Origin of the sequence: Dysgonomonas sp. 521 (assembly GCF_010501055.1) — a bacterium.
GTDB lineage: Bacteria > Bacteroidota > Bacteroidia > Bacteroidales > Dysgonomonadaceae > Dysgonomonas.
This window is the reverse complement of sequence record NZ_QVMO01000039.1, coordinates 1-54,268: the sequence shown is the minus strand read 5'-3', so window position 1 is coordinate 54,268 and position 54,268 is coordinate 1. Positions and strand designations below refer to the sequence as shown.

The 54,268-nt window shown below is 40.9% G+C and carries 40 protein-coding genes; 15 read left to right on the top strand and 25 right to left on the bottom strand.

Annotated features, from left to right (window positions below):
* Positions 1 to 267 precede the first annotated feature (267 nt).
* From D0T84_RS12075 to D0T84_RS12065, 3 genes are all read right to left on the bottom strand, one after another.
* Positions 268 to 1,134 (bottom strand): sialate O-acetylesterase, encoded by an 867-nt coding sequence (locus tag D0T84_RS12075; protein WP_163308128.1) that lies wholly within the window; start codon positions 1,132 to 1,134, stop codon positions 268 to 270.
* Positions 1,135 to 1,701: 567 nt separating this feature from the next.
* The gene (locus tag D0T84_RS12070; protein WP_163308127.1) at positions 1,702 to 3,828 is read right to left on the bottom strand and encodes a S46 family peptidase; all 2,127 of its coding nucleotides are present in this window, start codon (positions 3,826 to 3,828) and stop codon (positions 1,702 to 1,704) included.
* 34 nt (positions 3,829 to 3,862) lie between these two features.
* A complete protein-coding gene (locus D0T84_RS12065) occupies positions 3,863 to 5,380 on the bottom strand; it encodes an oligosaccharide flippase family protein (protein ID WP_163308126.1) in 1,518 nt (505 codons plus the stop codon).
* Positions 5,381 to 5,709: 329 nt separating this feature from the next.
* On the opposite strand from D0T84_RS12065, the gene D0T84_RS12060 reads away from it, so the two are divergent.
* From D0T84_RS12060 to D0T84_RS12030, 7 genes are all read left to right on the top strand, one after another.
* Positions 5,710 to 7,518 carry a long-chain fatty acid--CoA ligase gene (locus D0T84_RS12060; protein ID WP_163308125.1) on the top strand — a complete coding sequence of 603 codons (1,809 nt, stop codon included), beginning with the start codon at positions 5,710 to 5,712 and terminating at the stop codon, positions 7,516 to 7,518.
* 45 nt (positions 7,519 to 7,563) lie between these two features.
* The gene (gene hemW / locus D0T84_RS12055; RefSeq protein WP_163308124.1) at positions 7,564 to 8,691 is read left to right on the top strand and encodes a radical SAM family heme chaperone HemW; all 1,128 of its coding nucleotides are present in this window, start codon (positions 7,564 to 7,566) and stop codon (positions 8,689 to 8,691) included.
* A gap of 572 nt (positions 8,692 to 9,263) precedes the next feature.
* Positions 9,264 to 10,088: a hypothetical protein gene (locus tag D0T84_RS12050; RefSeq protein WP_163308123.1), complete on the top strand. Its 825-nt coding sequence runs from the start codon at positions 9,264 to 9,266 to the stop codon at positions 10,086 to 10,088.
* A 22-nt stretch (positions 10,089 to 10,110) separates the two neighbouring features.
* Positions 10,111 to 10,521, top strand: coding sequence for a hypothetical protein (locus D0T84_RS12045; RefSeq protein WP_163308122.1), 411 nt, complete (start codon positions 10,111 to 10,113; stop codon positions 10,519 to 10,521).
* 15 nt (positions 10,522 to 10,536) lie between these two features.
* On the top strand, positions 10,537 to 11,325 hold the full coding sequence (locus tag D0T84_RS12040; RefSeq protein WP_163308121.1) for a hypothetical protein: 789 nt from the start codon (positions 10,537 to 10,539) through the stop codon (positions 11,323 to 11,325).
* 52 nt (positions 11,326 to 11,377) lie between these two features.
* Positions 11,378 to 14,659 carry an Ig-like domain-containing protein gene (locus D0T84_RS12035; RefSeq protein ID WP_221413135.1) on the top strand — a complete coding sequence of 1,094 codons (3,282 nt, stop codon included), beginning with the start codon at positions 11,378 to 11,380 and terminating at the stop codon, positions 14,657 to 14,659.
* A 191-nt stretch (positions 14,660 to 14,850) separates the two neighbouring features.
* Complete coding sequence (locus D0T84_RS12030) at positions 14,851 to 15,207, top strand: rhodanese-like domain-containing protein (RefSeq protein WP_163308119.1); 357 nt, start codon at positions 14,851 to 14,853, stop codon at positions 15,205 to 15,207.
* Here D0T84_RS12030 and D0T84_RS12025 read toward each other — a convergent pair.
* The 4 genes from D0T84_RS12025 to D0T84_RS12010 form a co-directional block, all read right to left on the bottom strand.
* A complete protein-coding gene (locus D0T84_RS12025) occupies positions 15,196 to 15,657 on the bottom strand; it encodes a GNAT family N-acetyltransferase (protein WP_163308118.1) in 462 nt (153 codons plus the stop codon). The two genes, D0T84_RS12030 and D0T84_RS12025, sit on opposite strands and share 12 nt — an antisense overlap.
* Before the next feature lies 1 nt (position 15,658).
* Entirely contained in the window at positions 15,659 to 16,621 is a 963-nt protein-coding gene (locus D0T84_RS12020) for a DUF4421 domain-containing protein (RefSeq protein WP_163308117.1), read from the bottom strand.
* 174 nt (positions 16,622 to 16,795) lie between these two features.
* Positions 16,796 to 17,230 (bottom strand): VOC family protein, encoded by a 435-nt coding sequence (locus tag D0T84_RS12015; RefSeq protein ID WP_163308116.1) that lies wholly within the window; start codon positions 17,228 to 17,230, stop codon positions 16,796 to 16,798.
* Positions 17,231 to 17,422: 192 nt separating this feature from the next.
* Entirely contained in the window at positions 17,423 to 19,123 is a 1,701-nt protein-coding gene (locus D0T84_RS12010; RefSeq protein ID WP_163308115.1) for a SulP family inorganic anion transporter, read from the bottom strand.
* Positions 19,124 to 19,373: 250 nt separating this feature from the next.
* On the opposite strand from D0T84_RS12010, the gene rbr reads away from it, so the two are divergent.
* From rbr to D0T84_RS11995, 3 genes are all read left to right on the top strand, one after another.
* On the top strand, positions 19,374 to 19,952 hold the full coding sequence (gene rbr / locus D0T84_RS12005; RefSeq protein ID WP_163308114.1) for a rubrerythrin: 579 nt from the start codon (positions 19,374 to 19,376) through the stop codon (positions 19,950 to 19,952).
* Between the two features lie 168 nt (positions 19,953 to 20,120).
* Positions 20,121 to 22,880: a SusC/RagA family TonB-linked outer membrane protein gene (locus tag D0T84_RS12000; RefSeq protein ID WP_163308113.1), complete on the top strand. Its 2,760-nt coding sequence runs from the start codon at positions 20,121 to 20,123 to the stop codon at positions 22,878 to 22,880.
* 135 nt (positions 22,881 to 23,015) lie between these two features.
* Positions 23,016 to 24,647, top strand: a complete 1,632-nt coding sequence (locus D0T84_RS11995) for a RagB/SusD family nutrient uptake outer membrane protein (RefSeq protein WP_163308112.1) — start codon at positions 23,016 to 23,018, stop codon at positions 24,645 to 24,647.
* Positions 24,648 to 24,959: 312 nt separating this feature from the next.
* On the opposite strand, the gene D0T84_RS11990 is transcribed toward D0T84_RS11995, so the two are convergent.
* Positions 24,960 to 26,609, bottom strand: a complete 1,650-nt coding sequence (locus D0T84_RS11990) for an alkaline phosphatase (RefSeq protein ID WP_163308111.1) — start codon at positions 26,607 to 26,609, stop codon at positions 24,960 to 24,962.
* Positions 26,610 to 26,884: 275 nt separating this feature from the next.
* On the opposite strand from D0T84_RS11990, the gene surE reads away from it, so the two are divergent.
* The gene (gene surE, locus D0T84_RS11985) at positions 26,885 to 27,658 is read left to right on the top strand and encodes a 5'/3'-nucleotidase SurE (protein ID WP_163308110.1); all 774 of its coding nucleotides are present in this window, start codon (positions 26,885 to 26,887) and stop codon (positions 27,656 to 27,658) included.
* A gap of 26 nt (positions 27,659 to 27,684) precedes the next feature.
* Positions 27,685 to 28,827 (top strand): lipid-A-disaccharide synthase, encoded by a 1,143-nt coding sequence (gene lpxB / locus D0T84_RS11980; protein WP_163308109.1) that lies wholly within the window; start codon positions 27,685 to 27,687, stop codon positions 28,825 to 28,827.
* A 76-nt stretch (positions 28,828 to 28,903) separates the two neighbouring features.
* Here lpxB and D0T84_RS11975 read toward each other — a convergent pair whose 3' ends face one another.
* The gene (locus D0T84_RS11975; RefSeq protein WP_163308108.1) at positions 28,904 to 29,524 is read right to left on the bottom strand and encodes a hypothetical protein; all 621 of its coding nucleotides are present in this window, start codon (positions 29,522 to 29,524) and stop codon (positions 28,904 to 28,906) included.
* Positions 29,514 to 29,777 (bottom strand): DUF2089 family protein, encoded by a 264-nt coding sequence (locus D0T84_RS11970; protein ID WP_163308107.1) that lies wholly within the window; start codon positions 29,775 to 29,777, stop codon positions 29,514 to 29,516. The genes D0T84_RS11975 and D0T84_RS11970 overlap by 11 nt, the downstream gene beginning before the upstream one ends.
* 794 nt (positions 29,778 to 30,571) lie before the next feature.
* Between D0T84_RS11970 and D0T84_RS11965 the strand changes: the two genes are divergently transcribed.
* The gene (locus D0T84_RS11965) at positions 30,572 to 31,642 is read left to right on the top strand and encodes a glycosyltransferase family 4 protein (protein ID WP_163308106.1); all 1,071 of its coding nucleotides are present in this window, start codon (positions 30,572 to 30,574) and stop codon (positions 31,640 to 31,642) included.
* A gap of 141 nt (positions 31,643 to 31,783) precedes the next feature.
* On the opposite strand, the gene D0T84_RS11960 is transcribed toward D0T84_RS11965, so the two are convergent.
* The 12 genes from D0T84_RS11960 to D0T84_RS11905 form a co-directional block, all read right to left on the bottom strand.
* Positions 31,784 to 34,066: an NADP-dependent malic enzyme gene (locus tag D0T84_RS11960; RefSeq protein ID WP_163308105.1), complete on the bottom strand. Its 2,283-nt coding sequence runs from the start codon at positions 34,064 to 34,066 to the stop codon at positions 31,784 to 31,786.
* Positions 34,067 to 34,346: 280 nt separating this feature from the next.
* Positions 34,347 to 35,348: a S41 family peptidase gene (locus D0T84_RS11955; RefSeq protein WP_163308104.1), complete on the bottom strand. Its 1,002-nt coding sequence runs from the start codon at positions 35,346 to 35,348 to the stop codon at positions 34,347 to 34,349.
* 22 nt (positions 35,349 to 35,370) lie between these two features.
* On the bottom strand, positions 35,371 to 36,150 hold the full coding sequence (locus tag D0T84_RS11950) for a glycoside hydrolase family 25 protein (RefSeq protein ID WP_370525502.1): 780 nt from the start codon (positions 36,148 to 36,150) through the stop codon (positions 35,371 to 35,373).
* Positions 36,151 to 36,168: 18 nt separating this feature from the next.
* On the bottom strand, positions 36,169 to 36,717 hold the full coding sequence (gene rfbC, locus D0T84_RS11945; RefSeq protein ID WP_163308102.1) for a dTDP-4-dehydrorhamnose 3,5-epimerase: 549 nt from the start codon (positions 36,715 to 36,717) through the stop codon (positions 36,169 to 36,171).
* An 11-nt stretch (positions 36,718 to 36,728) separates the two neighbouring features.
* Entirely contained in the window at positions 36,729 to 37,277 is a 549-nt protein-coding gene (locus D0T84_RS11940; RefSeq protein ID WP_163308101.1) for a DUF3806 domain-containing protein, read from the bottom strand.
* 2 nt (positions 37,278 to 37,279) lie between these two features.
* Complete coding sequence (gene rfbA, locus D0T84_RS11935) at positions 37,280 to 38,149, bottom strand: glucose-1-phosphate thymidylyltransferase RfbA (protein WP_163308100.1); 870 nt, start codon at positions 38,147 to 38,149, stop codon at positions 37,280 to 37,282.
* A 766-nt stretch (positions 38,150 to 38,915) separates the two neighbouring features.
* Positions 38,916 to 39,842 (bottom strand): CapA family protein, encoded by a 927-nt coding sequence (locus D0T84_RS11930; protein ID WP_163308099.1) that lies wholly within the window; start codon positions 39,840 to 39,842, stop codon positions 38,916 to 38,918.
* Entirely contained in the window at positions 39,836 to 42,265 is a 2,430-nt protein-coding gene (locus D0T84_RS11925) for a DUF3160 domain-containing protein (RefSeq protein ID WP_163308098.1), read from the bottom strand. The genes D0T84_RS11930 and D0T84_RS11925 overlap by 7 nt, the downstream gene beginning before the upstream one ends.
* Positions 42,266 to 42,277: 12 nt before the next feature.
* Complete coding sequence (locus D0T84_RS11920) at positions 42,278 to 42,826, bottom strand: nuclear receptor-binding factor 2 (protein WP_255495337.1); 549 nt, start codon at positions 42,824 to 42,826, stop codon at positions 42,278 to 42,280.
* A 65-nt stretch (positions 42,827 to 42,891) separates the two neighbouring features.
* Entirely contained in the window at positions 42,892 to 43,338 is a 447-nt protein-coding gene (locus D0T84_RS11915) for an RpiB/LacA/LacB family sugar-phosphate isomerase (protein ID WP_370525501.1), read from the bottom strand.
* Positions 43,339 to 43,719: 381 nt separating this feature from the next.
* Positions 43,720 to 45,750, bottom strand: coding sequence for a transketolase (locus D0T84_RS11910; protein ID WP_163308096.1), 2,031 nt, complete (start codon positions 45,748 to 45,750; stop codon positions 43,720 to 43,722).
* A 258-nt stretch (positions 45,751 to 46,008) separates the two neighbouring features.
* Positions 46,009 to 47,211: an L-serine ammonia-lyase gene (locus D0T84_RS11905; protein ID WP_163308145.1), complete on the bottom strand. Its 1,203-nt coding sequence runs from the start codon at positions 47,209 to 47,211 to the stop codon at positions 46,009 to 46,011.
* Between the two features lie 600 nt (positions 47,212 to 47,811).
* On the opposite strand from D0T84_RS11905, the gene D0T84_RS11900 reads away from it, so the two are divergent.
* Together D0T84_RS11900 and D0T84_RS11895 are read left to right on the top strand one after the other, a co-directional pair.
* Positions 47,812 to 49,137 carry an MFS transporter gene (locus D0T84_RS11900; RefSeq protein ID WP_163308095.1) on the top strand — a complete coding sequence of 442 codons (1,326 nt, stop codon included), beginning with the start codon at positions 47,812 to 47,814 and terminating at the stop codon, positions 49,135 to 49,137.
* Positions 49,138 to 49,605: 468 nt separating this feature from the next.
* On the top strand, positions 49,606 to 51,732 hold the full coding sequence (locus D0T84_RS11895; RefSeq protein WP_163308094.1) for a Tex family protein: 2,127 nt from the start codon (positions 49,606 to 49,608) through the stop codon (positions 51,730 to 51,732).
* A gap of 243 nt (positions 51,733 to 51,975) precedes the next feature.
* On the opposite strand, the gene D0T84_RS11890 is transcribed toward D0T84_RS11895, so the two are convergent.
* The 3 genes from D0T84_RS11890 to D0T84_RS11880 all read right to left on the bottom strand — a co-directional run bounded on the left by D0T84_RS11890 (position 51,976) and on the right by D0T84_RS11880 (position 53,813).
* Complete coding sequence (locus D0T84_RS11890) at positions 51,976 to 52,344, bottom strand: LysM peptidoglycan-binding domain-containing protein (protein WP_163308093.1); 369 nt, start codon at positions 52,342 to 52,344, stop codon at positions 51,976 to 51,978.
* A complete protein-coding gene (locus tag D0T84_RS11885; RefSeq protein WP_163308092.1) occupies positions 52,345 to 52,815 on the bottom strand; it encodes a BON domain-containing protein in 471 nt (156 codons plus the stop codon).
* Positions 52,816 to 53,150: 335 nt separating this feature from the next.
* Positions 53,151 to 53,813 (bottom strand): hypothetical protein, encoded by a 663-nt coding sequence (locus tag D0T84_RS11880; protein ID WP_185155732.1) that lies wholly within the window; start codon positions 53,811 to 53,813, stop codon positions 53,151 to 53,153.
* Positions 53,814 to 54,268: the final 455 nt, after the last annotated feature.

Genomic DNA, 54,268 nt, shown 5'->3' with positions numbered 1-54,268 from the left:
GAAACGGGATGTTGTCCGAGCCGCAGGCGAGTTTCGTCCCGTTTAGCCGGCCAGCCGTTGGTGGGTCGCCGAGGGACAAAGCACTAGCCTTTTGCCTTCTTTTGGGCAATGCCAAAAGAAGGGGCAAGCCCGGGAGGGCGCGGCAGTAGGGAACTGCGACTAATGTATTTAGCCTGAGATAGCCTTTATGTAAAAAATAATTGAACTATTACATTAATCATATTTTCAACTACTGATTGACATTAATATGTAAAATATGACCGTTCTTTATTTTAACTCCTCATAATAATCGAACATCGTATTTCCGATATACTCCAACGCTGCTGCATCATAATGTAAATAGTCGCCGAGATGCGTCAGGTGTTCGTATGTACTAACTATTTTTAAATTGGGGTCTTTATTACTGCAGCTATGAAGAATCTGATTCAATCGGACACAGTTAGTATTCCTGTACAAAATTTCGGCAGCAATAAACGGAACATGTTCATTACCGACCAACGTTCTTACATAAGAAACCAGGTCTGTGAAATTCTGTTCATAGTCATCAAGCCTGACTGCTTCATCTGCGTCTGCTTCCCCCTGGAGATAGAGTACCGCGATAATATTTACATCGACGTTCTTTTTGGCAGCAAATTGCTTTAATGACGCCAGTTTACTCTCTAATAATTTTACCATACTGCGTTCCCCCGATGGTATAAGTTCTGTATGTGATTGCCAGCGCCCTATGTTGGGCGATCCTTTTTCGGATATAGGTGTACCTCCCAGTGTATGTTTTAAGCAATAGAGGTAATTACCGTACTTTTCGGTATATTTTTTCGCAAAGAATATGTCGAAACCAAACCTTGTATCTTTATTGTTATCAGAACCTACATTGGCTCCAAGCTGGTAAGATTGAAAATATTTTGCGAATTTGTTCCACATGCCATATTGTTCGAATGTATATTCGTTTGCGCTCAACCATTCAGGTGCCGTGGAAATAGGGGCAAATCCCTCCGCATTACTTTGGCCTAATACCAGTATAACCGGGATACGACCCGATACAGGCGTCATATTTGGTGCCGGTTCGTCATTATCAGAACATGATATAAATAATAGGAATGTGAATAAGAAGTAGAATATTCTGGGTGTATTCATTTTCTAATGTTTTATAAATTAATAGTTTAAAATAATATTTGTGATTTATTCTTTTTTCTGAAAGAATATACAAAAGTATAAAAAAATACGTTCGGTTGTATTTCTGTTTAATGTTGAAGTTGTCCCGACTTTTATAAAAGACTCCGTGAAACTCCAAGTACTCCGTGGTTAAAAAACTTAAAATGAGTCCGTTGTCCGTATATTTATGCGAATCAAGGGTTGCCCTGGGTTGAAGTATACTATTATAAATCAATCTTCTGTTTTGCAGTCAGGGTTCTAAGTCCACGAAGTGGGCTAATCATGGATAACTACGGGTAAAACCCGTGGAAAAATCGGATAGGGAGAGGCCGTCTCCGTAGGAGGCGAATGGCATTTNTTTGCCTCCTACAGAGACATATTTTCCAGCCAGTCCCTGCCACGGGTTTTGCCCGTGGTTATCCACCTTCAGTCCCTTCGGGACAATAAGTTACTGTGTTTTTTAACCCTTGATTCGCATTATTTATAAAAATGTAAGAAGGGTTATCCCAACAGAATAACCCTTCTATATTCTTCTTTATGTGTAAGATATTACTTCACAACTTTCAATTCATCGATGAGGCGCGGGCACTTCATTACCTTGTCTATGATATACAATACATAGCGGATATCTACGCTAATCATGCGTTGCAAATCCGGTTCGAACAAGATATCGCCGCTTAACGATTCCCAGTTACCATCAAAGGCAAGCCCTATCAATTCTGCATTTCCATTAAATACCGGACTACCTGAGTTACCTCCGGTAATATCATTGTTCGACAGGAAATTGACGTGCATCTTACCGTCTTTATCGGCATACTGACCGAAGTCTTTGTTGGCCAAGTCGTCCAGTATATATTGCTGTACATCAAATTCAGGATCGTTAGCAACATATTTATTCAAAACACCCTGTGATGTGGAATAATAATCGTAAGTAACCGCATCGGCAGGCTTATATCCGCCAACAGAACCATAGCTCAGACGTTGGGTAAAGTTAGCGTCCGGATAAAATGTTTTGTTCGGCTCCATCTCCATCAACCCGGCCATAAACAGGCGGCTGCCTTTCTCTATCTGTGGATAGTAAGGGGCAAACGCAGCGCGTAAAGAGTTCAATGCAGGCTCTAATGATTTAGCGAAGGCGATAGCCGGATCATTGTTTATCTCTTCCGGGTTTCCTCTGGCTATAAGGGCTGCGGCATCATCCATATTAGTGAATTTAGTGTTATTGTAGAACCATTCGGCAAATTTATCGTAGTCTCCGCCAAATTGATCTGTGATGGTTGTATAAACCGATGGTAAATATTCGGCAGGGACTCTTTCCGCATATACCTTGAGCAATGCAGGCATCACTTTTCTGTCCAGTGCCGGTTCGTAATCTTTATATGGAGTTTCCAGGCGTCCTTTCAGTTCCTCCGCCTTATCCTTGTCTGGATCCATTTTGTCAATGAAGATCGCTGTATTGGCAAAGCGTATTACTTCTATACCGTTGTAGAATGTTTCGAAGAAATATGTCTGCACTTTAGCTACGTCCATTGTAGATGTGTACCCTTCTTTAAGCAGCGATAATGCATCGCCGTATTTTGTCTGCATGGCAGGTTTTGAAGCTGTCCATTGGGCGAATTTGGTTTCCAGTTGTTCCTTTTCCTTTATTACTCCCAGTTTTGCGATGGCTTCGTTCATACCCATTGCATTTTTCCAGTAGTTGGAACTTCCTGCATATTTAGATGCGTATTTGATACGTATGGCATCACTTGCGTTCATGGCTTTTCTCCAGATGTCTTGTTTCGCTCCACGCACTTCGATACGGGGCTTGTGTTCCGATTCTACCATCTGCGCGATTCCCCACGATGTCATATAGCGTTCGGTACTTCCCGGATAACCAATGGTCATGGCATAATCGTTTTCTTTATATCCTTTCAGGGAGACAGGTACCGAGTATTTAGGCTTGTAAGGCACATTGTCTTCGCTATAGTTTGCCGCATGGTTGTCTTTGTTGGCATACACACGGAATACCGAGAAGTCTCCTGTATGGCGCGGCCACATCCAGTTATCTGTTTCCCCGCCGAATTTTCCTACCGAAGATGGCGGAGTGAATACCAGCCTTACGTCCTTGAAGACTTCATATATTACAGCATAATATTTATTATGTGCATAGAAAGGGACAACCTGAGCCCTTAAAAATTCATTGCCTTTGTACTGTTCAAGGTAAACCTGTGAAAGAGAGTCAATTTTGTCGGCACGTACTTCCTCCGTATCATCAGCTAAAACAGTTGATGTAACAAAGGCTGTGATGTCTTCCGTCTTTTGCAGGAACGAAACCATTAACCCCGATGCCGGTAGCTCTTCCTGAAATGCTTGGCTTACAAAACCGTCTTTCAGGTAGTCGTGTTCTACTGAACTCAATTTCTGGATTGCTCCATATCCGCAGTGGTGGTTGGTAAAAATCAATCCCTGACCCGATACGGCAACACCCGTACAACCTCCGCCGAAGATAACCACGGCGTCTTTCAGCGATGGGTTTGTTTCGCTGTATATGCTGTCTGTCGGGAACTTAAAACCAAGTTCCTTCATACGGGCAGCGCTCTGCCTGTTGAGTTCTTTCAAAAGCCACATTCCTTCATCGGCTTTTATGCCGGCAACTGTAAGGAAAACAGCTAATAGTACTAATAGTCTTCTCATCCTTTTTATTTTTATTTATTGATATATATGTAAATTATTTTTTCGTATCTCTTTTCTTGAAATATTTATTTATTACGGGTATTTCGCTCAGCGGCAAATCCTTTTTAATAATAATAGTCGTGAACGCGATGAGGAATACCGTACGGTATGCCAGGCGTAGTATTTCATTATCGATCTGAGGATACATGGCCGCGAAATAAAACGCGACAGCCAATGCAAAATAAAGAAAGATATTTTTTAAATCATATTTTATAGGATAATATTTTTGCCCTATAAAGTAGGATATAGTCATTATTACAAGGTTACAGATAAATGTAGCCCATGCACTGGCTATGTATCCGTATACAGGTACAAATATGATATTGATAGCCACTTGCAGAAAACAACCGAACACGGAAAAATATGCGCCGTATTTGGTCTTATCCGTTAGCTTGTACCACACGGAGAGGTTGAAATACATGCCGAAGAATATTTCTCCCATCATGGCGATAGGTACGATAACGGTACCGGCCGTATAATTTTTACTTACAATATATTTTAATATATCAAGGTAGAACACGACGGCGAGAAATACCAACAGAGCGAAGATTACAAAGAACTTCATCGCATCGGCGTATGGCTTTGTGCCGGTATCTTCCTTGTTTTTACTGAAAAAGAAGGGTTCGTAAGCATAGCGGAATGCCTGCGTAAACATGGTAATGATGACCGTTATTTTCAGGCAGGCGTTGTATATGCCCAACTGGCTGAAGGCTTCATCCGGATTGTCGAACAGGAATGGATATGTCAATTGCGCTACAGTCTGGTTGATAACTCCCGCCAAGCCCAGTATCAAAAGCGGAAATGAATATCTCAACATCTGCCTTATCAGTTTATTGTCAAACTGGAATTTCAGGCCTTTCATCGCTGTAGGTATCAGCAATAGCAATACTACGAGTGTGGCTAACAGGTTGGCAAGGAATATATACCCTATGCCGATATTGGGATGAAAGAACTTATTGATTGCAAGGTCAGGGTAGTTTTTGTAAATCCACGGGCATACGACCAGAAAAAGGATATTAAAGAATATATTGACACCTATAAATATAAGTTTCAGTGTAGCAAAGCGTACAGGTTTTTTTTGATACCTTAGGTAAGCGAAAGGAATGGTCATAAAAGCATCCAAAGCTACTACGATAGCCATCATCCAGATGTGTTCCTTATGCTCGGTGTACTCCATCCATGACGAGATGGGATTGATAAAGGAGAAACAAAGCAGAATGAAGAGGAGGGATGTTGTACCCAATGAAATAAGCGATGTAGCATATACTTTATCCGGATTTTCCCCTTCCTTATTCATAAAACGAAAAAATCCCGTTTCCATGCCATAAGTCAGTAGTACCATAAACAATGCCGTATATCCGTATATATAGCTTACCTTCCCATATTCGATGGTGTCAGTGAATATGTATGTATGCAACGGAACAAGTAACCAGTTGAAAAAGCGGCCGATAATACTGCTCAATCCGTAGATCGCCGTGTCTTTCGCCAGACTTTTCATTCCATTCCCTGCCATAGATTAATGAATTATGAATTATGAGTTATGAATTCTAAATTATGAATTAAGAATAATGGATTAATGGTCGACAATTTGTAACTCATAATTCATAACTCATAATTAGTATTAACCATTACGGTTACAAAAGTAGTAAAAATAAGTTATGAGTTTAAGAAGCTGTTTTGAATTATATTGCTAGCCTGGATCTCATTCGTCCTACGGGGCTAAAAATCGTCTGATTGTGCCTGCAATAGCTGTTTAGGAAACTATAAAAATTAAAATTAAATAATATTTTTTTCATATTATAAGTTACCTTTGTAGGAATATAAACCAAAAGGGAATCCCAAATGAATTACTATCATCTGTCAATATTGGTACATCGCCAGGCTATCCGTTATGGAAAACGGACTGCATTGAAGTTTAGAAATCCATACGAAAAGAAATGGAAAAACATTTCGTGGAACAAATTTTCGGATAATGTAATGAAAACGGCATGGGCAATGGCTGAGATAGGAGTAGAAGAGGGAGATAAGATAGCCGTGTATTCCCAGAATATGCCGCAATACCTTTTTACTGATTTTGGCGTGTATGCCAACAGGTGCGTATCCATACCTATTTATGCTACCTCGTCGCCCTCGCAGGTCGAATACATTGTAAACGACGCCGATGTAAAACTCATGTTTGCCGGAGAGCAGTTCCAGTATAATAACGCATTCAAGGTACAGCAGAAATCTTCGGTACTGAAAAGAATCGTAGTATTCGACAACAATGTAAAGTTTCATCCCGATGATAAGACTTCTGTTTATTTCGATGACTTTGTAGCATCGGGGGAGAATTCCAATACAGAGGTTACCGTGCGTGTACGCATGAAATCGAGGAGGGATGATGATATTGCCTGCATAATTTATACATCGGGGACAACAGGCGAGCCCAAGGGTGTAGTATTACCCCATTCGTGCTTCCTTCAGGTTTTCCGTATACATGATATGCGGCTGACTATGACGTCGAACAAGGATCTGTCGATGAATTTTCTGCCGTTGGCACATATCTTCGAGCGTGCATGGACATACTATGCCATACATAAAGGTATGACTATCGCCATAAACCAGGATGCGAAGGAGATACAGAAATCAATAGCGCAGATACGCCCTACTATCATGTGTAGCGTTCCCCGTTTCTGGGAGAAAGTATACGCGGGGGTACATGAGAAGATTTCAACATCGAAAGGCTTTATGAAATGGTTGTACACAGACGCGATAAAAACAGGGAGAAAGTATAATCTGGATTTTAAAAATAAGAAGCTGCGTGCACCGTTGGGTACAAGGATAAAATTCGCGATGTATAATAATACCGTATTCCGTGTGTTGAAGATGGTGGTGGGTATCGAAAAAGGGAATATATTCCCATGCGCCGGCGCTCCGCTGTCCGATTCCATCAATGAGTTCCTGCAATCGGTAAATATTCCTATCATTATCGGTTATGGACTGACTGAGACCACGGCGACTGTCAGTTTCTATCCCGAACGGGAGTTTGTTATAGGTTCGATAGGCACAGTGATGCCCGAAGTGGATGTAAGAATAGATGAATCGAATAACGAAATTCTGGTAAAAGGGAAAACCGTGATGCGCGAGTATTATAACAAGCCGGAGGAAACGGCAAAGGCGTTTACCGAAGATGGTTTTTTCCGCACGGGGGATGCCGGAAAGCTCGAAAACGGAGTCTTGTATCTCACCGAACGTATAAAAGACCTGTTTAAGACAGCCAATGGCAAGTATATTGCGCCACAGGCGATAGAAACACGCGTGTCGGAAGATAAGTTTATAGATATGATCGCTATCATTGCCGATGAGCGTAAATTTGTGAGTGCCCTTATAGTCCCGGATTATAAAGCATTGACTGAATATGCGGACGAACATAATATCCAATATGAGAAAATTGATGAACTGTTTTCCAACGTAGATATCCTGCGTATGCTCGACGGACGCATCGAATTGTTGCAGGCTAATTTTGCTCCATACGAAAAGATAAAGAAATACAGGCTTCTGGCCGAACCGTTCACAATGGAAGGCGGAGAGCTTACCAATACACTGAAGATAAAACGGAAATTCGTTGCGGAAAAATATAAGGATATAATAGATAAAATGTATAAAGAGTGATCATTAGTTAACAGTCAACAGTCAATAATTCATAATTCATAAACTATGGCCGGTATATACATCCATGTCCCCTTTTGTAAGACGAGGTGTATTTATTGTGATTTTTATACCCGTACCGATATATCGCCTAAGTATAATTATGTGACCGCATTGTGCAATGAGGTACTGCTTCGCAAAGGTTATTTCAGGGGAGAAGGGGTAAAAACGATTTATTTTGGCGGTGGTACGCCTTCTCAATTAACCTTCGATGACTTCAGAAGGATATTCGGTACGCTCTTTGCCAACTTTGAGATACAGGCGGATGCCGAAATAACGATAGAGGCTAATCCCGATGATTTAACCCCCCAATATGTAGAGACTCTCAGTAAACTGCCGTTTAACCGCCTGAGTATGGGAATTCAGAGCTTCGATGACGATGAACTGAAATTTCTGAAACGCAGGCATTCGGCTGCTAAAGCTATAGACGCTGTCGGGCTTTGTAAGTCGTTTGGTTATGATAATATCAGCATAGACCTCATGTACGGCCTTCCCAACCAGACAATGGAGATATGGAAGGATAACCTGAAAGCTGCCATAGCGTTGGATATCCAGCATATTTCGTCATATCATCTGATCTATGAACAAGGTACGAGGTTGTACCGCCTGTTTAAATTGGGAGAAGTTAAGCCGGTAAATGAAGATTTGAGCGTAGACATGTTTTCTACGATGATCGATGAACTTTCCTCCGCGGGATTTGAACATTACGAAATATCTAATTTTGCACGTAATAGCTTGTATTCAAGGCACAATAGCTCATACTGGCTAGGTGAGAAGTATCTCGGTCTGGGGCCTGCGGCTCACTCGTATGACGGGCAAGACCGTGCCTGGAATATAGCGTCCATATCTAAATATATAGAAGGGATAAATACCGAAAAGCCAAATGTTGAGATTGAATATCTTGACGAAAATACACGATACAACGATTTTATACTGACGGGTATGCGCACCAAGTGGGGAGTGGATACCTCAGCCCTGAATACTCTTTTTGGCACACGGCTAAAAGAGTATTGCCTGAAAAATGCACGGAAATATCTGCAACAGGGTTTCCTTACACAGGATGGCGATATACTGAAACTGACCCGGAAAGGTATCTTTATATCGGATGGTATTATGAGCGACCTGATGTGGGTGTGATTCTCCTCTGAGTACATGACAAAAAACAGCAGCAAACCTATATTATCCCTGCTGGTATACAGACACACCCCAAGAATCGCGCAGAAATCACTTTTTTCTTATTTATTACAAATAGTAACCAACAAAAGAATGGAAGATGCGTTAACATCAATTTATAATGTCTATTTGTAACATAAAAATAAATATCATAACTTTGCACCCTGAGACAGGGTTGCATTTTAAGACAGAGTTTCTTTTCTTAATATTCATTTATAAGATATTTCTCTTCGACTGAGATGTAGCCCTAATGAATAAATATCTATAATATTTTTCGATTTTACAAATATTTATTCTGTTTTGGGAGGTTGTTTGCACTTTTGCTGAGATTGTGATGCATAGGGATCTATCCAGAAATGATTGAGCATATCGGGCACTTCAACAATGATTCGAATTCTGATTGTGAGGGTGAAACTTTTAGATTTTATGATTGTTATAACAATGTGTAAGCAATTGTTTTGTTCGTTCTGGCGGGAAAAGAACAATAATAAAGAAACACCTTCTGTTTGCGGTTTTTTTTTTAATTATATTTATTTATGACAACTCAGGTACAACCCAGATATACAAGGACAAGCGGAAAATTTGTGGTAATACGTACATTTACAATCATTGCTTTTTTTGCACTACACGGAACTTTTTTCGGGCAGGTATCCATCGGCACGACGGAGGCTCCCGACAAGGCTTTACTGCTGCAACTGAAAACGCAAGAGCCTGATGCAGACAACGTAACTTCTACCAAAGGTGGACTTGTACTGCCACGCGTAAGGCTAGTGGACAAAACAACGCTTGAGCCGTTTATTGCCAATGATATTGATTTCCAAAACAATGTAGACAATGTAAAAGGTCTCCATACCGGACTGATGGTATACAATGTATACAGTTCGGCCGAAGTGACACCTTCCCCGTCCGACCCCAATAAGATATTCCAACAAGGAACCCACGTATGGGATGGAACACGATGGAAAAGAATGGGATTAGGTTTACAGCAAGCGCTATTTTTCTACCCTCCGTCTTTCAACCTTCCATTGCCGGCGATAGACGCCGATACCGATCCGGTAAGAAGTTTCGACCTGTACGAAGCGTACGAAAACCAATTCAACAAAACAAATACGGTAACAGTCGAAAATTATACAGGTGACCAATGGATAACCAATACGGAGTATACTGCACCGAGAGTGCCTTCGCCAACCGGAGACAGGCTGTATACGCGCGATGAACTCGACTATGTAATCACATATTACGATGTAAATATAATCTACGACGTCAGTATCAATACGCAGGGGGTAATGTCGTACCGGGTAAAGGATAATGATCCGGGGCCTACGTCTTTTCTCAACCTCGTATTTGTCGTAAAACAATAATGAACTGAACTCACTACGCAAAATGAAACGATTTTTAACCATAATAGTCCTGACTATTACCATCTGCTTTGAGGCAATGGCTCAGGAAGAAAATGATAGCTGGCTTGCTCCTTCCGTAGATGAAGTATCATGCCTGAATGTATCCAACAATTTTACATTGAAGGTAGATGGAGGCGAAGGTTTCACAAGTGTCAAATCCATTGTCATCGATTGGGGTGACGGTTCTATAACAAGAGTGAATTCGCCGGTAGTCGGAGTTTTTACCTATAACCATACCTATACCGAAGCAAAAAATTATACGATCAGGGTTACGCCATACTCAAACACAGCGGAAACCCAGGCAGTGGCGGATCAGGTAAAAACAGCGACTATAAAGATACGGTCGTGTGTACTCCCTGTCAATCCTAACATACATATATATAACAAAAACTAAAGAGCAATACGAAAGATGATATATTCAAGAATACAATTAATATATGTGGCGGCTTTGATATTGCTGTGCTGTCCGGCAGCGAAACTGCAGGCACAGGTAACGATAGGCTCCGGTAATACGCCGGTAAAGGCAGCCTTACTGGAAATAAAGACACAATCGCCCGATGCTGATAACGTAACTTCCACCACAGGCGGATTAGGTCTGTCGCGCGTACAACTAGAAAATAAATATACCCTCGAACCCTTCATCAAACCAGGTGATGCCGAATGGGCGGCAGGAACTACGCAGAACGAAACCAAAAAAAATCACACAGGGCTGATGGTCTACAACCTTACGTCCAACCTAACCACCGAAACAGAACCTGCCAAACGTTTCCGCCAGGGTCTTTATCTGTGGAACGGCACACAATGGAATTTCGTCAGCGAGGGCTTTGGGCAACGTTACTTTTTCATTCCATCGTTCAACATACCCATTACAGGCATTACCCCAGATGGAAACACCGAGACTATAGACTTATATGCGCAATACAAGACGCAGTTTACTGCCGATAACGAAGATAGCAATGTAAATCCGACCTTTGTCAGCAGCAATGCCGCCCTCAAGCGCGTGCCGTCTCCGGGCTTCGACAAGCTGTACGAACGCACCGATCTGGACTATGTGATTACTTACTACGACCCTACGGTAATGAGCGATGTGGCGATAAATGCCAATGGTGTGATGACTTACAAGATTATCAGTCTCGACACTTCGCCTGCATCCTTTATCAATGTCGTATTTGTGATAAAAGAGGAAAGAATGAATTAAAAAAGATAGGGTTATCGTATCAATATACAAATAACCCGGAACAGAACAATATATGAAGTGTAACACCCCAATTATAAATTCCGGCAGATTCGGGTCAATAAACTCCTTTGGAGAAAATCGTCCCTGCACCAGTTCTTTTACGAATAAAATAATCAGGAGCTTATTCTTATGCTTACTGTTTTTCAATATTTTCACTGTCACACATGCTGCGTTGAAAGTGAATATGCACAATAGTAGCCTGAAATCAGGTTCTACTTATACTTTTCCTAATTTAACCGTATCGGGAGATGCGTTGGACAAAGGTTATGTGATTAAGATTAAATATTCGGGCGTAATTTCCGCCGGTGATGAAATAACGCTTCCCTCACTACCGGGTGGATGGAGCGAGCTTTCGGGAGGTACGTTGCAAGAATATACTATTCTGATTAATACAGGAGCGACTGCAGCTGATATACAGAGTTTTCTGCGGTTGGTAGAGTTCACTGTCGGTTCAGATAGGGCAGGGCAAGAAATAAGCATTTGGATAGGACATGATTCGAACAACTCGAGCAGAAGCCTCAATTATAACCCCGATAACGGGCATTGGTACGAATTAAGTAATGATGGCCTCTCGTGGGCGGATGCCTACAATGCGGCACTGAGAAAATCCTTTTCAGGATTACAAGGATATCTGGTAACAGTTACTTCGGCTGAAGAACAGGCTTTTATAACGTCCTTTACCAACAATGAAAAGTCGTATTGGATTGGGGCAACCAGATTGGATATCCGTGATGTCCAAGATCCTGTAACAGGTTTGCTGGCAAGCGCACCTACTGCGTCTCTCGATTATTGGTACTGGACTGCCGGGCCCGAATGGAATGATCATGGAAGAGATCCCGAGCAAAGTGTCTTTTATAATAAAAAAGCTGTCAACAGCAGCACTGAATACCCACCGTTGATACCAAACTACACGTATACAAACTGGTTAGACGGAGAGCCGAATGACTGGCCCGGCGCAAATGAAGATTGCGCATACGTTGATCCGGGCAAAAATATCCCGGACAGTTGGAGCGATTATACAGGAACTGCCTCTAAACCATATCTTGTCGAATATAACGGAACAATGCAAGGTGCAAGCTCCGAAGGGGTTATTATAGGTGCAAGTATTCTAAACGCCTCGGTCGGCGGCATAGTAGATAATGGTTTGTCTGAGACAACACCTGTTTGGTTGCACGATGGAGATATACTCACATATACTATTACCGCCGCCAACCTTTCAGCCACTAGCAGTTCGGTAGTTGTTCGCGATACAGTTCCGGCGGGATTGACAGTCGATGTAGCGAGCGTTGCCAGTAGTGGCGGAGTCTACACAGAAGCGACACGCGAAATTGTATGGAATCTGACTATTGCCCCGGGAACGGACACATCCGTTAGCTTTAATGTCACAAAAACAGCTGGAGCAACCAATCTTATGACCAATACAGCTTATGTGACAAGTGGCGGCATCACAAAAAAGACCAATAGTACGTATCATGCCGGGGAACCCAAACTTAGTCGCATCTCGTACCAGTATATGGCATGTCCCGATGGTGGCAAGTCTGAAATTACGCTTGGATTTTATGAGCAGGAAGGAGTCTCATACAAGTGGTACGATGCAAGCGGAGGCACGTCTATCTCCTCTGCTCCTTCTATTACGGTAACCAAAGATGGTACACCTGTCCAAATTTGGTATGTGGAGCTTACCTACAACGGCGAAGTATTGGCAGACCGGGTTCCTATTTATCTGGAACTTGCCGAAAATTGCGGAGCTACCGAGCCTGTGGGATGTGCAATAGACGGCACATTATTGTTCAGTGAAGATTTTGGAGGCAACAATACCGATGATCCGGTAGAAGGTCCCCCTTTGGATGACAGCCTCATCTCTTACTCTCACCAGACGACAGTCACCAATGGTGTAGACGAAGGGGCATACATTATCACAAAAAAAAGCAGGGGAAATGATGTATGGTATGAAGTTACAGACCATACTTATCCCGACGACTTAACACGCGGATATATGTTGCAGGTAAATGCAAATAAGGATGCAGGACAATTCTACTCATTACAAATCGACAATCTGCTCGATAAACAGACCTTATATTTCTCTACCTGGATAATGAGTGTATTGAATTATCATGGGGAGAATCCGACAAATATGATATTCGTACTCGAAGACGGAAATAATAATGTAGTAGCTAAATACTATACAGGAAATATTCCGGATGCAAGCCCGACATGGAAACAGTATGGTTTTGGGTTTACAATTCCCGAAGGGCAAAAGTCGCTTGTGCTGAGAATTATCAACAACGGGATAGGATCGTCAGGTAACGACTTTGTATTGGACGATATCGAAGTGCGGTTATGTGTGCCGGAAGCGGAAATATTAAAGCCTATAGACTCAGATACGGTAATTTGTGCAAATCATAGTGTAAACTTGGTCGGAGCCTATTCCGATCGTGATAACATATTTGGTAACGATCTTGTTTACCGTTGGGAATGGAGTGATACCGGAGATGTGTCAGATCCGTCCGGATGGTCAGTTGTCAGCGGGACAGGTATTTCCGGTATATCGGGAGTGTCCAATACGGGAACGATATCATCCACGCTTACTATAGATGAGATGTTGCCCGAACATGAGAAGTATTACCGGTTTATTGTAGCAACATCCGAAAACATTGAAGATTATAACAAGCGTTCCATGTCGAGGGTGGTTCACTTGGCAATCGACACTTGTATTATTGCGAAGAACGATACTGTATCTACGTTTGTCAACACTCCAATTGTTGTTCCGGTGCTTTCAAACGACATAATAGGTGCATGTTCCGACGCCGATATATCGCTGTCGCTATCTACGGAAAAGGTAGCGCAAAACGGTTCTGTAAGTTTAATAAACAACAAAATCGTATATACCCCCAAGGTAGACTGGGTAGGCATTGATTCGTTAGACTATGTACTGACAGATTGCAGCAGTACATTCAAAAGTACGGCAACGGTGTATATTACGGTTTCATATCGTCCCGATAATATTGTGGAAGCTTGTATCGGCAGCGCGTCTCCTATAACAAGCAGTTTTACGGTTGATGATACGGAAACTTACCAGTGGCAGCAGAGTAAAGATAAAATTACATGGGTAGATGTAGCCGGGGCCACTACAAATGCATGTACTCCGTTTGATAAAAAGGCGGGAGTTACGTATTACCGTATGGCTGTGACCTACGACACAAAGACTGTTTATAGCGAGTCGCGGACGGTAAGAATAAAATCTTGCCAATTACCCGTAAACCACAACATAAGTGTGATGAGATACGGCAATTGATATATGGAGCCGTCGCTTGTTTGAGCTTAGGATAGACCTCGAACAGGATTTGTGCACGGATTTTTTGCTGTTCATTCCATTTAGAGAAATGTTTAAGCAGGATATGTTTAGAGCGTGCCATAATCTGTGGCATAGTCTCACCATTGCTAATCCTTGCTGGCTGCCACGGCTCCAGTAAATGGCCCTGCCCTTTGGCTTCTTTGCGTTTCTCCTTGTATTCCAGGTGTAAAGGGCAGGTAGCGGATGCCGATACATTAAAGGCTTTGTTTGCTAAAGAAACGACGGTGATTGTAGATGTACGAAGACTTCAGGAGTTTGAAGGGGGACATTTTGATGGGGCTGTTAATATGCCGTTACAGTCTTTGGGAGACTCGATAGAATCCTTGCAGCAATATAAGGATATTATAGTCATTTGCCGCAGTGGCAGACGTAGCGCCAAGGCTAAAGCCGAATTGGAAGAGAAAGGCTTTGCCAATGTTTACGACGGCGGCGGCTGGAAGCATCTGAAAGAGGTATTGGAAGTGAGGGAGGAAGAATTACAGCGTTAATTTATATAACCCGTTACTGATAAGCTTAAATCCGTTTTTTTCCAGTACTTTGATTGATGCGATATTGTATGCATTAGGGTCGGCAATGATGTGGTTGTATCTACCTTGGCTTTTAATGGTCTTTACCATTGCCTCTACGATCGTGCTGCCTAAGCCTTTAGCCAGATAGTTTTCTTCTCCAATCATATAGTCGATCCCTACTGTTCCGGCAGGTTCCTGCGACCAGTCGCCTTCGGGTGCTTTGTCCGTTTCATAGTATTGGGTAAAGCCTATCGGACTGCCATCGTACTCTACTATGAAGTAATGTATCCAGTCTAATGATGCCAGATGTTCCATAACTTCCGATATCCAGTCTTCCGGTTCACCGAAGAAGTCTTTGATATAGGCTTTGTTCAGCCATTCTTTGAAGATATTCATATCTTCGGGTGTAAAAGGTCTTAGGGTTAACATGTTAGTTGATGTATTTGATTTTCTTCATAAATTTGGGAGCAACATCGAATCTCTTGATAAAGCTCATTTGCATATTAGCTGTATCAAAAATCAGTTCAAGCGAGTTTGTCCGGGTCACATACATCCTGTTGACAACGAAGGACAAACTGACGGTCCAATCATCGGCGTTATACCCTGCCGCGATACGAGGAAAGACAGAAGGGGATATTTCTACTTTCTTAAAATCGGAAGTGTTTTCAATACCCAAGTTAAATCCAACGGACACACCTCCCGAAACAAAGACATGACGATTGATAACCCAGTTGTAAACATATCCTCCGCTAATGCTTAGCTGATAGTTCCTTAGCTTATTATATTCGTTCAGGTGTAAAGTGCTGTCGCTCTGTATCTCATTATAATAAAGCCCTCCGCCTATCTGCCAGCTGCCGGCCGATTTTAGTTGTTTCTCGCTTTGGTTGAACGCTGCTTTGTAGGAGAACTGCTTATTGTTGAACACATATTGGCCATGTATGCCGTATTGTATGACTTTGATATCGGGGAAAATCTCGTACACATCTTTCTCTTCGTCTTCGTCCTTGTAGAATCCCTTATATTGTTGAAAGAAGATATCGGCTATAAATTTGCGTCCGTAATAATGATACTGGAAGTCGAGAGCTTTTGTATCTCCACGTTTCTTATCCCTCATAAATCCAAAGCCGTATCCTCCGCTTATCGAGTAATTCTTGTATGTTACCCCTAATCCTATACTTGCCGGGTTGTTTGGCATATATGTAATTTCCCTGTTGTCGTCTATCTCATGTGTTAATGAAGTGAACTTATAATATACATGCGGTTTTATTGATAACTCGTGGCTATATGGCTGTATGTAAGAACTGTCTACCTGTGCATGGCAGAAGGAGGCGTATAATAGAAGTATAGGCATGATACACCTTGTGTATATCAGCATTTCTTTCGTTGGAAACATCTAGTCAGTTTTATTCTCAAAGTTATGCAATATAAACGGATAAGATGATTGGATAGTATGTTTAAATATGGAATATGCCGATAAATGCTTTATGAGAAGGTTTATTTGATCTCCGTACTCTTTTATTTAACTATCAGAATACGGAGCAAAAATGAAAAGGTTGGAAAGTCTGGCCTACACATTGGTATCCTTGCCATAGTCGTAATTGACCATCCAATAGATACCAAATTTATCTACAAAATATCCAAACAGCGCATTCCAGAAGGTCTTTTCAAGAGGCATAATTATATTGCCTCCTTCTGATAATGCCTTGAATATCCGTTTTGCTTCATCTGCTGTGTCTGTATTAACAGACAATGAAATATTACTGCCAAATTGAACTCCTCCTCCAAAGTGTTCGGATGTATCAGCTCCAAACAGGATCGTATTCTTATTTATAGGATAGGATATATGCATTATCTTCTCTTTCTCCGATTCGGGCATAGGTTGATCGGGTATATCCTTGTAACGTCCCACAAAAGCGAATTCCCCACCAAAGACTGACTTGTAAAAGTTGAATGCAGCATCACAATTACCATTAAATGATAGGTACGGATTTATTGTTACCATAGCCATGTACTTATAAACTGGTTTGATTATCGAGCCTTATTTATAGAACCTTGTGTTCTATTGAGAGTAAACATTTTATGTATAAATAATGTTCTGCAAAAGGTATTAAATCTTTTGCCATATCTACATCCTATGGTAAATAAGGTTGGAACTGTACCGGTAGAATTATGCTGATTCTATTATTCCGTACTCTTAAACCTCACTTTTTAATATCTGATTGGCTCTTTTCAGGGCTGCGTTAATGTTATCGCATATATTTACTTCTCCTATCATACCGGGTATCTCCGAATGCTTAATCATGGCATTTACCTCCGGGCGTACGCCTGAAAGTATAACCTGTATACCATCGTTCATAGACTTTCTGCACAGGCTGGTCAGGTTATGCAATCCCGTAGAGTCGATAAATGGAACCAGGCGCATCCGTATAATCCGTATTTTCGAATTGTCTCCGATAATACGCATACTTTCGTCAAACTTATTTGCTATACCGAAGAAGAACGGCCCGTCAATTTCGTACACTTCCACTTCGTCAGGTAAAGTGAGGATTTCCTCATCCTGAGTAAATTCACTCTCGTCAGTTAAGTCCAACTGGTTCTTTATAACCGAAACCTGGGTTACCTCATTGATCCGCTTAAGGAACAATACAACCGCTAGTAACAGCCCTACCTCGATAGCTATGGTAAGGTCGAAGATTACAGTAAGAAAGAAGGTTATCAATAAAACTGCGACATCAGACTTCTGATTTTTGAGTAGAGCCTTGAATGTACGCCATTCACTCATATTGTATGCTACAATGACCAGAACTCCCGCCAGGCAGGCCATCGGTATATATTGGGCTAATGGCATCAGCAAGAGGAGTATCAACAACAGCACCACGGCATGTATAATACCGGCAACCGGGGTGCGTCCGCCATTGTTTATATTCGTCATAGTACGGGCAATAGCGCCTGTAGCAGGAATACCGCCAAACAGGGGCGTGACTATATTGGCTACTCCCTGCGCTATGAGCTCTGTATTCGAGTTATGCTTTTCGCCACCGATAACGCCATCTGCTACTGTAGCCGACAGCAGCGACTCTATCGCCCCCAGCATCGCTATGGTGATGGCTACAGGCAGTAGGTCGGTTATAGTCGCTATATTGATGTCCGGAATTTCCGCATCCGGAATTTCCGCATTGATTCTGAAACGGTCTCCGATGGTATCAATAACATTGATTCCCGCATAGGTTTTTAATAAATATACGACTATCGTGATTATGATAATTGACATTAGCGATCCCGGAACCTTCTTTACAATGCGGGGCGTAATTACTATAATAAATATACTGGCTATACTGATGATTGTATTCCACCAGTTGATCGTATCGAAGTGTTTAAAATATATTATCCATTTTCCGATGAAATCTCCCGGAACCTTTTCACCGCCGAAGCTCAATCCGAATATATCCGCTATTTGTGTTGTAAAGATGGTTACGGCAATACCACTGGTAAATCCTACAATAATAGGATAGGGGATAAACTTGATAATCTTGCCCAACTTAAAAACACCCAGCAGTACTAATATGACACCGGATATGATGGTGGCTATTATAAGCCCTCTCAAGCCGTGAGTTTGTACGACTCCATATACGATGACAATAAAAGCCCCCGTTGGCCCGCCTATCTGTACACGGCTCCCACCCAGAAAGGATATGATGAATCCGGCAATAATGGCTGTGATAATACCCTGTTCGGGGCTTACTCCCGACGCAATACCAAAAGCCAGAGCCAAAGGTAAAGCTACAATGCCGACAATGAGGCCGGACATAAGGTCGCTTATGAATTTTTCTTTGTTATACGTTTTTAGAGAAATAAACAGTTGGGGCGTGAAGTCCTTGAGAAAATCCTTTTTCATAACAGACAAATAAATACAATTGATAAGAGATAAATATTTGCTATATAAATATAAAACACCCCGGTAAGTAGTTGATTATGCAACAAATATTTTTGTTGTTTAGATTCTGTCTAATTAACATACCTAAAAGGCGTTATTCTTATATGTTCATTTAAGCCACAAAGGTATAAAATCATTTGAAATCTTTTTCAGAAAAGGATTTTAAATGCTATTTTTGTATAAACCCAATTTTTTAAACTATCATTAAGTTATGGAAAAAAGTATTAAAGGTACGGAAACTGAAAAGTGTTTGTTAAAATCATTCGCTGGAGAATCTCAGGCCAGAATGCGTTATACAATGTTCGCCGGTACAGCGAAAAAAGAAGGTTATGAGCAAATTGCTGCAATCTTCCTCGAAACAGCAGATCAGGAAAAAGAACATGCGAAACGTATGTTTAAATTTCTGGAAGGCGGTATGGTGGAAATTACAGCTATGTATCCCGCAGGTAAGATAGGTACTACAGAAGAAAACCTTATAGAGGCTGCAGCCGGAGAACACGAAGAATGGGCTGTTGATTATCCTGCCTTTGCTGACATAGCCGAAAAAGAAGGATTTAAAGAAGTTGCTGTAATGTACCGCATGGTAGCTAAAGTAGAGAATATGCATGAAGATCGCTACAAAGCTTTACTTGCTCGTGTACAAAGCAATGGTGTTTTCTCTCGTGAAGAAGCAATAGACTGGCAATGCCGTAATTGCGGATTTGTAATTAAGAGTAAAGCTGCTCCTAAAACATGTCCGGCTTGTCTTCATCCGCAGGCATACTTCGAGCCATTGAAATGGAACTTCTAATCTGAAATCTAGGAATAGGGGAAGGTCGCGAAATTCGCGGCCTTTTTTATTTTACATCGTTTTTTCTTATAAATATCAAAAATTCGTTAAAAACAGAATCATTTTATCTTTAATAATTGTTATTTCTATAGGTAATGAGAGTCATAATAACCTTAAAGATAATACCTTATGAAACCATACAATTTTACATTATTCAAGGTGGTTCTATTATCATTTTTCTTCATTCATTTTCCTTATGATTGCTTCTCTCAAGATAAAGGCTCACTGACAGACTCTATTGTCAGACTGGATGACATAATGGTCATCGGATATGCGATAGGCAGTCAGGCTACCATATCGGGGGCTGTAGACAAAATCAATGAAATAGATATGAATAAAGGGCTGATAACTTCTCCTTCGGATGCTATCCGGGGTAAAATTGCAGGCGTCTATATTACCCCTTCAAACAATGGGCCGGCTGTATTATCGTCAGTGCGTATACGGGGAACAACATCGTTGACGGGGGGAAACGATCCGCTGATAATTATTGATGGCGTATTCGGCAACATGAGTACATTGAGCAGTATATATCCGGCAGACATAGAAAGTTTTACTGTTCTCAAAGATGCCTCCGAAACAGCTCAGTATGGCTCGCGTGGCGCATCGGGAGTAATAGAGATAGCAACGAAGAAAGGGAGTAACCGCCCCTTTAACGTAAGCTACTACGGTAACCTGAGTATAGATCATGTTTCGAAAAAGCTGGATATGCTTTCCGGTAACGAATACAGGCAACTGGCAAAAGACCGGAATCTGCAGTTTATCGATTTGGGGAATAATACGAATTTCCAGAACGAAATACTTCAGTCAGGTCTGGTACATAATCATCATTTGGCAATAAGCAGCGGTACGGCATCATCTAATTACCGCATTTCGGTCGGTTTCATCGATAGGGAAGGAATTATAAAGAATAACCGTTCGAAAAACTATACGGCAAAAATCGATATTAATCAGAAAGCACTGGAGAATAAATTGTCAGTAGATTTCGGTGCTTTTGGTTCTATGCTGAAAAATAATTATTTATTCGATTCCCAAAAGACATTTTATTCTGCGGCAGCATTTAATCCTACTTTTCCAAACCATAAAAATAAGGAAACCGGAGCATGGGATCAAATTACGTATGCGAGCCAGATAACCAATCCTTTGGCTTGGCTTGAGGTAGATGATGATGAGACGAATGCCCTCTTTAACGCCCATGTAAACGTAAACTACTTCCTGACCGGTAATCTTAAATTATCCGCTTTTGGCTCATATACCTATAATAATGTGGAAAATTCCCAGTATTTGCCTACATCGGTATGGGGACACGGGCAAGCGTATAAAGGAGAGAAGAAAAGTGAACACATGCTGGGTAACCTTATCCTTAACTATAAAAAAGATACGGGCTCGCATCATATAGATATACTGGGGCTTGCTGAGGCTCAGAAAGAAGTTTTAACAGGATTCCATACCACTGTTACAAACTTTTCCTCCGATGAATTCGGTTATAACAACATTCAGGCAGGAGCTCTTCGCCTGTGGGAGGGTACAGCATCCTTTTACGACGCGCCCAGTCTGGTATCGTTTATGGGGCGTGTAAATTATGTATACGGCAGGAGGTATATAGCAACGGTAAATGCCCGCACTGACGGTTCATCCAAAGTAGGTAAGAATAATAAGTGGGGATTCTTCCCTTCATTTTCTGTGGCATGGGCATTACACGAAGAAGGATTTATGAAATCGCTTCCTGTGTTCAATCAGTTGAAGCTTCGCTTGGGATACGGCTTGTCTGGTAATCAGGATGCTATAGATTCCTATACGTCATTGCAATTGATGAAACCTACAGGAGTAGTTCCTGTAGACGGCTCTCCTACAGTGGTTTTGAGCACAGCCCGTAATGCCAATCCCGATCTTAAGTGGGAAGTGAAACATACGCTCAATGCCGGCCTGGATATAGCTTTACTGAGCAACAGGATTTATTTGAAGGCTGATTATTACAGGTCGGAGACCAAAGACATGCTGTATACTTACGAAGTAAGTGTGCCGCCATTCGCATATAATACCCTGTTGGCAAATCTCGGTTCGATGCGTAACAGCGGCTTTGAGCTATCTGTAGGTGTAACCCCTTTGAAAACCAGAGATATGGAATTGAACATAAATGCAAATGTAACATTTCAGCAAAATAAGCTTCTCTCGTTGGATGGCGTTTACAATGGCCAAAAGATGTCTGCTCCGCAGTATATCAGTGTTGCCGAATTGAATGGCGCAGGATTGCATGGCGGCTACAATCAGATAGTATATCATATTGTTGGGCAGCCTCTGGGCGTGTTTTATCTTCCTAAAAGTTCAGGCCTGATAACGGGGGAGGACGGTAAGAAAAAATATGGGATAGAAGACCTTAATGGCGGAGGAGTCAATCTCGAAGCCGGAGAAGACAGATCTGTCGCAGGACAGGTAATGCCGAAAACATTACTGGGTTCTAATATCAGTTTCCGCTATAAGGATTTTGATTTGTCGCTTCAGATTAACGGAGCATTCGGCCATAAAATCTATAATGGCACATCTTTGACTTATATGAATATGAATGTATTTCCGGATTATAATGTGTTGAAAGAAACTCCTGGAAATAATATATATGATATTGTTGCTACAGATTACTGGCTCGAAAAAGGCGATTATATAAACATCGATTACCTGACTGTTGGCTGGAATCTTCCTCAAAGGTGGTTTAGAAAAAAGTCGCAGTCATTACGGTTATCCTTTTCTGTAACCAATCTGGCTACTATAACGGGTTATTCGGGCCTGACACCTATGATTAACAGCCTTGTATTGGATAATACACTGGGATTGGACGATAAACGCTCTTATCCCGTATCCAGGACATATACAATTGGCTTGAATTTTAAGTTTTAAAAAACCAATAGCGATGAAAACAAGCATGAACCAACGGTCACAGGCGCGAAGCGCATGTAATTGCAAAACCCTACGCCGCCTGTTCCGGTTTTGTCATGTGCGTTCCCATACATCCTTTTAAAATAAGATTATAGTATGAAAAGGTTTAGTTTTTATTCAATAGTTTATCTTATCTGTGGCATTATCTGTCTTGCATGCAGTGATTTTCTGGATGAGAAGCCCAAGGATCAGATACCCGAAGACGAAGCTTATAAGACGCTGCAAAGTTTATACCTCAACACAGTAGCGTCTATGTACAGTCATGTAGGCGGATATGAAAACAGCCAGGGATTGCAGGGGACTACACGGGGTATTTACGACTTTAATACCCTGACTACAGATGAGGCTATGATACCCACCAGGGGAGGCGACTGGTACGATGGCGGTTTCTGGCAGAGGCTATACCTCCATACATGGGGTGTTCAGGATCAATCGTTAAGGGCGACATGGGAATATTTATATAAAGTGATTATACTAAGCAATAAGTCGATAGAGACACTGCAAGCATCGAAAGATAAATTTGATAAGATTCAGATAGATAAGTATATAGCCGAAGTGCGGGCTTTTCGGGCAATATACTATTATTACCTGTTGGATATGTTTGCGCGTGTACCGGTTACTACCAGTTCTTCTATACCTATAAACGAAATAGAGCAAAGCAACCGGAAAGAAGTGTTCGATTTCATCGTTAAGGAATTACAGGAGTCTGTCTCTTTATTAAGCAAAGAGCGGAGCAATCAGTTCGGAGAATACTATGGCAGGATTACCCAGCCTGTGGTGTATTTCGTTTTGGCAAAAATGGCCTTGAATGCTGAGGTATTTACCGATAATGACTGGACAGACGGGAGCAGGCGGGATGGTAACCCAGTCTACTTCTCTATAGATGGTGTGCAATATAATGCATGGCAGGCAACTATTGTTTTCTGCGATAAGATAAAGGATATGGGGTACAGGCTTTCACCGGATTATGAAGATAATTTTATCGTATTTAATGAATCGTCCGTAGAAAATATATTCATTATACCGATGGATAAGCGGAGTTATACCAATCAGATGCAATATCTGTTCCGCTCATTACATTACAACCATTCTAAGGCCTTAGGCTTCGGCAGCGAAAACGGGACGTCGGCAACATTGGATGCTCTCCGTATTTTCGGATATGGAACAGATAATGTTGATCCCCGTTTCGAGAAGAATTATCATGCCGGCATAATATACGATTTGAATGGAAATCAGGTAAAGGATGATATGGGGAATGTACTGGAATACTTCCCATCGGAAATAAAGCTCGATCTGTCGGGTTCTCTTTACGAAAAGATGGCCGGAGCCCGAATGAAGAAATATGCGATAGACAAGACAAATATAAAAGATGGCAAGCTTATCGACAATGATATTGTGCTATACCGCTATGCGGATGTCTTATTAATGAAAAGTGAAGCAAAAGTACGCAACGGAGAAAGTGGAGATGCCGAACTGAACGAGGTAAGAGCCCGTGCCGGGGCCGCTTACCGTACTGCTACATTGGATAATATATTTGACGAACGTTTGCTTGAGTTAGCATGGGAAGGCTGGCGTCGTCAGGATATGATACGATTCGGTAAATATCATGAAGCTTATAGCCAACGGCCACAGCTACATGGGGAGGCAAGCGGTTATACAACGGTTTTCCCGATTCCCCAAAGTATCCTCGACCTGAATCCGAATCTAACCCAAAATATGGGGTATTGAAAAATACTGTACTATAATAAGAGTCTGTTTAAATTTTATAGCAAATCTTTTTTATAGCTATTTTTAGATGTATTTTATCATTTTTGCCAGCCGAACCAACGGTCAGCGGAGTTAATTAGCGGGCTAAACCAAGAGTAAAAAAGGGAATTGAAAATCGGCGGAGCCAAAAATACGGTAAAAAGAGCATAAAAAAATTGCTAAGAACTATTGGACCAGAACCTATAATAAAAATTTTCGCTAAAATTTAAATAGGCTCTAATAAAGAAAGCAGCAAGATGAATTTTGCTGCTTTCTTTAATTATGTAGCTTATTTTACAATTTATTTATCAGGCTCTTAGGTAGATAGAATGTATCGTTCTTATCTATATACACCGTTACAGTACTTAATGATATAGGTTGGTCATTGAGATATACGACAGACTTAAATGCCGGGATAGTTAATGTCATATCCCCTTTTTTCACTTTCAGGACAGGAAAATCCGTTGTCTTATCTATCGAGTAATCAAGCCCTTTAAATACTTCGATATGTTTAGCGAATATCTCATCTGTCATTTCAGACAAAGTCGTCTTTATACCCAAAGCATCAGCCAGATATTGGTTGATTTCGGTATTGGTATTCATTCCTATCGGTAAGTCTCCATTCGGATGATAGGCGGCCAGAAATACTTCTTCTCCGGTATGGCCTCCTGTGGTGAAACCGAAATAGGTGTGCTCGTTCATGATCTTGATAATGCTTGAACCCATATTCACACTGTTGCTTACTTTCATATAGTCCGCTTCCTTATAGTTTTTTGAGCTAAGCAACAATTCGAGTTCTTCGTCATTCAGGTCTATATCTGTATATTCTTTGAAGATACGCTTGAAGTCTTCCGGTTTCGATTTCAGCAATATCCTTTCCAGTCCTTCTCCGGTCTTTTTGTATTTGGATACGCTGCCAAACAGCTTGTCGAGACTGGCTCTGTCGTAACTCTTCAGGTCTCTGCGTCCGATTGTGAATCCGCTGTTACCGTGGTCAGGCAATACAATGACTGTTGTTTCCCCATTCTTTTTAGCAAAGTCCATAACTGTGCCCACTGCTTTGTCAAAAGCCAGATATTCGGTAATACAACCTATCGCGTCATTGCCGTGAGCCGACCAGTCTACTTTACTGCCTTCTACCATCAGGAAAAACCCGTTCTCGTTTTGTGACAACCTGTCCAGTGCCTTTTGGGTCATTTCAGCCAATGATGGTATTAGCGTAGAATCCCTGTCAAGGTCGTATGGTAACTCTTTTTCGCAAAATAGAGCCCAGACTTTATCCTTTCCGTTAAAATCGCGGAACGCTTTTATATCATCCTGTATAAGCTTTGTTCCTGTATTCTTAAAATACTGTTTTATATCATCTGTGAGAATAGAGTTCCCGCCCCCGAACATTACATCCATATTCTGGTATGCCATTTGAGAAGCGATGTACTCATATTTCCCGCGGGCGTAGTAGTGAGCCGAGCAATCTGCGGGCGTAGCGTGTGGAAACTCTACGGTAACAACCAGTCCGGTGGCTTTGTTTTGCTGATACTTTGCAGCTTCCAGTATTGTAGCCAATGGCTGATAAGCCTTTGCCGGGTCTACAGGTACAAGGTCGTTCTCCGGATCGGCTACAGGGTATATCGATACATTTCCTGTTTGTTGGGGCATACCTGTCATATACGCTGATGTAGTCGGAGCAGAATCTCCTATAGGGGCATTTGAGGAAAACGTTTTAACCGTTCCGCACAGATGAGGATCGATGGCTAAATTGTTTCCACCAAGTTTGTTGTAAATCTGATACCAGCGTGCAGCGGAGACTACACCCATGGATGTTCCGTCCGGTATCATTACAATGACATTCTTTGTTGGTCTGACCTGTCTGCGGTACTGCTGTTGGGCATATATCGTAGTAGATAAGATCAGCAGCAATGATAAGACCACACTCACTTTTTTCATGTTATGTGTATTTGAATTAGTAATAAAATTGAAAATTTACCAAAGTTACAAAATTATAATAGGCTGTTTAAATTTTATAGCAAATCTTTTATCTGTCTGAAACTGTAATGAAAATTTTTGCTAAAATTTAAACAGGCACTATATTTACCACACAAAGTTACAAGTAAGGATTTAAAAATATTGATGTATCTTTGCATCTTAACTGAAAATTGATTTTTCGGGTTAAATATTTTCATAAACTATCCGGCGGATATAAATATAAAACTTAAATATACATGGAGAAGAGAAAGCCTCTGATACTGGTTACCAACGATGACGGGTATCAGGCTAAAGGGATAGAAGCGTTGATAGATAGCGTAAAAGATTTAGGCGAGGTTATGGTTGTGGCTCCCGACGGGCCTCGTTCCGGTATGTCGAGTGCTATCACATCATTGCAGCCATTGCGGGTGCAGCTTATAAAGGACGAACCTAACCTGAAAATATATATATGCAGCGGAACTCCTGTAGACTGTGTAAAACTGGGGATAAATGAATTGGCGGAACGTAAACCGGATATGGTACTTTCCGGGGTAAATCACGGGTCTAACGCGGCTGTTTCGGTTCTGTATTCGGGGACTATGGGTGCAGCCATAGAAGGAGCAGTCTTTAAGATTCCATCTATTGGCTTTTCTTTGCTCGATCATGACCACAATGCAGACTTCTCATATACGAAGAAATATATCCATGCGGTAACAAAGCAGGTATTGGGTGAAGGTTTACCGGCAGGAACATGTCTGAATGTGAACGTTCCTAAAGGAAACAGCATTAAAGGGATCCGTGTTTGCCGTCAGACATCCGGGCAATGGGTAAACGAGTTTAAAGAATCGAAAGATGGCGCTAATAAACAGATATATTGGTTGACAGGTAATTTTGCCAATGATGAACCTCATAATGAAATGACCGATGAATGGGCTTTAGCCAATGGCTATGTGTCGGTTGTCCCAGTAAAGGTGGATATGACAAACCATGAACATCTGGCCCTGATAAAGGCTTGGGAAACCATACTTTAGAAATTTGATATAAAACGAAGTCAACAATGAAGTACTTTTTAGTAGCAGGAGAAGCCTCCGGCGATCTGCATGGATCGAACCTGATGGCAGCCTTAAAGAAGCAGGACGCGGATGCCGAATTCTGTTTCTTTGGCGGAGACCTTATGCAGGCTCAGGGAGGAAGGCTGGTAAAGCATTACCGCGAAATGGCCTTTATGGGCTTTATCCCTGTTTTACTAAATCTGAGGACTATTTTGCGGAATATGAAAATGTGCCAGGAAGAGGTTATCCGGTTTCAGCCCGATGTCCTTATCCTGATCGACTATCCCGGATTTAACCTCAAAGTTGCCAAGTATATCAAAACGCATACGCAGATACCCGTTTATTACTATATATCGCCTAAAGTATGGGCATGGAAAGAGTATCGGGTAAAATCATTCAAGAAGTATGTGGATGAAATGCTCTCTATTCTTCCCTTTGAGGTCGATTTCTATAAGAAACATGATTACCATATCGATTATGTGGGCAATCCTGTAGTAGATGCGGTGGCTAATTTCAGGGAGGAAAACAAAGGCGATACCCGCGATAAATTCATCTCGGAGAATGTCCTTAGCGACAAGCCTGTGATAGCCTTATTGGCCGGAAGCCGTCAGCAGGAGATCAAAGATAACCTGCCCGCTATGCTCGAAGCCATCGACGGTTTTGGCGATTATCAGGCTGTGATAGCAGGGGCGCCGGGCATAGAACCCGATTATTATAAAAAATATATAGGAGGCAAATCCTGTAAGATTGTTTTCGGACAGACATACCGATTGTTACAATATGCGGAAGCGGCGTTGGTCACTTCCGGTACGGCAACGTTGGAAACGGGTTTATTCAGGATTCCTCAGGTTGTATGTTATAAAACGCCTATACCACATATTGTATATTGGGTATTTAAGAACCTGTTGCATACGAAGTATATCTCTCTGGTAAACCTGATAGCAGACAGGGTAGTGGTGCAGGAACTGTTTGCCAAATTTTTCTCGGTGGATACGATTAAAAATGAGGTAAATAAACTGTTGGATGATACTGTTTACCGTAATAAAATGCTGGCAGATTATGATGAAATCATAGAGATACTCGGTAAGCCCGGAGCATCGGGGCGGGCGGCCGGTATTATTATAGAAAAATTGAAGAGAGAGGGTTAATCCTCTCTCTCTTTATGTCAGGCGTTCCGTATGTTTTACACTATATTTCGATTCTATTTTGCTTGTTACCTGGTGGTTAATGTAAAAATGGAACAACGATATAGATAAGGATTTTAGATATAATTTCGCTCACAATCAACGCTATGGCAAAGGATACTCCGCCCACTATACCTTTTATATTTCCAGACACCGAATAAGCGTTATACTTGAGGGCAATAGACCATACGATTATTATTATTGAAGTTACTGAGATGGCTGCCATCAGTATTATATTTTCTTTCAATATAGCCATAACCTGAGCAATGTTTGCAGTATCTATATTGCCTATTTCGAGATGAACAGCCGGAATCAGCCCAATCAATCCGAAAAGGACATGTGGGATCTGCGACAGTGACATTGTTCCGGCAATATCAATTACCCTTACCGAGGATTTTGATGTAACACGGGCTGTAATATAAAAGACCGCTGTCATGGAAATAAGGGCTATAACCTGATAAGCAATATGTACAATGTAGGCTGTCGGGTGTGACAACGGAGCATACTGCATACCGATTACCCCGTTGAAATGCGTATTTCCTAAATATCCGATAATGGATAGCAATAACATGATGCATAGTCCAAATACGAGAGCTTTGCCGCCGGCAATAAACTGAAATGGCTGGAACAACCATGCAAAAATGCGAGATTTACTTTTCATAGCTTTTAAGTTTTTCGATTATATCATCTAACAAATTTCTTACAGTGGGGTAGCTTAACCCCAGATCTTTAGCCATATCCTTCAGGCTGCCGCTATTCTTTACAAACTTGAGGATAAAATCCTGTTCATCTACAGCCAGGCGCGCCAGTACAGGCAGTTCATACAAACCGTGTACTTCAGTACCACAGTTTTCACATGCAAGGCTTTTTACTTTTAGTTGTGTCTGACAACTTGGACAATTACAAGGTAACATATTTTATCTGTTTTTTTACAAATATAATATTTGTTTTAATAATATTAAAATATATTTGAATAATATTTAGATTTTGTTTGATAAATATCAAGATTGATTAATCGGAAATATTTTAAGAGTAAAAAAACTGTTATTTGTTTATATATGCGAATCAAGGGTTAAAAAACACAGTAACTTATTGTCCCGAAGGGACTGAAGGTGGATAACCACGGGTAAAACCCGTGGCAGGGACTGACAGAAGAATATGTCTCCGTAGGAGGCAAATAGCAAAAACAAATACCATTCGCCTCCTACGGAGACGGCCTCTCCCTATCCGATTTTTCCACGGGTTGTACCCGTAGTTATCCATATTAGCCCACTTCGTGGACTTAGAACCCTGACTGCAAAACAGAAGATTGATTTATAATAGTATACTGCAACCCAGAGCAACCCTTGATTCGCATTATATACAAAAAGTGACAAAAGTGACAGTTATTATGTTGTTTTTGATTGTAACCTTTTCATGTTATATTTAGCTATCTTGACCATTATTTCAAAGAACTCCTTGTAATAGATAAATTTTCTTTGGCTTAGTAACATGGATATGAAATCTATGGGTTTACTTTACAAAAATTCAGAAGAGTCTTATAATCTCCTTATATTTGCATAATATAGGATGCGCCTCGGCAATTTCAAGCAAGCTTGATTGCGCTCGGCTTTCACTATATTTGTAGAATATAGGATGCGCCTCGGCAATTTCAAGCAAGCTTGATTGCGCTCGGCTTTCACTATATTTGTACAGAAATAAAAAAGTAATGAAAAACGATATAAGAATCAATTTTATACTGCCTTTCAAGCCCCGCCGCCCTGCCGGAGGTTTCCGTGTAATGTATGAATATGCGAACCGTATGGCATACAAGGGTTATCAGGTGCACCTGACTTTCCCTATAAAGACAAGGTTTATGAAATACCGACTGCCATACCTTGTCCGTTGCATCCTGTCTAAGATAGAGCGGTTCGACAGCGATAGATGGTTTGAGTTCGACCCCGATATAACGATGTCTTATGTGAATGAAGTAAGAGATAAATATGTGGTTGACGCGGATATTGTTATCGCAACATGGTGGTCTACAGTATTGGATATGGGAGCGCTCTCTCCCCAAAAGGGGAAAAAGATAAACCTGATACAAGGCTTCGAAAATTGGGAAGGACACGAGGAATTGCTATATTCTTCTTATAATATGGAAGATACGGTAAATGTAGTGGTTGCGTCATATTTGCAGAAAATAGTAAAGCAACATACCAATAACAGGATTGAACTGATAGAAAATGGTATCGACAACAATATATACTATATTAAGGACAGGATAGAAAGCCGTACTGCAGCGAGTGTTGCCATGATGTATTCCCTCCAGGAAATCAAGGGTTCAAAATATGGGTTGGAAGCATTGTATCTGGTAAAAGAGCAAATACCGGAACTACAGGTCGATCTGTTTGGTATATCCCCATCTCCGGAAGGGCTGCCGGACTGGATTAAATATCACAGGGATCCTGACGATCTGTGTAATATATATAACTGTAACTCCATCTTCATATCGAATAGCTTTACAGAAGGATTCGGGCTGGTGTCCGTAGAGTCTATGTTTTGCGGATGCGCTTTGATCTGCACTGATATCGAGGGGCATAAGGAATACGCCTTCGAAGGCGAAACAGCATTGCTGGTAGAAACAAGAAACCCGGAAAAAATGGCGGATAGAATATCTTATCTGATAAATAATAACGATTATCGCATAGCTTTAGCAGAGCGTGGGCACGACTATGTTTTACGCTTCAGCTGGGACAACGCGGTAGAGAAGATGGAAAAAGTTATCGATAGTGTATTATAATAAGAGGGTGCCTCAAAAGCCTGTCATCCCGTGCCTGACACGGGATCTCCTTAAAACCACTATGTTTATCAGGGGATTGCGGGTCAACCCCGCAATGACAATAATGCTTTTTGTTTTTGAGACATCCCCTACAAGGATTCTTTATTTTGTCTCCTGATTGTTTGCTATTGCATCCACTACAGCCACGGTAGTAAGATTTATAATATCCCTTACAGAACTTTCTATGTCTGTAAAATGGACAGGTTTACGCAATCCCATCTGTATAGGCCCTATACTCTCGCCGGCAATCCCCAGTTCCATCAACAGCTTACTGGATATATTCGCAGAACTCAGGTTAGGGAATATCAAGGTGTTCACATCTTTACCTTTCAGGGTGTTGAATGGAAAAGTTGTATCCCTTAACTCCTTGTTCATGGCAAAGTTCAATTGCATTTCTCCGTCGATATCGTAATCCGGATAATTTTCGTGGAAATACTTTATTGCGTTCGAAATACTTTTCGGGCTGCCGTTATCGTCCGCCCCATAGTTAGAAAAAGATAGCATTGCTACGACAGGCTCTGTGGAAAAGTATTTCACCGTATCATGAGCCAGTTTCACAATCTCAATGAGTACATCTTCTTCAGGCCAGCGGTTTATAAGCGTATCCGCAAGGAAATACGGGCCTCTCTTAGTCTGCACGATATGCATGGCTGCAAAGTGCTTATATTGAGGTTGTAATCCTATTACCTCCAACGCTGTCTTGGCAAATTCGCGGTAATGGCTGTAAATACCTGTAATTACGGCATCCGCGTCTCCGGTTTCTACCATCATCATACCAAAGTAGTTACGGTCGCTCATCTTTTCGAAAGCTTCCTGATAGCGGATACCTTCTCTCGATTTCTTTTCGCTTAATATCTGGGCATAACGTGCACGCCGCACATCTTCCGAAATATTCCTGTGGTTGATTATTTCAATGCCATTCAGGTCGAGCCCGTTATCTTTAGCTATATTCCTTATCCGTTCTTCACTGCCCAATAAGATAGGTTCGCACAAATTGTCTTTTTGGGCAATAATAGCAGCCTTTATGGTATTGACGTGATTACCTTCACAGTAAACCACACGTTTCTTTTCGCTCTTGGCTATAGCTGTAAGGCGGTGGATAAGCTTATTGCTATAGCCCATCATTTCAGAAATCCTGTTCTGGTATTCGTCCCAGTCTGTTATTACCTTACGGGCAACGCCGCTGTCGATAGCCGCTTTAGCCACGGCGGTAGATACAGTTGTCAATAGTCGCGGATCCAGCGGTTTCGGGATAATGTAATCCTTGCCGAATTTTAGTTTTTTTATTTCATACGCGGTATTGATTACATCAGGAACCAGTTCCTTTGCAAGTTCGGCAATAGCGCGTGATGCCGCCAGTTTCATTTCTTCGTTTATACCGGTTGCCCTTACGTCAAGTGCTCCTCTGAAAATGTATGGAAATCCCAGCACATTATTTACCTGATTAGGGTAGTCGGAACGTCCTGTAGCAAAGATAATATCGTCCCGTGACGCCATCGCTTCTTCGTATGAAATCTCAGGGTTCGGGTTTGCCAGAGCAAATACGATAGGAGTATGGTTCATCTTACGAACCATTTCTTTGGTAAGCACATCGGCTTTGGATAATCCTAAGAATACATCCGCGCCTTCAATGGCTTCGTCAAGGCTCGTGATATTGCTGTCTATGGCAAACTCTTTTTTTGTGTCGCTCAGGTTCGTCCTGCTTGTTGTTAACACCCCCTTGCTGTCGCACATAATGATGTTTTCTTTTTGTACACCAAACTTCATATATAATTTAGTGCAGGCAATGGCTGATGCTCCGGCTCCGTTTACTACAAGTTTTATTTTTGATATGTCCTTTCCAGCTATGTCGAGGGCATTTAGCAATGCCGCGGCGGAAATAATTGCAGTTCCGTGCTGGTCGTCATGCATTACCGGAATATCCAGTTCTTCTTTCAGCCTTCTCTCTATTTCAAAACATTCGGGTGCTTTTATATCTTCCAGATTAATGCCCCCGAAAGTAGGGGAGATCGCTTTTACTGTCTGTATAAACTTCTCTGGATCTTTTTCATCGACCTCTATATCAAATACGTCTACACCCGCATATATCTTAAACAGCAGGCCTTTACCTTCCATAACGGGCTTGCCTGCCAAGGCTCCTATATCGCCTAAGCCTAATACTGCCGTTCCGTTTGATATTACAGCTACCAGATTACCCTTTGTCGTATAGTCGTACGCCAGTTGAGGGTCTTTTTCTATTTCGAGGCACGGCTCAGCGACTCCCGGAGAATAGGCGAGAGACAAGTCTGTTTGTGTACTGTGGGGTTTGGATGGTACTACCTCTATTTTTCCCGGCCTCCCGTCTTTGTGGTACTTTAACGCCGCTTCTTTTGTAATTTTAGGCATGGCTGTCAGTGTTTTACAGGTTTGTAATATTTACACATTGTTCTATCACAAAGTTAGGAAAAATGAAATTGATAATGCTGAAATACCTCTCAGTCATTTTGATTTTTTTGATATGTTTTATAACATTTTTGTATTTGAGCTCAGTGGATAAGGTTTGCGTTTTAAGAAATTTTAATTTCAAAAAGATATTTTCGGGTGGGCGCTAGAATTTGATGTTACGTTGTTAATTGTAACGGACTGTGAATGTTACGTTTGGGTAGTTAGCGAATAGGTGGTAACCTTATCCTTGATTTTTTATCAATTCCCGGGCTTTTTCTATTATTGTGTCTATACCATTGCCCATATCTTCATCTGTCATATCAACTTTTATCTTCGGATCAATACCGAACTCTGTATGTGCTTTATTCGCGTCGAGGACAGGCGATGCAGAGAATCTGACTGACCAGCCGTTAGGAAGTTCGGAAGAAAATGGCATCCCGCTACCACCTCCGGTTCTGTCTCCAACTATAACAGCGTTGGGCGCATACCGCATAGCATTTACAAAATCATTGGCCGCGCTATAGCTACTGCGGTTGGTAAGGATTATAACTTTCTTCTGATATTTGACTCCGTCTGACGGTTCCACATATATCTCGTACGGTTCTGAAAAATCGTCATGTCCTTTGCCTGTCTTATGCTGCATATAGCCAACCAGTGTCTTCTCGTTGAAAAAATGTGAGGCCAGTTTATCGCTATTTGTCATCAAACCGCCGCCGTTATCCCTCACATCGAGGATAATCCCTTCACATATAGCCATACGGTCAAGTACCTGATTGATATTTCCTTCTCCGATACCGCTCGAAAAGCTTCCATAATATATATATCCTACGTTATCATCGAGGATTTTATATTTTAGCCCGCCCGCAATGCCATAGTCTGTACCAAGGTAGTTTTTTTGGATCTTACTGTCGAAATTATCAGGATAATCCTCGAACCATTTCCAGTACCGTGCAACATTGTGTGTGGCCACCAGATTTACATGCCCGTCCTGAACCTCGGCGAGCATCTCCCCCAGTACGGTAAATAACGCTTCATTATCCATATTCTCGCTGATACGCTGCGAATAACGGTCATATACTTCGTTCCAGTCTACAGCTTTGTAGCTGAAGAAGCAATAATGCTCGTCCATTATTTTCCACAGGGCTTCAAAATTGCCTTTTTTCGAATTTTCATAATTGTCCTCTTTGAAACAACCAGATAAAAGGATGCAAATAAGAGGTATTAATATATATGGGTATTTCATCGGTTCATTTAATTTTTGCGCCTCAAGGTAGCAATAATTCTTTAAATTCGGCAAATGTATAGCGATAGTAATTCAAGTCGATATGCCCGTCTATACCGGGTAACTCGCCTTTATGGGAAAATTGCCATATTTTCCAATTTTTAATATCATCGGATGGTTCTTTATGCAGGTCGCACATCCATATAATATTGTCGGGGAAGTTATTTTTTATATATAGTTTATAACAGTCTTTATTTGTATATATTACAGGATGTACACCAAAATGTTCATACAGTTTATTATCCATGATTTTTAGTTCACGGATAACCATCGCTACGAATTCTTTGTCTTTGCTGTACGGATTTGCAGGGGAATGTTCCACATCGATGGCCGGTATAAGATCCCCCTCATTGAATTTCGCTGTTTTGAGAAAGTGGTTTGCCTGCTCGTCTCCCGATAGGGCAAAGGTATAGAAATGGTAGGATCCGACTTTGACATTCGCTTTCCGTGCCAGGCCGTAATTAAATTCATAATTCCGATCCAGATGGCTATTCCCTTCGGTCGCCTTCATATAAGCAAAGGTAATATTCTGTTCCATTACATTTTCCCAGTTCAATATCGGATTGTGATGGGAAACATCTATGCCTTTTACAAAATACTTGCCGGAATCAAATGATTCGGGTTCTTCAAAAAATCCTCTTATGACAAAGAAAGCTGCAATGCCAAAGCATACAGCTATACTAAAAGACAGGATATATTTCTTTATGTTTTTATCCTTTGACTGTTTTCTGTTTATTCTTCTTTTAGTCCGTTTTCTTTGCACCTTTTTTGTCATTTGCGCTTAATCGAAAAGAACGGCTTCGGATAGCAGTTTTCCAATTTTATCTTTTGGTGATAATATAAGTTCCTGCTCATTTATACCCCAATCGATGCCGATAGCAGGGTCGTTCCATAATAAAGATGCTTCATGTGTTGGGGCATATACATTATCTACCTTATAGGAAAATATAGCCTCCGGGCTTAATACCAGAAAACCATGAGCGAACCCTCTGGGGATAAAGAATTGTTTCTTGTTTTCTTCGGATAGTTCTATGGCTATGTATTGTCCGAAAGTAGGAGAGGATTTACGTAAGTCTACTGCTACATCCAGTACCGACCCTTTAAGGGCTCTCACTAATTTAGCCTGTGAATATTCCCCCGTCTGATAATGTAGGCCACGCAATACTCCACGGGTCGATTTAGATTCATTATCCTGTATAAAGTTGATTTTGCCTACATGTCCTTCAAAAACTTCTTTTTTATAAGATTCCATAAAATAGCCCCTTTCATCGGTAAATACTTTTGGTTCGATGACCCAGACTCCTTTTATCGATTGTTCTGTAAATTTCATATTATGATTTGTTATTCTTCTGTTGTTTTATAATCACTGTTGCCTTCTATATTCTTCTGTACAATAAGAATTATGGCATTTAATGAATCTTCCCTGTTCTGTTCTATAGCTTTCCATACCGAACTGAAGGGGAATAACTGATAATTAAATTCTCCTGTTGAGATACATGCGTAGTCCGTTCCGTATTCATCGCTGATAACAGACCATATCGTATTGAAAGTCCTGTTCAGATAATTACCGAAAGCTGCTCCGATTGCATTGACAAACTGAACTTCTTCAAAATATTTGAAATCATATTTCTTGTTATTCCATCTGAATAATAGCTCATCCAAGTCTTTTGCCGTATAGTCTGAAATACTTTTATTCTCAAGTGTTTTTAATAAATCATCAGCATCTCCGAGGCAGTAATCTATGAACTCCCTGTCTGTCTCGTTCAGGTTTATAAAATCCTGTTCTACAGGTTCTACTGTGGATATTTTGTAATTTATAGTCTGGCCTTCGGCCTCAAAGGATTTGTCCTCATAATCTTTGTCCTCCAGGTCATCGTACTTTTTTGCCATATTTATTTATCTGTTATTAAGCTGAGAATATATTGTCCGTATGCCGTTTTATCCAGTTTTTTACCTAAAGCCTGTAGTTGGCTATCATCGATCCATTTATTGCGCCATGCGATTTCTTCTATGCATGAAATATAAAATCCTTGCCGGTTCTGAACAGTTTCTACATAGTTTCCTGCTTCCAATAAGCTGTCGCAGTTACCTGTATCGAGCCAGGCAAAACCACGTCCGAATAACTGAACCTGTAAGCTACCTTCTTCCAGATAGCATTTGTTCAAATCGGTAATCTCATACTCGCCTCTGGCTGATGGTTTCAGCGCTTTGGCTTTTTCTGTAACTGTTTTATCGTAGAAATAAAGACCGGGAACAGCATAATTGGATTTTGGATTTTCCGGTTTTTCTTCCAGAGAAAGGACTTTGTTGTTTTCGTCAAATTCTACCACACCGTAAGCACGAGGATCTTTTACATAATATCCAAAAATACAAGCGCCTTTTTCTATTGAAGCTGCATCACGAAGCATTTTAGAAAATCCTTGCCCATGAAACATATTGTCTCCTAATATAAGGCATCCTGGTTCGCCATTCAGAAATTTTTCTCCCAAAACAAAAGCTTGTGCAAGCCCGTTCGGAACCTCCTGTATGACATATTCGAATTTCATTCCCAACTCTTCTCCTGTTCCCAATAACTCCCTGAACATCGGCAAATCCCGTGGTGTGGATATAATCAGGACTTCACGAATACCAGCTAACATCAATGTAGAGAGCGGGTAATATATCATCGGTTTATCATACACAGGCATAATCTGTTTAGAGATAGCCTTAGATAAAGGAAAAAGCCTTGTAGCGCTTCCTCCGGCTAGAATAATTCCTTTCATAGCGTTTATGTTTGTTTAATATGCAAATATAGTTATAGTGAAAGCCGAGTACAGTCAAGCTTGCTTGAGATTGCCGAGCCGCATCCTATATTCTGCAAATATAGTAAATTATGTGAATCCGTATTTCGTTTTGTTTAAATTATGTGTTCAATTCCATTAGTCGTTTTACATACGCTTCGCTCCTGTGAACGTTGTTTGTCGTGACTCGGCATAACATGAATTTTTAATTCAGTTCTGCCCTCGCTACTTAAAAACGTTCTTTTATTTTTTACATAAAGGCTATCTCAGGCTAAATATATTAGTCGCAGTTCCCTACTGCCGCGCCCTCCCGGGCTTGCCCCTTCTTTTGGCATTGCCCAAAAGAAGGCAAAAGGCTAGTGCTTTGTCCCTCGGCGACCCNCCCCGCCTGCGGAACAGATGCACGGAGTCGCGACGCAACGTCAAGACAGAGGATAGACCCTGCAAATCAGGCGTCAGCCAGCGCCGTTAGCAAGCGTACGGGGTACCCACCCGGTGCAGGCGGCGTAGAATGAAGTGCGGGCGCTTTTAAGCATCGTCTGCCAATTATTGCAATGATGAATCTTTCATCACTTCATTCAGCCGGCAAGCCGATGGTGGGTCGTACGGCGAAGCGGGGCGCAATGCTTTTTTGCTTACTTTTGGAGCTTCGGCCAAAAGTAAGGTAAGCAATCTGTGATTGCGCGCAGATAGAAAAGAACATTTAACTTATCAACTACTGATTGACATAAATTATTAACTTCTTTACTTATTGCAACTCAGGTTTACAGTTATTTATTTTCACAGGATACTTTTCGAAAGAAAAGCCATCTTTTTCAAAATTAATCTGGATAATTGTACTTTCTTTTGCAGCAGGCATACTCTGGTCGAAAACGAAATTTCCCAAACTATAAAAAATTGGCTTTTCTTTATAGATTTCTTCTTTCTGTAGTATATGCGGATGATGACCTATAATAACATCCGCACCTGCATCAATCAACTGGTATGCTTCTTTTCGTTGTTTGATTGTAGGCTCTTTCTGAAATTCGATTCCCCAATGTAGGATAACTACTATATAGAAATCCGGCTTACCGGTTTTTAATTCCTTGATTTGAGTAACTAAAGTTTCTATCGAAGTCTGGTTTATTCCCGGCCTGTCTTCCAGATACACCCAATTTTCGAGAGGGAGGGTTACTGCATTGAATATAGCTACACAGCTTTCATCTTTGGCGATAAATACAGGTTTACTCGCTTCTCTGGCATTCTTCCCATACCCAATTGGTACTATGCCGGCTTCACTTAAGTGCCTGTATGTATCTTCCAGGCCGCTACGCCCTTGATCCATCGAATGATTGTTAGCTAGGGCTGCATGTGTTATCCCATTTTCTTTGAGGGTAGGAAACCATTCAGGCTCGGCTCTGAAAATATATTTTTTATTGATAGGTGAGATCGTTTTCGTAACAGGACATTCCAGATTTATAACGGTAGCATCGGCATTTTTAAAAACAGGAGCAACATCTTCAAATAAAAATTCTATACCTTTCTTCCCGATTTGTTCACGCACACCACGGTCAAGAAGAACATCTCCTGTAAAACAGATGGTGAGATGTTCGTCTTGGTACTTTTCTTGTTTGCACGAGTTGCATAAAAGTATGCACCATGCTAAAATTATAATATGGAGTATCTCTCTTAACAACCTGAACTATAGAAAATCCGTTCGTCTGTTCTTGGTTCCTTATCTATCACCAAACCTTTCATCCAATCTGGGATAGAAGGGGCTTTTTTATCTTCCAGCATTTTCTGCCACTCCTCGTCAGTGAGACGTGTTCCCAATGGTTGCACAAATTCATAGTAACTGAATGTAGCGCCCTTGGTCAGATAGAGGTAACCGTCTATTTCGACAACAACGTAGATATTGTTAGCGTTTCCGGCAGCAACATGCAGAATCCCATTTTTGTTACATCCCGGAACATTGCGTGTATAGATGTCGGCCACCACGGCAATTGACTTATCAGGGCCTTGTACCAGCGACCAGTTGTCCAGATGCAAATCGGGGTCGATAACTGACAAGGTGAAGTATTCGATACTGCTGCCCATATATTCTATTGTCTGGTATTCTGTTTCACTTAGTTTCTGCTTAGCCAATTCCTTCTTTGTCACCTGAATAAGGAAACTTGCATAATCTGCTAACTGTTCAGTTTTTCCTTTCAGGTCAGGAGTCAACAGGTTATTCTTATTCAGTAGTGTTTCTGTCAGGGAAACCATTTCAGATAATTTGCTCCAGAATTTCAGGTTTGGCTCTACATAACCAACTACCACCGGTGCAGGGGGGCCTCCGTCGCCACATTCGGCAGACATAGGTTGTTCTCCATACAGGATTGCGTCATGTTTTAGTTCTGCCCACGAAGCCAGGGAGGTATTCAGGTTTTTATAATCCCATGCTTTTGTTTGCATAAATTCGGGATAACTTTTATCCGGCTTTTGCAGTTCAATCAGGCTTTCTATCCATTTGTTATATATAGAACTGTTCCAACCGTTATAATTGTTGAACTTCGTTTGCATTTCCTTCATTCTTTCGGGATATTTACTCCAGTTATCCTTTTCCTTATAAAAGTTGTCGAGAATATCATTTGCCGATTTAGAGCCAAAGGCAGCAAATACATCCAATCCTTTAGGGTATGCGCGTTTAGCGTTTTTAGACACATCTACAAGTTTTTGGATGACATCATTGTCGATCAGATACCGTTGAGGCATAAAGTTGATTTTGTCCTTACAACTTATTTCTATTTCAGGTCTGATTACATTCCGTGTTTTCGCCAGTTCTATCAGCATTTTATCTACTTTGGTAATATTCGTTGGCGATAAAGCATCATCCAGGCTGTTTATCTTCTCTTTTTCCAGATACAGGGCAATATCCATAATAGATAGGTTATCGGGAAGCCCAACCAGAAATACAATAGGTTCATATACCGCTTTATATTCGGCCATTAACGGTTTACCACTTTTCGTCTTAGCTGTATTCAATAGTATTGCTGTATAGATTGTTTGTTTCAGTTTTTCAACCTCATCGCGGCAGAATGGTGCTGTTTGCAACCACATCATTGCTTTAAAGTATGTCTGCATTTTTGGTTTGCGGGTATAATGTCCGCGCGGCTTGAACAAGCTATATGGAAAGTCTGCGTCTGTAAATGAAAGAAATTGAGACGGAGCATCGGACTGCCTATCTATGTTAGCTATTTCGGTACGAAACGCCTCCTGATACTGGCTTGGCACTGTCAGTGTTTTATTTGCCAGAAAATAATAAGGGATAGCATAGAATACGGCATTGTATTCAGCCAGAGCTTTTATCTCCTCATTTTCTGTTTGGGCTATACGCATCGACTCATTGTAAAGTCCCAAGCATAAATCGGATAAGATAGGGATAAATTTTTCCTGCTCAAGGCTTTTCAGCGTGTATGAGAAAAACATATGGAAAGCCTGTAGGTACAGGTCTGTAGTAATAAAGTTGGGAACCTGATTGTAGTCATTTTCTTCATATACATGAAACAATTGTAGGTTTGCACCAGTGGTGATGGCAAAGTTGTTTTTCCCGATTTTATCGACAAATTCCTGATCTATTTCTTTGAACTGAAAGAGGTTGACTATATTGGTATAATTACCCAGATTATAATTTCCCTTTTTTACGAAGTTGGTTTGTTTTAATTCCTCAATACGCTTGTCTATTTTGTCTACAAAAGCCTGTTCTTCGGCCATCAAATTCACTTCTTTATAATCCAGCGGCATTTTATCGTCATCCCACAATTTATATACAAGACTTTCATACCACTTTGTATTTGTCCTGAAATAGGCGTTCAAGTCTGCCTCCATAAAGTATAGCCCATGTAAAGCATATGGATAGTTTCTCAACAAGCGTAAATCCTGCAAAGATAAGTTGCTGATATCCTGCTGTAAGTCGATGGATTGGGGCAAATCGGTGTTTGATGTCAGAAAGGATTGAGCCGGCGTATTTATTATTTCCGTGGTTGTAGCCGTTTTCGGTTCACTGTTTTCGGTTACTTTTGTCTTGCATCCTGTAAATAATATAACTGTGATAATGAAGAACAAGGTTAATTTTCTCATAGTTAGTATGTGTTAGCCTTTTTGTAATAATTTTTGAGCTTCCTCTAACGAAATTCCGCGTCTAATATAATCAATAAATTCCAGACCAAAGCCACGCCATTTATATTTTGCAACCAGAAATGTTCCATCCTGCTCCCTCTCTATTGTTCTTATCAAGGCTGGTTCAAGGCTGTTTATTACCTTGAAATCTTCCAAAGGCTGTGCTACGCGTGAGCCGAGCCACAAGGGGCGGATATAGTTGTCGTCTGTTATTTTAAACAGGAAAAGCCGTTTATCGGGTTTTGGGTCAAAACGTGTAGGTTTTATTACTCCAACAGCAATAACGGTTTTGTCTCCTGTTATATTCCCGTGGTCGAACTGGTAAACAGGATATCGCAACGGCCAGCTTGAGTGCAGGCTATCGTCTATGCGTAGTTCTATCGCTGATAGCGTGTCGGAATATGTATGCAGGTTTATTGTCAGGTCTTTATCTCCGGATTTTACAATAAATGTATTTTTATCTTTATTGCAAGATAATAAGTTGATGGTTAGAAGAATGATAAAATATAGTTTTGTCCGCATAAATATATGATAAAAAGGGAAGCTTATGCAGCCTCCCTTTATTTGTCTTAATCTGCATTTTAGAATCAAATGCAAGGAATTTTATCGATACGTTTCTGGTGTCTCCCTCCTTCGAAAGGAGTATCGAAGAACACCTCAATCATCCTGTAAGCTTCCTCCTCGGTGATAAACCTTCCGGGGAGGGTCAGCACATTGGCATCGTTGTGCATCCTGACAAGGCGGGTCACTTCCACGTTCCAGCAAAGGGCGCTTCTTACCTTCGTGTGCCTGTTGAGTGCCATATTGATACCATTGCCTGTACCACAGATAGCAATTCCATAGTTGCAGTCGCCCGCATCAATGGCTGTGCCCAGTTTATGACCGTAGTCGGGATAGTCCACACTGTTGGTACTATCGGTACCATAGTCGATATAACTGATGCCCTGTGCTTTAAACAAACCAATAATATATTGCTTGATGTCATAGCCGGCGTGGTCACAAGCCAAGCCAATGGGTTTATTTTGAAGTTTCAAAATGAACAATGAATTATAACACCCCTACTGACCTCCCCCAAAGGGGAGGAACAGGCAAGGCCGTATGTGGTTTATAATTGTAAGAAACTGTTTAAATTTTATTCGTTCAAATTTTTAGAGATGTTTTAGAGATGTTTTTTTCTTCCTCGAAACGATAATAGCGGGCTATTTGAGTTGAGAGAAAGGAAAAAACAGCCGAAAACAGACTAAAAATGAACGAAGAAAAAGGTATAATAAAATATTCGTATAAAATTTAAACAGTTTCTAAATAACTGTCAGTCTTTAACTGTTTTAGCTGTCCTCCTTCTTACAAGACAGGGAATATCCGCGCCAGCGGGGATATCCTCTCTGTACTCCTCCTCTTTTGGGGGAGAGGGAGTGCTAATTATTAATTAACTGTTTCACCTGATTATATACATTCTCTGCGGTGAAGCCCAACTTTTCGTCCAGTACCTTGTATGGTGCAGAGAAACCGAAGGATTTCATACCCCATACTTTTCCCTTGTCGCCTGTCAGGCCTTCAAGGGTGACCGGTAGTCCGGCAGTCAGTCCGAATTTCTTCTTATCCTGTGGCAATACCTCTGCTTGGTAAGCTTCTGTCTGTGTGCGGAACAGTCCTTCGGATGGCACGGAAACGATACGTGTCCTGATGCCGTCTTCTTTCAATAATTTAGCACCGTCTACAAGGGTAGATACTTCCGAGCCGGAGGCTAACAGGATAACATCGTAATTCTCGTCTTCCTGTACTACATAGGCTCCTTTTTCTGTCTGCAGGGCTTCTGTATAGCGACTGGTTGTTGCCGGAAGGTCGTTGATATTCTGGCGGGAGAAGATCAAGCCTGTAGGTGTAGACTGGTTTTCCATAGCCATTTTCCACGAGATGGTGGCTTCGGTCACATCGGCAGGGCGCAGTACCAGCATGGAATTGTGTCCGTGGTGGTTTTGCAGTTTCTCCAGCAGGCGTATTTGAGCTTCCTGTTCTACCGGTTCGTGGGTAGGGCCGTCTTCGCCTACGCGGAAGGCATCGTGTGTCCAGATGAACTTAACGGGCAGTTCCATCAGGGCTGCCAGACGGATAGCAGGCTTCATATAGTCGGAGAATACGAAGAAAGTGGCGCAGGCAGCGATAATACCGCCGTGCAGTGTCATACCGATGCACAGGCAGGCCATTGTCAGTTCAGATACCCCGGCTTGCAGGAAGGCTCCCGAGAAGTCGCCTTTCTTCATACTGTGGGTATTCTTCAGGAAGCCGTCTGTCTTGTCCGAGTTGGAAAGGTCGGCAGAAGAGACAACCATATTTTCTACTTCTTTTGCCAGTACGCCCAGTACGGTAGCTGAGGCGGCACGGGTAGCCTGGTTGGGTTTCTGCTGGATGGCAGCCCAGTCTATCTGCGGTACATAGCCGTCGAACCATTTCTGCATCTTAGCAGCCAGTTCAGGGTTTTGTTTAGCCCAAGCTTCTTTTTCGGCATATTTTTTAGCTACTATTTCTTTGAGCTCTTTCTTTCTGTTGTTATAGAGTTCTTGCACTTCGGGGAAGATAGCGAACGGGTTCTTCGGGTCTCCGCCGAGTTTTTCGATGGTTTTTTCGTAAGAGGCTCCGGCGGCTGTCAGTGGCTGGCCGTGTGTCTCTGTTTCGTTTTCGAAGCTGCTGCCGTCTGCTTTTACGGCGCCTTTGCCCATGATGGTCTTACCTATAATCAGGGTAGGCTTGTTTTTTTCTAGTTTGGCTTCTGTCAGTGCGGCACGGATTTCGGTGGCGTCATTCCCGTTGATGGTGATGACACGCCAGCCCCATGCTGTATATTTGGCGGCTACGTCTTCTTCTGTAACTTCTTTTGTCTTGGTAGAAAGCTGTATGCCGTTAGAGTCGTAAAACATTATCAGGTTATCGAGTCCCAGGTGTCCGGCTGTGCGGCCTGCGCCTTGTGAGATTTCTTCCTGTACGCCTCCGTCGGAGATAAAGGCATAGATGGTTTGGCTCATAGTTTCGCCGAAGCGGTGTTTGAGGAATTTAGCGGCGATGGCGGCTCCTACGGCAAATGTATGGCCTTGCCCTAATGGGCCGGAGGTATTTTCGATACCGCGGCTAAGGTCTCTTTCGGGGTGGCCTGGGGTTACGCTGCCCCACTGGCGAAACTGCTGTAGGTCTTCCAGGCTGAACTTGCCTGCCAGACAAAGCGTGGAGTACAACATCGGTGACATGTGCCCCGGATCGAGGAAGAAGCGGTCGCGACCTTCCCAGCTTGGATTTTCGGGGTCATAGACCATAAACTCGCTGAAAAGGACATTGATAAAGTCGGCACCACCCATAGCACCACCAGGGTGACCCGAGTTGGCTTTTTCGACCATCGAAGCTGATAAGATACGGATGTTGTCCGCAGATTTGTTTAATAAGGCGATTGAATTCATAAATATATATTAAGATTTGTTGTTGAATTTACATTATTTTGCAAAAGTATGAAATATGCACGTATTTTAAAATTAAATGAGCTATTATTTTAAGAAAAAAGTGTATTTTGTACATTTATTATAAATATGAGTGATACAGGTGTTTATATATCATCCTTTTACAATAAGCATGTCATGTTTTTAGCTTTTAATGTCTATAATAAATGGCTAACTATCAGAAATATCAATGAATAATATAATTGGCAGTTATGCAACATTTTACTCTTCCGGATGATCCAGATTTACAGCAAGGCCACCCATAGATGTCTCTTTATACAGGCTAGGCAGGTCGTGCCCTGTCTGTTGCATGGTGCGGACTACCTTGTCGAAATTGATAAGGTGCTTGCCATCCGATAACATGGCGAACGAGCACGAATCTAGCGCCCGCGCAGCAGCAAAGGCATTTCGTTCGATGCACGGTACTTGTACAAGTCCGCAAACAGGGTCGCAGGTCAAGCCCAAGTGGTGTTCGAGCCCCATTTCTGCGGCATATTCTATTTGTTGGGGCGAACCGCCGAATAACTGGCAGGCGGCTCCGGCAGCCATTGCACAGGCAACGCCTATCTCTCCCTGGCAACCTACTTCCGCTCCGGAAACCGAAGCGTTTGTCTTCACTATATTTCCTATTAAACCTGCTGTGGCAAGGGCTCTTGTTATTTTCTGGTCGCTAAAGTTGTGGTTTACATTGAGGTGGTATAATACGGAGGGCAGGGTACCGCTCGAACCACATGTAGGCGCGGTAACGATTATATTGCCACTGGCATTTTCTTCGGAGACAGCTAACGCGTACGAATAGATCAGCGCCCGGCTTTTCATTGAGCCCTGATATCCTTTGGCCTTGATGCTATACATAGAAGCCTTGCGTTGCAACCCCAATCCTCCGGGCAAAAGTCCTTCGGCGTCTATTCCTCGGTGGATGGCGGCTTCCATCGTCTTCCATACTTCCAGCAGATAGTCGTATATTTCTTTTCCTTCGGTATCTTCCACATATTCCCAGAATGTTTTACCGGTTTTCTGGCACCATTCAAGTATCTGTTTCATTGTATTTTTGTCATACAATGTTTCTTTGTTTACTTTGGTTTTCCCATCGGAAAGGTCTCCGCCACCAATGCTATACACAATCCATTCTTTTACGGGTTCGCCTTTTACAATAGCCTCGAATTTCATGCCATTGGTATGAAAAGGCAATACAATCCCGGGTTCCCATACTATTTCGGTGGGGTAGGGCTGAAGCGTGTTTATAATGGCGACATCGGTCATGTGTCCTTTTCCGGTGGCTGCAAGGCTACCATACAAAGTTACCTTGAATGATGACGCATATTCGTTTCCATTCTTAAACATTAACGCTGCTTTTTGCGGAGCCATTGTATGGCTGCTGGATGGCCCGTGCCCGATTTTGTACAAGTTGCGAATAGATTCCATGATACTTAGTTTATATGCTATAACATTTGTTCTAACTTTGTGTTCAGCTCTGAACAGGAACACAAAAGTAGCAATATTAAATATTGTTAATCCCATAAAAAATGGAATTAAGAAATTTTACAAATATCTGTGATTTTACAAGACCTTTCAAAGAGTAAGGTTTTTTATAAAATTTCGATAATTTTTGATAGTGTGAAGTTGGTGGTAAAAGGTAACAGTTTGATTATCTGGAAATAGGTTTCATGCATTATTTTTAGTTAAAACAAAAAGATATAAATGAGGTAAAACAAGCTTGCAGGATGCTATAAAAAGAAATGAATTTTGAACGTGAAAGAAATATGTTGTATAACACGTTTTTTTATGGATGACAGCTGAAAAGAGATAAGTATTTTTACATCGATTTTTTAATAACAATCTTCACTTGACCTAAACAACCATGAATTTTGGATACTAACCATATCCGATGAGAATCAATGGGTAATTAGTTTTGTGTAATTTAATTACCCCTTGAATTCTCAGAATGGGTTGTGAAGATTGGCCCAATGACGTATTGAATAAAATTGATAATACTATAAAACAATCTAATGTAAAAAATTAATCATGAGTAGTACAGAGAAAAAAAGTTTACCTATTGTGCCTATTGCGACAATGATAATCTTGTTTGCAATGATTTCATTCGTGACAAATCTTGCCGCGCCAATAGGGGTTATTTGGAAAAACCAGCCAGCACTTGAAGGTTCTAACTTCTTGGGAATGTTGGGTAATATGATGAATTTCCTGGCTTATCTCTTTATGGGGATACCTGCTGGTAAAATGCTTACTAAGATAGGATATAAAAAGACCGCATTGGTTGCTATCGCTGTAGGATTTTTGGGAGTTTTTATTCAATATTTATCAGGAGTTTTAGGTGTTGGTGCTGAATTGTTCAGCTTACCTGCCAATTTCTACGTTTATTTGTTGGGTGCATTCGTTGCAGGTTTTTCTGTATGTATGCTTAACACTGTTGTTAACCCGATGCTTAACCTTCTAGGTGGCGGAGGTAACAGAGGTAACCAATTGATCCAAACAGGTGGAACATTCAATTCATTGACCGGAACATTAACACCTCTATTTGTAGCTGCATTAATCGGTCAGATAACACCGGCAACTGCTATTACAGACGTAAACCTTGTGTTGTTTATCGCAATGGGTGTATTTGCTGTGGCATTTATTGCTCTTTCTTTTGTTAAAATTGAAGACCCTAAAACTAGTTCGAAAGCAAATGTTACTTATGAACATTCTCCGTGGGCATTCCGTCACTTTATATTAGGAGCTATTGGTATCTTTGTATATGTAGGTGTGGAAATAGGTATTCCTGGAACTTTGAACTTCTTCCTTGCAGACGTAACGGACAAGGGTGCCGGTTTGGATCCTAAAATTGCAACTTCTATCGGAGGTTCTGTTGCCGCTACATATTGGTTCCTTATGCTGATTGGTCGTTTCTTAGGAAGTATAATCGGAGGTAAAGTATCCAGTAAATTGATGTTGACAGGTGCTTCTGGCCTTGGTATTGCATTTGTATTACTTGCTATGTTCTTACCACGTATAATGACCTCAATGCCTGTATTTACAGGAAGTTCTTTCGCAATGGTTGACGTTCCGTTAGCAGCATTGTTGTTGGTATTGTGTGGTCTTTGTACATCTATCATGTGGGGTGGTATATTCAACCTTGCTGTAGAAGGCTTAGGTAAATATACAGCGGCCGCTTCGGGTATATTTATGATGATGGTAGTTGGTGGAGGAGTTCTTCCATTAATCCAGAACAAAGTAGCCGATATGTCAACTTATATGACCAGTTACTGGGTAATTGTACTGGGACTTGCATTCCTGCTGTATTATGCATTAATCGGTAGTAAGAATGTAAATAAGGACATTCCTGTAGATTAATCTCTAATTTGAATAATATATGGAAGCCTGCTAAATTTTTAGCAGGCTTTTTTTGTACTTAATAGAGTTTATATACAATAGGATGATATGGCTTTGATTATTAATGGCTTGTTTATTTGATAGATGTATGTGAAAAGGAAAAAATACGGTAAAAAGAGCATTAAAAAATTGCTAAGAATTCAAAGAATCGACGAAGTCAATAAATCGTCAGAGCCTGTAATGGAAATTTTTGCTAAACAAACAGAGTGACTACATGAGCCTGAAAACAACTTTGTGGATTTTGATGCGTTTGCCCTAGAAAAATATTGTTTTTTGGCTTATCTTTGTCTGTCTTGTAAGAATAAATTTATCTTACTACAGGATGCTACGGATAGGAAAAGGTAACACGAAAAAGTGCTGTTAAACCTGTCACTTTTGTCACTTTTTAGTAAAAACAGCGATAATAAAGGATTTTGAAATAAATAAAGGATGGCAATAAAAAGTATAATAGCTTCGGCTTTAAATATCAAAGAATCACAAGTCTCGAAAACAGTAGATTTGCTTGAATCGGGTGCTACAATTCCGTTTATCAGCCGTTACCGTAAGGAGGTGACAGGCGGGCTCGATGAAGTGCAGGTTATGGCTATAAAAGAGCAGAATGACAAACTCAAGGAACTGGTAAAACGCAGGGAAACAATATTAAAGTCTATAGAGGAACAGGAAAAGCTGACACTTGAGCTTAAAACACGTATAGATAATTGTTGGAATCCGTCCGAACTGGAAGATATTTACCTGCCATATAAGCCCAAAAGGCAGACCCGTGCAGAAATTGCCCGTAAAAAAGGTCTTGAACCATTGGCAAATATCATAATGCTTCAACAAAAGATTGATGTTGAAGCAAAGGCTCAGGTTTTTGTAAAAGGAGATGTAAAAGATGTGAAAGAGGCTATCGCCGGGGCATGCGATATTATTGCCGAACAGATAAATGAAGACGAATATGCGCGTAATGCCATGCGTAACCTGTTTCAGCGTGAAGCTGTCCTTACCTCAAAGGTGGCAAAAGGAAAAGAGGAGGAAGGAGATAAGTACCGTGATTACTTTGACTTTTCGGAAAAACTGAGTAAAGTGCCTTCTCACAGGATACTGGCAATCCGTCGCGGGGAATCGGAAGGTTTTCTCCGTGTGAATATTTCACCGGATGAAGATGCGGCCTTGGAACGCTTAGATAAACGTTTCCTTAAAGGCGATAATGATAATGAGGCTACTAACTATGTGGCGGATGCAATTGAAGATGCATATAAGCGATTGTTGAAACCATCGATAGAAACGGAGTTTAGCGCGTCATCTAAAGAAAAAGCAGATGAAGATTCTATTCGTGTCTTTACCGAGAACCTGAGGCAGTTGTTGCTGGCTGCTCCGTTGGGTGAGAAGCGGGTTTTGGGTATCGACCCCGGATATCGTACAGGCTGTAAGCTTGTTTGCCTCGATGCAGAAGGAAACCTGCTTCATAATGAGACAATATACCCCCATCCACCGCAGAATGAGACCTCTAAGGCCGGAAATAAGGTTGTGAAGATGGTATCTGCCTACAATATAGACGCTATAGCCATCGGTAATGGTACGGCAAGCCGTGAAACAGAACGTTTTATCACAAATCTGCGTTATGAAAAGAAGGTGCAGGTATTTGTAGTAAGTGAGAACGGGGCTTCTATCTATTCCGCATCGAAAATAGCCCGTGAAGAGTTCCCCGATTACGATGTTACTGTCAGGGGAGCTGTTTCTATAGGCCGCCGCCTGATGGATCCTTTGGCTGAGCTGGTAAAGATTGATCCGAAGTCGATCGGAGTGGGGCAGTACCAACACGATGTAGATCAAACGAAGTTGAAGAAATCCCTCGATTTGACTGTAGAAAGTTGTGTAAACCTTGTTGGGGTGAATGTAAATACTGCCAGTAAGCACTTACTTACATACGTTTCGGGTCTTGGTCCGGTATTGGCTCAGAATATTGTGGATTACCGCGCTGCTAACGGGGCGTTTAAATCCCGCAAAGAGTTGATGAAGGTACCCCGTATGGGAGATAAGGCTTTTGAACAATGCGCGGGCTTCCTACGTATATCGGGTGCTGACAATCCGCTAGATAATTCTGCTGTTCATCCGGAGAGTTACCATGTGGTGGAAAAAATGGCAAAAGACCTGAAGTGTACCGTAAAGGAACTGATAGATAATAAGGAGTTGAAGAAGTCTCTCGAACTGGATAAATATATATCCGACAAGGTTGGTTTGCCTACCCTGAATGACATAATGGAAGAGCTGGACAAGCCCGGACGTGACCCTCGTAAAGGGATAAAGGTGTTTGAATTCGACCCGAATATAAAGACTATAGAGGATCTGCGTGAAGGCATGGTTCTGCCGGGTATTGTGACTAATATTACAAATTTCGGCTGTTTTGTAGATGTAGGTATTAAAGAAAATGGCCTGGTACACATTTCGGAACTGGCAGACCGTTTTGTTTCCGATCCAACCGAAGTGGTATCGCTACATCAGCATGTAGAGGTAAGGGTTCTTTCTGTGGATTTGGCACGTAAGAGGGTACAATTGTCGATGAAAGCGATGTAAATGAATAAAAAAAAGACAGGATATTAAGAAACTGTTTAAATTTTATACGAATATTTTATTATACCTTTTTCTTCGTTCATTTTTAGTCTGTTTTCGGCTGTTTTTTCCTTTCTCTCAACTCAAATAGCCCGCTATTATCGTTTCAAGAAAGAAAAAAACATCTCTAAAACATCCCTAAAAATTGGAACGAATAAAATTTAAACAGTTTCTAAGAGTCCTGTCTTTTTGGTGGGTTATACTTGATTATAATGGAATAACAAGCTTTTGTCCGGGATGAATAATGTTAGGATCTTTAAGTTGATCTTTGTTGGCTTCGAATATTTTCTGCCAAGTCATTCCCGGATAGTTCTTAGCTATTTTGCTCAGGCTGTCTCCGGCTTTTACTTCATAGATCTCTTCTCCTCCAGGGATTACATCTATTTTAAGTACCAGGTCTCCTGAACGCATATCAGGATCGATTTCATCGTACAAAGCCCAGATACGGTCTTTTACCGGTGCAGTAGCCGAGCCTGTAACATATAGTACGCTATCTTGCTCTACAACAGTGAGGTTTTCTACATTTGATGCCTGTGCATATTGCACTAGTTTGGCATATTTATCGTTTAAGCTCATTTATTTCAATTTTAATTGGTTAAGAACTTTCTTAGGTTGTGCAGAATTAGCTATTTCCATTATTTTCTGAAGATCAGCTTTCTTAGCGTCTCCAGTTAATGTTACCACGCCTTCGCTAACGGTAAGTTTCACATCTTTAAATCCGGCAGCAGTAAGAGCTGTAGTGATGGCAGTGGTAAGAACTTCGTCAGGATTGATAACAACCGGAAGTTTTACTTCGATATTGTTAGTCACAGATTTGATGTCTTTGATAGCTTTTACTGCTACTTCAGCTGCAGCTTTAGCTTCATCGGAGTCTACTGTACCATTAAGGGTAACAACTCCATCTTTCACTGTTCCAGTAACAGAAGATTGAGCTGCTGACAAAACGGTTTCGACTTGCTTTTGTAATTTTTCATCACTTGGTTTGCAAGAATAGAACATTGCGCTGGATAGTAAAGCGCACGTAAGAATTAAAACTAATCTTTTCATTTTAACATAATTAATTGTTTAACAATATAAGAGTTGTATTTATTTTCGGAGTGTTTTTTGTCAAGCGTGTATAATAATTATCATGTAATTAAAACAATATTGGTTGTGTTTTGTTCGTTGTCGTAAAAGTATGAAAAAATATTTGAAATAAATATAAAAGATTTTTTATAATTGATTTTTTATTGATTGTTGTTTTGGATTGTACCTTTTATTATTAAAGAATATGTTGACTCTATAAAGTTTTAGATGAAGCCTGTAATATTTTGCATAGCATAATTGGTAAGATAATTTAAACTATCTAACCTTAAAAATTAATGATAATAATAACTATTAACTTATTCTTTTATAAACTGAGAGCAATATTCAGCAACAGTCTTTATGTTATCAATGTTGTTAAAGTCAATGTTTTTATCTTTTATATATTTTTTTATTTCATCTTCATGGCCTTTGAAGAGTTTGGCTAAAGAGTCGGCAGAATAAAATCGTTTTTGGTTCTTTTTTATTTTTATATAATAGTAATTATTAGACTTAAAGGAATAGTTTTCTGCAATATCTAATTGAAAATTCTTCCCATCTCTACTTATTGTTGAAATGTTTGAAATAGAGCTGGTCTTAGAGGTCGTGCCATAACCACTGGCCTTGCCTTTCGATTCAGCTTTGTACTTCCATTGGATATATAAAGTGAGATCATCATAATTAATTCTTTCATAAAAGGTTTTACCTTTAATATGTTCAAAGATATGCCCGTCTATATTAACAAAAGATACTTCTGTAGGATTGGCTAGTTCTAATATCGTACCATCATCAGAAAGAAACATCATTCTTTCGTCTAAAGCATCATAATTAAATTTAGCAAGAACGGCATTGCCCTTTTTAAAAACCAGACGCCCGTCTCTAAATTCTTCAAATACATACTCATTTTTATTCTCTTCTTGTGCATTTAATGATATAATGAGAAAAAGAGAAGAAACGAATAACAATAGATATTTATTTTTCATAGTTATTATGTATTTAATATTGTAACCTCCTATAGCAAAGGAAAGAAAGTATTGATGAAATTGCAAATTAATTTACTTTATTTTTCACAATAGTTCGTTAAAATTTCCATGATAGTTAAGCTGCCTAGGTGGCTATCTTAATGAGTTCTCCCATAATTTTAGCATTTAAGTATCTGTTCGGTTTAAAACCAGGCAACTCAAAAAATCGTTTGAGTATATATGAGTTGTACATCAGTGATTTTTTTAATAGACAGGGTATAACAACCCGGAAAATAAAACAACTTGTAAATGACAATCAAATCATAGAGAACTTTTATAATTTAACAATAGTTCGTTATAAAAACAGCTTTTTTAAGCGGAAATAGTCCCATATTGTTTTAGTTCATTAATTATCCGCTTATTTTTTTTAGAGTTTGGGTTCATTCCTAACTTTTCAAAAAATGTTTTCATTAGCA

Excerpts from the sequence above, each read along its gene's own strand:
- D0T84_RS12075 (WP_163308128.1), bottom strand. The coding sequence starts at position 1,134 with ATGAATACACCCAGAATATTCTACTTCTTATTCACATTCCTATTATTT.
- D0T84_RS12070 (WP_163308127.1), bottom strand. The coding sequence starts at position 3,828 with ATGAGAAGACTATTAGTACTATTAGCTGTTTTCCTTACAGTTGCCGGC.
- D0T84_RS12065 (WP_163308126.1), bottom strand. The coding sequence starts at position 5,380 with ATGGCAGGGAATGGAATGAAAAGTCTGGCGAAAGACACGGCGATCTAC.
- D0T84_RS12060 (WP_163308125.1), top strand. The coding sequence starts at position 5,710 with ATGAATTACTATCATCTGTCAATATTGGTACATCGCCAGGCTATCCGT.
- hemW (WP_163308124.1), top strand. The coding sequence starts at position 7,564 with ATGGCCGGTATATACATCCATGTCCCCTTTTGTAAGACGAGGTGTATT.
- D0T84_RS12050 (WP_163308123.1), top strand. The coding sequence starts at position 9,264 with ATGACAACTCAGGTACAACCCAGATATACAAGGACAAGCGGAAAATTT.
- D0T84_RS12045 (WP_163308122.1), top strand. The coding sequence starts at position 10,111 with ATGAAACGATTTTTAACCATAATAGTCCTGACTATTACCATCTGCTTT.
- D0T84_RS12040 (WP_163308121.1), top strand. The coding sequence starts at position 10,537 with ATGATATATTCAAGAATACAATTAATATATGTGGCGGCTTTGATATTG.
- D0T84_RS12035 (WP_221413135.1), top strand. The coding sequence starts at position 11,378 with ATGAAGTGTAACACCCCAATTATAAATTCCGGCAGATTCGGGTCAATA.
- D0T84_RS12025 (WP_163308118.1), bottom strand. The coding sequence starts at position 15,657 with ATGTTAACCCTAAGACCTTTTACACCCGAAGATATGAATATCTTCAAA.
- D0T84_RS12020 (WP_163308117.1), bottom strand. The coding sequence starts at position 16,621 with ATGTTTCCAACGAAAGAAATGCTGATATACACAAGGTGTATCATGCCT.
- D0T84_RS12015 (WP_163308116.1), bottom strand. The coding sequence starts at position 17,230 with ATGGTAACAATAAATCCGTACCTATCATTTAATGGTAATTGTGATGCT.
- D0T84_RS12010 (WP_163308115.1), bottom strand. The coding sequence starts at position 19,123 with ATGAAAAAGGATTTTCTCAAGGACTTCACGCCCCAACTGTTTATTTCT.
- rbr (WP_163308114.1), top strand. The coding sequence starts at position 19,374 with ATGGAAAAAAGTATTAAAGGTACGGAAACTGAAAAGTGTTTGTTAAAA.
- D0T84_RS12000 (WP_163308113.1), top strand. The coding sequence starts at position 20,121 with ATGAAACCATACAATTTTACATTATTCAAGGTGGTTCTATTATCATTT.
- D0T84_RS11995 (WP_163308112.1), top strand. The coding sequence starts at position 23,016 with ATGAAAAGGTTTAGTTTTTATTCAATAGTTTATCTTATCTGTGGCATT.
- D0T84_RS11990 (WP_163308111.1), bottom strand. The coding sequence starts at position 26,609 with ATGAAAAAAGTGAGTGTGGTCTTATCATTGCTGCTGATCTTATCTACT.
- surE (WP_163308110.1), top strand. The coding sequence starts at position 26,885 with ATGGAGAAGAGAAAGCCTCTGATACTGGTTACCAACGATGACGGGTAT.
- lpxB (WP_163308109.1), top strand. The coding sequence starts at position 27,685 with ATGAAGTACTTTTTAGTAGCAGGAGAAGCCTCCGGCGATCTGCATGGA.
- D0T84_RS11975 (WP_163308108.1), bottom strand. The coding sequence starts at position 29,524 with ATGAAAAGTAAATCTCGCATTTTTGCATGGTTGTTCCAGCCATTTCAG.
- D0T84_RS11970 (WP_163308107.1), bottom strand. The coding sequence starts at position 29,777 with ATGTTACCTTGTAATTGTCCAAGTTGTCAGACACAACTAAAAGTAAAA.
- D0T84_RS11965 (WP_163308106.1), top strand. The coding sequence starts at position 30,572 with ATGAAAAACGATATAAGAATCAATTTTATACTGCCTTTCAAGCCCCGC.
- D0T84_RS11960 (WP_163308105.1), bottom strand. The coding sequence starts at position 34,066 with ATGCCTAAAATTACAAAAGAAGCGGCGTTAAAGTACCACAAAGACGGG.
- D0T84_RS11955 (WP_163308104.1), bottom strand. The coding sequence starts at position 35,348 with ATGAAATACCCATATATATTAATACCTCTTATTTGCATCCTTTTATCT.
- rfbC (WP_163308102.1), bottom strand. The coding sequence starts at position 36,717 with ATGAAATTTACAGAACAATCGATAAAAGGAGTCTGGGTCATCGAACCA.
- D0T84_RS11940 (WP_163308101.1), bottom strand. The coding sequence starts at position 37,277 with ATGGCAAAAAAGTACGATGACCTGGAGGACAAAGATTATGAGGACAAA.
- rfbA (WP_163308100.1), bottom strand. The coding sequence starts at position 38,149 with ATGAAAGGAATTATTCTAGCCGGAGGAAGCGCTACAAGGCTTTTTCCT.
- D0T84_RS11925 (WP_163308098.1), bottom strand. The coding sequence starts at position 42,265 with ATGAGAAAATTAACCTTGTTCTTCATTATCACAGTTATATTATTTACA.
- D0T84_RS11920 (WP_255495337.1), bottom strand. The coding sequence starts at position 42,826 with ATGCGGACAAAACTATATTTTATCATTCTTCTAACCATCAACTTATTA.
- D0T84_RS11910 (WP_163308096.1), bottom strand. The coding sequence starts at position 45,750 with ATGAATTCAATCGCCTTATTAAACAAATCTGCGGACAACATCCGTATC.
- D0T84_RS11905 (WP_163308145.1), bottom strand. The coding sequence starts at position 47,211 with ATGGAATCTATTCGCAACTTGTACAAAATCGGGCACGGGCCATCCAGC.
- D0T84_RS11900 (WP_163308095.1), top strand. The coding sequence starts at position 47,812 with ATGAGTAGTACAGAGAAAAAAAGTTTACCTATTGTGCCTATTGCGACA.
- D0T84_RS11895 (WP_163308094.1), top strand. The coding sequence starts at position 49,606 with ATGGCAATAAAAAGTATAATAGCTTCGGCTTTAAATATCAAAGAATCA.
- D0T84_RS11890 (WP_163308093.1), bottom strand. The coding sequence starts at position 52,344 with ATGAGCTTAAACGATAAATATGCCAAACTAGTGCAATATGCACAGGCA.
- D0T84_RS11885 (WP_163308092.1), bottom strand. The coding sequence starts at position 52,815 with ATGAAAAGATTAGTTTTAATTCTTACGTGCGCTTTACTATCCAGCGCA.
- D0T84_RS11880 (WP_185155732.1), bottom strand. The coding sequence starts at position 53,813 with ATGAAAAATAAATATCTATTGTTATTCGTTTCTTCTCTTTTTCTCATT.